This is a genomic window from Pseudomonas sp. X10 (genome assembly GCF_054889225.1).
Genome location: NZ_CM142677.1, coordinates 4,765,459 through 4,823,129, shown reverse-complemented (window position 1 = coordinate 4,823,129; position 57,671 = coordinate 4,765,459). Strand labels below are relative to the sequence as shown.

38 protein-coding genes and 6 pseudogenes (1 of these 44 running past the window's edge) are annotated in these 57,671 nt (G+C 62.3%); 13 read left to right on the top strand and 31 right to left on the bottom strand.

Annotated elements, in window-relative coordinates:
- Positions 1-33 precede the first annotated feature (33 nt).
- Positions 34-1,038 carry a YagK/YfjJ domain-containing protein gene (locus ACYU03_RS22020; protein ID WP_461886725.1) on the top strand — a complete coding sequence of 335 codons (1,005 nt, stop codon included), beginning with the start codon at positions 34-36 and terminating at the stop codon, positions 1,036-1,038.
- A gap of 646 nt (positions 1,039-1,684) precedes the next feature.
- Here the strand turns inward: ACYU03_RS22020 and ACYU03_RS22015 are convergent.
- On the bottom strand, positions 1,685-2,293 hold the full coding sequence (locus ACYU03_RS22015) for a glutathione S-transferase N-terminal domain-containing protein (protein ID WP_461886724.1): 609 nt from the start codon (positions 2,291-2,293) through the stop codon (positions 1,685-1,687).
- A 129-nt stretch (positions 2,294-2,422) separates the two neighbouring features.
- Between ACYU03_RS22015 and ACYU03_RS22010 the strand changes: the two genes are divergently transcribed.
- Complete coding sequence (locus ACYU03_RS22010; RefSeq protein ID WP_461886723.1) at positions 2,423-2,851, top strand: MarR family winged helix-turn-helix transcriptional regulator; 429 nt, start codon at positions 2,423-2,425, stop codon at positions 2,849-2,851.
- 5 nt (positions 2,852-2,856) lie between these two features.
- Here the strand turns inward: ACYU03_RS22010 and ACYU03_RS22005 are convergent, their stop codons facing one another.
- The 5 genes and pseudogenes from ACYU03_RS22005 to ACYU03_RS21985 form a co-directional block, all read right to left on the bottom strand.
- Entirely contained in the window at positions 2,857-3,870 is a 1,014-nt protein-coding gene (locus tag ACYU03_RS22005) for a zinc-dependent alcohol dehydrogenase (RefSeq protein ID WP_461886722.1), read from the bottom strand.
- 4 nt (positions 3,871-3,874) lie between these two features.
- Entirely contained in the window at positions 3,875-4,306 is a 432-nt protein-coding gene (locus ACYU03_RS22000; RefSeq protein WP_461886721.1) for a PaaI family thioesterase, read from the bottom strand.
- Positions 4,299-4,754 carry a nuclear transport factor 2 family protein gene (locus ACYU03_RS21995; RefSeq protein WP_461886720.1) on the bottom strand — a complete coding sequence of 152 codons (456 nt, stop codon included), beginning with the start codon at positions 4,752-4,754 and terminating at the stop codon, positions 4,299-4,301. Before ACYU03_RS21995 ends, ACYU03_RS22000 begins: the two co-directional genes overlap by 8 nt.
- A 125-nt stretch (positions 4,755-4,879) precedes the next feature.
- Complete coding sequence (locus tag ACYU03_RS21990; protein WP_461886719.1) at positions 4,880-5,092, bottom strand: GFA family protein; 213 nt, start codon at positions 5,090-5,092, stop codon at positions 4,880-4,882.
- 229 nt (positions 5,093-5,321) lie between these two features.
- A pseudogene (locus ACYU03_RS21985) lies at positions 5,322-5,945 on the bottom strand (IS3 family transposase); the annotation flags it as partial.
- Positions 5,946-6,093: 148 nt separating this feature from the next.
- Between ACYU03_RS21985 and ACYU03_RS21980 the strand changes: the two are divergent.
- The 3 genes and pseudogenes from ACYU03_RS21980 to ACYU03_RS21970 form a co-directional block, all read left to right on the top strand.
- Positions 6,094-6,615 (top strand): annotated as a pseudogene (locus ACYU03_RS21980) (IS5 family transposase); the annotation flags it as partial.
- Positions 6,616-7,319: 704 nt separating this feature from the next.
- Positions 7,320-8,345, top strand: coding sequence for a reverse transcriptase domain-containing protein (locus ACYU03_RS21975; RefSeq protein WP_461891526.1), 1,026 nt, complete (start codon positions 7,320-7,322; stop codon positions 8,343-8,345).
- Positions 8,346-8,417: 72 nt separating this feature from the next.
- A pseudogene (locus ACYU03_RS21970) lies at positions 8,418-8,876 on the top strand (IS5 family transposase); the annotation flags it as partial.
- Between the two features lie 346 nt (positions 8,877-9,222).
- Here the strand turns inward: ACYU03_RS21970 and ACYU03_RS21965 are convergent.
- The 11 genes from ACYU03_RS21965 to ACYU03_RS21915 form a co-directional block, all read right to left on the bottom strand.
- Positions 9,223-9,504 (bottom strand): hypothetical protein, encoded by a 282-nt coding sequence (locus ACYU03_RS21965; RefSeq protein WP_461886718.1) that lies wholly within the window; start codon positions 9,502-9,504, stop codon positions 9,223-9,225.
- A 313-nt stretch (positions 9,505-9,817) separates the two neighbouring features.
- Positions 9,818-11,206 carry an isochorismate synthase gene (locus ACYU03_RS21960; RefSeq protein ID WP_461886717.1) on the bottom strand — a complete coding sequence of 463 codons (1,389 nt, stop codon included), beginning with the start codon at positions 11,204-11,206 and terminating at the stop codon, positions 9,818-9,820.
- Positions 11,203-11,526 (bottom strand): isochorismate lyase, encoded by a 324-nt coding sequence (locus ACYU03_RS21955; RefSeq protein WP_461886716.1) that lies wholly within the window; start codon positions 11,524-11,526, stop codon positions 11,203-11,205. Before ACYU03_RS21955 ends, ACYU03_RS21960 begins: the two co-directional genes overlap by 4 nt.
- 13 nt (positions 11,527-11,539) lie before the next feature.
- Positions 11,540-13,111, bottom strand: coding sequence for a (2,3-dihydroxybenzoyl)adenylate synthase (locus ACYU03_RS21950; protein ID WP_461886715.1), 1,572 nt, complete (start codon positions 13,109-13,111; stop codon positions 11,540-11,542).
- A gap of 11 nt (positions 13,112-13,122) precedes the next feature.
- Positions 13,123-13,884 (bottom strand): thioesterase II family protein, encoded by a 762-nt coding sequence (locus ACYU03_RS21945; RefSeq protein ID WP_461886714.1) that lies wholly within the window; start codon positions 13,882-13,884, stop codon positions 13,123-13,125.
- Complete coding sequence (locus tag ACYU03_RS21940; protein ID WP_461886713.1) at positions 13,881-14,990, bottom strand: Gfo/Idh/MocA family oxidoreductase; 1,110 nt, start codon at positions 14,988-14,990, stop codon at positions 13,881-13,883. Before ACYU03_RS21940 ends, ACYU03_RS21945 begins: the two co-directional genes overlap by 4 nt.
- The gene (locus tag ACYU03_RS21935) at positions 14,987-24,463 is read right to left on the bottom strand and encodes an SDR family oxidoreductase (RefSeq protein ID WP_461886712.1); all 9,477 of its coding nucleotides are present in this window, start codon (positions 24,461-24,463) and stop codon (positions 14,987-14,989) included. The genes ACYU03_RS21940 and ACYU03_RS21935 overlap by 4 nt, the downstream gene beginning before the upstream one ends.
- On the bottom strand, positions 24,450-25,676 hold the full coding sequence (locus tag ACYU03_RS21930; RefSeq protein ID WP_461886711.1) for an MFS transporter: 1,227 nt from the start codon (positions 25,674-25,676) through the stop codon (positions 24,450-24,452). The genes ACYU03_RS21935 and ACYU03_RS21930 overlap by 14 nt, the downstream gene beginning before the upstream one ends.
- On the bottom strand, positions 25,673-31,762 hold the full coding sequence (locus ACYU03_RS21925; RefSeq protein ID WP_461886710.1) for an amino acid adenylation domain-containing protein: 6,090 nt from the start codon (positions 31,760-31,762) through the stop codon (positions 25,673-25,675). Before ACYU03_RS21925 ends, ACYU03_RS21930 begins: the two co-directional genes overlap by 4 nt.
- Positions 31,763-31,822: 60 nt before the next feature.
- The gene (locus ACYU03_RS21920) at positions 31,823-33,568 is read right to left on the bottom strand and encodes an ABC transporter ATP-binding protein (RefSeq protein WP_461886709.1); all 1,746 of its coding nucleotides are present in this window, start codon (positions 33,566-33,568) and stop codon (positions 31,823-31,825) included.
- The gene (locus tag ACYU03_RS21915; protein WP_461886708.1) at positions 33,565-35,349 is read right to left on the bottom strand and encodes an ABC transporter ATP-binding protein; all 1,785 of its coding nucleotides are present in this window, start codon (positions 35,347-35,349) and stop codon (positions 33,565-33,567) included. The genes ACYU03_RS21920 and ACYU03_RS21915 overlap by 4 nt, the downstream gene beginning before the upstream one ends.
- 257 nt (positions 35,350-35,606) lie before the next feature.
- Between ACYU03_RS21915 and ACYU03_RS21910 the strand changes: the two genes are divergently transcribed.
- Positions 35,607-36,449 (top strand): class I SAM-dependent methyltransferase, encoded by an 843-nt coding sequence (locus tag ACYU03_RS21910; RefSeq protein WP_461886707.1) that lies wholly within the window; start codon positions 35,607-35,609, stop codon positions 36,447-36,449.
- Between the two features lie 11 nt (positions 36,450-36,460).
- Complete coding sequence (locus ACYU03_RS21905) at positions 36,461-37,411, top strand: helix-turn-helix transcriptional regulator (protein ID WP_461886706.1); 951 nt, start codon at positions 36,461-36,463, stop codon at positions 37,409-37,411.
- Positions 37,412-37,461: 50 nt separating this feature from the next.
- Here the strand turns inward: ACYU03_RS21905 and ACYU03_RS21900 are convergent, their stop codons facing one another.
- Complete coding sequence (locus ACYU03_RS21900; protein ID WP_461886705.1) at positions 37,462-39,495, bottom strand: TonB-dependent receptor; 2,034 nt, start codon at positions 39,493-39,495, stop codon at positions 37,462-37,464.
- A gap of 148 nt (positions 39,496-39,643) precedes the next feature.
- Between ACYU03_RS21900 and ACYU03_RS21895 the strand changes: the two genes are divergently transcribed.
- On the top strand, positions 39,644-40,552 hold the full coding sequence (locus ACYU03_RS21895) for a helix-turn-helix domain-containing protein (RefSeq protein ID WP_461886704.1): 909 nt from the start codon (positions 39,644-39,646) through the stop codon (positions 40,550-40,552).
- A 40-nt stretch (positions 40,553-40,592) separates the two neighbouring features.
- On the opposite strand, the gene ACYU03_RS21890 is transcribed toward ACYU03_RS21895, so the two are convergent.
- The 9 genes and pseudogenes from ACYU03_RS21890 to metC all read right to left on the bottom strand — a co-directional run bounded on the left by ACYU03_RS21890 (position 40,593) and on the right by metC (position 51,324).
- Positions 40,593-41,006 (bottom strand): hypothetical protein, encoded by a 414-nt coding sequence (locus ACYU03_RS21890; RefSeq protein WP_461886703.1) that lies wholly within the window; start codon positions 41,004-41,006, stop codon positions 40,593-40,595.
- Positions 41,007-41,614: 608 nt separating this feature from the next.
- A pseudogene (locus ACYU03_RS21885) lies at positions 41,615-42,443 on the bottom strand (transposase).
- A 416-nt stretch (positions 42,444-42,859) separates the two neighbouring features.
- Positions 42,860-44,116, bottom strand: a complete 1,257-nt coding sequence (locus ACYU03_RS21880) for a dihydrolipoamide acetyltransferase family protein (RefSeq protein ID WP_461886702.1) — start codon at positions 44,114-44,116, stop codon at positions 42,860-42,862.
- 1 nt (position 44,117) lies between these two features.
- Positions 44,118-46,205 (bottom strand): alpha-ketoacid dehydrogenase subunit alpha/beta, encoded by a 2,088-nt coding sequence (locus ACYU03_RS21875; protein ID WP_461886701.1) that lies wholly within the window; start codon positions 46,203-46,205, stop codon positions 44,118-44,120.
- A 137-nt stretch (positions 46,206-46,342) separates the two neighbouring features.
- The gene (locus tag ACYU03_RS21870) at positions 46,343-47,668 is read right to left on the bottom strand and encodes an OprD family porin (protein ID WP_461891525.1); all 1,326 of its coding nucleotides are present in this window, start codon (positions 47,666-47,668) and stop codon (positions 46,343-46,345) included.
- 167 nt (positions 47,669-47,835) lie between these two features.
- A complete protein-coding gene (locus ACYU03_RS21865) occupies positions 47,836-48,594 on the bottom strand; it encodes an amino acid ABC transporter ATP-binding protein (RefSeq protein WP_461886700.1) in 759 nt (252 codons plus the stop codon).
- Positions 48,591-49,241, bottom strand: a complete 651-nt coding sequence (locus ACYU03_RS21860; protein ID WP_461886699.1) for an amino acid ABC transporter permease — start codon at positions 49,239-49,241, stop codon at positions 48,591-48,593. Before ACYU03_RS21860 ends, ACYU03_RS21865 begins: the two co-directional genes overlap by 4 nt.
- Before the next feature lie 3 nt (positions 49,242-49,244).
- Complete coding sequence (locus tag ACYU03_RS21855; protein ID WP_461886698.1) at positions 49,245-50,066, bottom strand: transporter substrate-binding domain-containing protein; 822 nt, start codon at positions 50,064-50,066, stop codon at positions 49,245-49,247.
- Between the two features lie 106 nt (positions 50,067-50,172).
- Positions 50,173-51,324 carry a cystathionine beta-lyase gene (metC, locus tag ACYU03_RS21850; RefSeq protein ID WP_461886697.1) on the bottom strand — a complete coding sequence of 384 codons (1,152 nt, stop codon included), beginning with the start codon at positions 51,322-51,324 and terminating at the stop codon, positions 50,173-50,175.
- 111 nt (positions 51,325-51,435) lie between these two features.
- Here metC and ACYU03_RS21845 point away from each other — a divergent pair, with 111 nt between their 5' ends.
- The 3 genes and pseudogenes from ACYU03_RS21845 (at position 51,436) to ACYU03_RS21835 (ending at position 53,719) form a co-directional block, all read left to right on the top strand.
- The gene (locus tag ACYU03_RS21845) at positions 51,436-52,356 is read left to right on the top strand and encodes a LysR substrate-binding domain-containing protein (protein WP_461886696.1); all 921 of its coding nucleotides are present in this window, start codon (positions 51,436-51,438) and stop codon (positions 52,354-52,356) included.
- Positions 52,357-52,655: 299 nt separating this feature from the next.
- Positions 52,656-53,017, top strand: a pseudogene (locus ACYU03_RS21840) (transposase); the annotation flags it as partial.
- 195 nt (positions 53,018-53,212) lie between these two features.
- Complete coding sequence (locus tag ACYU03_RS21835; RefSeq protein ID WP_461886695.1) at positions 53,213-53,719, top strand: GrpB family protein; 507 nt, start codon at positions 53,213-53,215, stop codon at positions 53,717-53,719.
- Here the strand turns inward: ACYU03_RS21835 and tnpC are convergent.
- The 3 genes and pseudogenes from tnpC to ACYU03_RS21820 all read right to left on the bottom strand — a co-directional run bounded on the left by tnpC (position 53,708) and on the right by ACYU03_RS21820 (position 55,997).
- Positions 53,708-55,281: pseudogene (gene tnpC, locus ACYU03_RS21830) on the bottom strand (IS66 family transposase). The gene ACYU03_RS21835 and the pseudogene tnpC overlap by 12 nt on opposite strands.
- Before the next feature lie 63 nt (positions 55,282-55,344).
- Positions 55,345-55,680, bottom strand: a complete 336-nt coding sequence (gene tnpB, locus ACYU03_RS21825) for an IS66 family insertion sequence element accessory protein TnpB (protein ID WP_461886694.1) — start codon at positions 55,678-55,680, stop codon at positions 55,345-55,347.
- A gap of 50 nt (positions 55,681-55,730) precedes the next feature.
- Positions 55,731-55,997: a transposase gene (locus ACYU03_RS21820; RefSeq protein ID WP_461886693.1), complete on the bottom strand. Its 267-nt coding sequence runs from the start codon at positions 55,995-55,997 to the stop codon at positions 55,731-55,733.
- A 262-nt stretch (positions 55,998-56,259) separates the two neighbouring features.
- Here ACYU03_RS21820 and ACYU03_RS21815 point away from each other — a divergent pair, with 262 nt between their 5' ends.
- A complete protein-coding gene (locus ACYU03_RS21815) occupies positions 56,260-56,862 on the top strand; it encodes a uroporphyrinogen decarboxylase/cobalamine-independent methonine synthase family protein (protein ID WP_461891524.1) in 603 nt (200 codons plus the stop codon).
- Positions 56,863-56,980: 118 nt separating this feature from the next.
- Positions 56,981-57,490 (top strand): flavin reductase family protein, encoded by a 510-nt coding sequence (locus tag ACYU03_RS21810; protein ID WP_461886692.1) that lies wholly within the window; start codon positions 56,981-56,983, stop codon positions 57,488-57,490.
- A gap of 161 nt (positions 57,491-57,651) precedes the next feature.
- Here ACYU03_RS21810 and ACYU03_RS21805 read toward each other — a convergent pair whose 3' ends face one another.
- A protein-coding gene (locus ACYU03_RS21805; RefSeq protein ID WP_461891523.1) for a CbtA family protein crosses the window boundary here: on the bottom strand, positions 57,652-57,671 show its end. The gene runs 760 nt beyond the window's last position; 20 of the gene's 780 nt are visible here — the last part of the coding sequence; its start codon lies beyond the right edge, outside the window; its stop codon occupies positions 57,652-57,654.

Here is a 57,671-nt window from a genome sequence, read left to right as displayed (position 1 = left end):
TGGTATGCGAAACCACCAACCAGGTACAGAACCATGACCAAACGAAACACCAACACGCTCCAATCTCAGTCCAATACCGCAATCCGAATTGAGCGTCTCATCAACGCCATTCACCGTACCGATTGCCAAGCCTACAAAATCACATGCTCCAAGGACGGTGATGAGCAGATCAGGGAGACCAAGCTGTCAAAATACTTCGATAGGATCGTGCAGATGGTCGCGTTGTTCGAGGGCGATGCAGGCTACCAGTACAGTTGGCACCTGAATCTTTTCCAGGAAGCCTGCCAGACCATTGGGATAGAGCGCAGTCCCTTTGGTATTACCTGCTTGAGCGAGGACGAAACGCGCTATCTGAGCACCAGCGAGACGCTGAACGAACTGACCAAGACCGTCCGTACTCTCCTCACCCAAAAGCGGTATACCCGTCAGGAGCACGATCAGCGTTACCAGACGGCTCAGCAGGAGGTTGAGGTCGGTCGCTATGTCGACGCTGTGCTTGATCGCTACGCCCGCACCTGCGTAGTCAGGGTTGATCTGTATTATCGGGCAGAGATCCGGGCGAGGTTGCGTGCTGAGCATGTATTCGATGACCTGGATCGGCTCATCGCTGAACGTGAACGCAATCCGATCTTCGACCATCAGACCGGTTACATCTGCTGTGTCGAGCAGGGGGAGGATCGCGGGTACCACATCCATGCTGCGTTCTTCTTCAACGGTGCTGAAGTGAGCGCTGATATCTACAGGGCTCAGCGGATCGGTGAGTTGTGGGAGCGTATTACCCGTGGCCAGGGTTACTTCAACAACTGCAACCTCGACAAGGATGAATACCCAGATAGGCTGGGGCTTGGCCTGATCCATAGGCGGGACCTGGATGCGCGGGCTGATGTGCATTACACCATGCGGTACCTGGTCAAGAACGATCAGCATGTGCGACTCAAGCCGGTAGGTGCACGTCGCTTACGTAAGGGGCAAGTCTATCCAGCTCGGCGAGCTATGGGAAGACATCATGCATGCTCAGGGCTATGTGCACAGCTGTAACTACGACAAGGAAAAATACGGTGATGAATGTGGTATCGGTCTCATCTTGAGAAGTGATCGAGCAATTCGTCGCCATGTTCACAAGGCAGTGAAGTTTCTTGTCAGAGACGCTCAGCACCTGCGCTTGAGGCCCGAGGGAGCTCGATGCCTACGGCCGGGTCAACTGAAACGCCTCCGTCGAAGATAAAACTCCGACGAGTTAACTGCCGTAGGAAGGCAGACTTGCAGTCCTGCGAGTAATCACCGAGATGAGCCTTCATGTGCTTGCCTACAACCTCAAACGAATGATGAGCATCTTCGGCATTGCAGGGGGGACTTGAGGCGATCAGGGTGTAAATCCCGCCGTTTACTGGCCCGCTAACAGTCATATGGGCCGCGTCAGCGTACAAACGCCTTTTCGCTGAATAGGGCTATCCGCGCTTTTGCCTGCTGATTCCACAGGCAATCCGCGTGACTCTTAGCTTTCGATGTGTTTACTGCGTTTTCACACAGCCTGGGCCAATAGCGGACGGCCACAACAAAATTGCGACCCTCTTTTTACCTGGGCGGTGGGGGCGTAAATTATTTTTCCCCCATTGTTTGGATTTCGTCTGTGTCGGGTCACTGCGCCTGTCGGTTACGCGCCTGTTCGTTTACACTCGAACCTTCAAACAGGCACCGTCAGGCGCATCGACTCACGCGCGGCGAACATCGCCTGGAACGTGGTCAGAGCAGGCGCTTCACGCCGCCAGTCCAGCTCGGCGAAACGAAAATCCAGATAACCGAGGGCACAGGCAACAGTGATCTGGGCGATGTCCAGAGTACCCTGCAAGTCGTTTACCTGCGCCTCCAACGCCAGTAACGCGCGCTGGACCTTGCCGATCTGGCCTTCGATCCATGCGTCCCATTGCTGATCAGCGGGGCGCACGGCGCGCTCATAGCGGATCAGCAAGGCGGCTTCCATCAAACCATCGGCCAATGCTGCCAGACGCAAGGTGCGCCAGCGGGTGGGAGCGTCTGCGGGGTACAGACGTGGTTGGTCGTGTAGGTTGTCGAGGTATTCGCAGATCACTCGGCTGTCGAACAGCGCTTCGCTGTCGTCGGTTAGTAATACCGGTACCTTGCCCAGGGGGTTTAGGGCGTTGACCTGGGCATTGAGGGTGGTTGGCAACACGGCGGTGTCGAGCAGTTCCAGGCGCGATAGCAGGCCGGTTTCATAGGCCAGTACACGCACTTTGCGGGCGAAGGGCGAAGAGGGGGCGTGGATCAGTTGCATGCTGGGCTCTCCTAAACAGGGCGGCTTGATGTTGTTTGCGGCGGCCACAAAGGCTTAGGCTCTGCGACAGTCAATCGGGGTGGGTATGGCATGGTCATAGACAGGAAGATCAATTCGGCGTCGGTGCGAATGAACGCGTTGGAACCGCTCGACCACGCTCTCGAACTGTTGCATTTCGGCTTTCGCGGGCTGACGGTGGAGGCCGATGTGTATCTGCAAACCGAAGGTTTGTCGCGGGTTCATCACCGCATGCTGTATGTCATCGCCCGCGCCGAGGAGCTCAACGTCGGCGAGCTGGCTGCCACCCTCGGGGTGAGCAAACAGGCGGCTCACCGGCCGCTGACTCACCTGTTCGAGCGGGAGCTGGTTTGTTACAGACGTCAGCCGGAGCGCCACCGTTTCAAGCTGCTGGCACTCACCGAGCAAGGCCGGGCGCTGGAACAACAAGCCACCGAGCTGGAACGGCAGGCGCTGCGTGAGGCGTTCGCCCACACCGACACGTCGGGGCAGGAAGCCTGGACCCTGGTGATGCGAGCATTGGCCGAGCGCCTCAATTAAGACCATCAGGTGATGCGTTCGCGGACCACAATGCATTTGGCCAAGGGTTGCACCAGCGCCTCGGTGGCTTCGTTGCACGACACTACGGTCGGGCTCACCAGTAGCGGATCGCAGCGCCCGCTGCCGACCAGGTCGAACACCTTGGGAATATGCGGGCGCACATTGCAGGCGCCCACCGACAGGGTCATGCCGCGCATGTACAGGCCAAACAATGGGATCTTCGGGTCGTCGAAGATGATGCCGATGCACGAGCAGTGGCCACCTGGCGCCAGGGCCAGCAACCCCCTGTACAAGGCGTGCGGGTCACGGGTGGCGGAGACCACCACGTCGTAACGCTCATCCAGCACTTGTCCCGGTTCGACATTGGCACCGCTGCGCTGGGCCAGGTCGCGACGGTAATTGTTGTCATCGAGGTAATCGACGCTGGCCGCGCCGGCGGCAACCGCCATCTGCACCGCCAGCACCCCCAGGCTTTCAGTACCACCGACCACCAGAACGCGTGCGTCCTGGCGCGTCGCGATCGGGCTGCTGGTAGCAACCCAGGCGTCGGTCAGGTTGTCGCTGGCGCTGGCCACGGCCAGAGGGTTCAAACCGGGCGGCAGCGGTACTAGCATGGCGTCGGAGAACGGTACCTGAACTACCTCGGAAAACAGCCCGCCCCAGTTGCCACCGGCTGGCACCCCGTAAGCAGCATGACGCGGTACCGTGGTGCAGGCGGTGGCGCGACCGGCGAGGCATTGGCGGCACTCGCCACAGGCGATCTTCCACGGCACCGATACCAGGTCGCCGCGCCGTACACTGCTGACTTCGGTGCCCACTTCCAGCACCTCGGCCACACACTCATGGCCGAGTGCGAAGGGTGGTTTGAACGGTGTGAGCCCGGCGATCAAACGCCGGTCCAGGTCGCAGGAGGCCGAGGCGATGGGGCGCACCAACGCACTGCGCGGGCCGGACAAGGTAGGCGTGGGGACTTCCACCCAGGCCAGTTGGCCTGGGCCACGGACGATAAGTTCCTGCATGGTGCTAGTCCTTGACCACGAAGGTCGTGGTGGCCTTGGCGTAGAGCTTGCCGGCGTCATCCACCACCTGGGCGTCGCAAATCGCCAGGCTGCGGGTCCGCTCCACCAGCCAGCCCTGCACTTGATAGACCTCACCGACGCGCAGCGGGCGCAGATACTTGACGTTGAGGTCGACCGTCGAGTGCGGGGTGTTCGCCTCCAGGGTGGAGAACAGCGCCAGCGCCGCCGCACCGTCCAGACAGGTGGCGGCGAAGCCACCGTGTACGGAGCCGGCCGGGTTGAGGTGGCGCTCGTCGGGACGTGCTTCGAGGGTGATGCGCCCAGGCTCCACGGCTACCGCGCTGAGGCCCATGGTGTGGCCGATGGATGGACTGGGCAGTTCACCGCGGATCAGGGCGTGCAGGGCCTGCAGGCCTGATGGAGTTGGCTCAGTCATGGACGGGTTCCTCGGATGCCACGGCACCGTGGAGAGCGGGATGAATGGCGGACAGTTGGGCCGCTGTGTCGGGGTATTCACGGAAATCGCTGATCAGGCCGTCGCGCAGGCTGAACAGGTGCGCCCAGTGGTTGACGTAGAGGCGGCCAGTTGCCTTGATCCGACACCGCGCCACATCCAGCGCCACCACCTGGCCTTGAGTGACATCCACCACCAGTGAGCTGGGCACGAAGCTCAGAAACTCCAGGTGCTGGTCCTGTTCAGCGATGAACGCTCGCACCCCGGTATGGCCGTGATGCTCGCCGGCCCAGGGCATAAAGGCCGTGAACTCGGGCGCCTGCCAGCAACAGTCTTGGGAGCAGAGCGGCAGCAACTGCTGCGGTTGGCGGGTGGCGAAGGCGGCGTAAGCGGCTTTCACCACCTGGGTCAGCGCGTGACGATCAGGCATACGAACCTCACAAGGTAGCGACAGGGAAACAACGTCTAGTGGCTAACCTATACGGGCGTTGTCATTCACGTCAATATTGTTGATTTGACAATGGGCAGGCCATTTTGGCCGTCGCTGAAATGGCCTTAGCGCTTGCTCAAGGCGGTGGCAAACTGCTCGGGCGTCGGGCTTTGCGGCCAGCTCGGAATACCGTCGGGGAGGGGCATCCATGCCTGTTTGCTGCGCGTCCAGATATGCGCGGCAGGTACCAGATCAGCCGCTTGCATCAGTGTGCCGGCGCGTAATACCAGCAGGCCCGGCGCGGCGCTCGTGGTGTTGAACAGTCGCGTGTGGCACACCGTGCAGTTACCTTTCCTCAGCTGGGGGCGATCGCTGATTAGATAGAGTCCTCGGTGTTGCGCGGTAAAATTGAATACGACCTTGAAGAGAAGCGCCTGTATTATGGACCGACTGGTACCGATCTAAGGCTTGATTTGTCTGCTACATCATCCATGGTTTCTGAAATTGGCCCAGTTGTCGCTTATGTTCGTCATATCCTAGGGGGCCATATGAATCGCCGCTGGTTTCCTAGACACTCTCCAAACTCAGAAAATAGCGTTTCTCATACTCTAATGGAGACAGCTGCATAGCACTGCTGGTGCCGGCGTTTAGGGTTATAGAACATCTCGATGTATCGAAAATATCACTCCGGGCTTCGTCACGTGTCGCGTAGGTCTTTCGTCGAATCCGTTCCCGCTTCAAAAGCTGGAAAAAGCTCTCAGCTACGGCGTTGTCATGACAGTTTCCCCGCCGGCTCATGCTGCTGATCACATTGTTGGCCTTCAGGAAGCTTTGCCAATCTGAGCTACTGAATTGACTGCCCTGGTCTGAATGAATCATTACTTGCTGCTGTGGCTTGCGGCGCCACACGGCCATCAGCAATGCATCAATAGCTAGGTCGCTGCACATCCTGGGCTTCATTGACCATCCAATCACTTGGCGAGAAAACAGATCCAGCACTACCGCCAGGTACAGCCATCCTTCATAGGTGCGGATGTAAGTGATGTCTGTCACCCAGACCTTGTTCGGCTCACTGACCTTGAACTGCCGCGCAAGGTGGTTAGGCGAGGCGACGGTTGGCTTTCCGCCATAAAACCCTGGACACCGTCGATAACCCGTTTGTGAACGCAGTCCCTCTGCCTGCATCAAACGACATCAGCGAGATGACTTCGCGCCAGCTAGTATGTTGGGGGCACGCTGGCAAGGCCGCCAATGGCCAGAAGGTTGCGCGCTAAGGAAATCCTGAAGAAGACTTCCCGAATCTGGTGAAATATGCCGATCCCGTTGCCCGAGTTTCCCGATGAAGCAGATGACCTTCGCCGAGGCCGAGTACGCTGGCAAGCGTAAACAGACCCGCAAGGAGTTGTTCCTGATCGAGATGGACCAGGTGGTACCGTGGAAGGGGTTGATCGCCCTGATCGAACTGCACTACCCCAAAGGCGAAGGCGGTCGTCCGGCGTATCCGCTGATGGCGATGCTGCGTGTGCACCTGATGCAGAACTGGTTCGGCTGCAGCGACCCAGCGATGGAGGAAGCGCTGTACGAGACCACCATCTTGCGCCAGTTCGCCGGGTTGAGCCTGGAGCGTATCCCCGACGAAACCACCATCCTCAACTTCCGTTGCCTACTGGAAAAATATGAGTTGGCCGCCGGCATCCTCGGTGTGATCAATGGCTACCTGGGCGACCGTGGTCTGTCGCTACGCCAGGGCACCATCGTCGACGCTACGCTGATCCATGCGCCGAGTTCGACCAAGAACCAGGGCGGCAAGCGCGATCCGGAGATGCACCAGACCAAGAAGGGCAACCAGTATTACTTCGGCAGTGCGACCTGAAAGTCGCATGGATTTCTGTTCCGCAGGTTAACGCCCGACGGAACCGATTGTTCCACCACTCGTTCCCTACCTAGACAGGCGTGGCCGGTAACAGCTGGGTCTGAAGCTCTGGGGACAATGTAACCGCCGATATCTCGGTAGGTCGAACCGCGAGGCCAGACCGAATCTGCCGGCATCAAGGCGGAGAGGGGCTAGGGATGAACGGGTACGGCTAACATACGTGAACCTCATATAAACGTCGTCATAGTAGCCAAGCCAAAGATGCTGACAGGCTTGTACCAAAAAGGTGTGCGGCCAGGCAGGGGCTCTTACCGATAGCCCCTCGTGGATGTGGTGCCGCCGGCGGAATCGAGGAGCCCGACCCGTTCGGAAATCCATGCGGAACAGGGTAAGCCCGTAGCGTTGCCGATTTCGGCAGGTGAGCTGTAAAGCAAGTTGTTGATGCTGCGGGTAAAGGAATGTGGAAAAAGCGAATGTCGCCCTGTAATAGGGTGAATACAGGTTGAAAGATCACCTGGTGCGAAAGCGAGCAGACTTCCACGCGGTCTTCCATGGCGAAATAACCTGATCAACCGTTGTACGGAGGGAAGCAGATGACAGTGTTCCTACCTCATGCTCTCGCAGCAGGAAACACTGGTGCACCTTTGAACTTCGCATCGGCCTGGCCGATCGTGTCCCGGGAAGTGGTGTAACTGAACCAGCCGAAGGCGCCCGCAGGGCGCCTTCGGCTGGTTCAGTTACACCACTTCCCGGGACACGATCTTCTGGCGAAACGCAGCTCAGCACAATGGGGGCTCGAGGGAGATATTCGCGGCTGTTTCGACAACATCAGCCACGACTGGCTGCTCGCCAACGTGCCCATGGATAAAGCGATTGCGGGGTATGTCGATCAGGGAGCCTTGTTCGCAACGGAGGCAGGAACCCCGCAAGGGGGAATCATCTCACCGATACTGGCGAACTGGACGTTGGATGGACTGGAAGAGGTCATCTACGCAAGCGTGGCTGCAACAGCACGCCAGCGTCAGCCATTCAAAATACACGTCGTACGGTATGCGGATGACTTCATCGTGACCGGCGCCACGCAAGCTGTACTGCAACATCAGGTTCGCCCCGCCATCGAGGCCTTCCTGAAACAGCGAGGCCTGGAGCTCTCAAATGAGAAGACTCACATCACGCATATCTCACAAGGCTTCGATTTCCTCGGCCAGAACGTACGCAAGTACACCGGCAAGCTGCTCATCACTCCGGCTCGCAAGAGTGTGAAAGCGCTGTTGGATAAGGTTCGGGAGATCACGAACGGAAACAAGGCGGCGACGCAGGCCAACCTGATCTTGACTCTCAACCCGGTGATCCGGGGATGGGCCATGTATCATCGTCATGTGGTCGCGGCTAAGCGCTTCGCGTGGATCGACCATCGAATTTGGCAGGTGTTATGGCGCTGGGCTGTCCGCCGGCACCCTATGAAAAGTGCCCATTGGGTGAAACAGCGATACTTTCGTACCGTGGGTCAACGGCACTGGGTTTTTACCTCCAATGAAAAAACACGCGGCATGAACCAACCGGTTTGGCTTTTTGCCGCCGCCAGTGTCTCGATTGTGCGGCATATCAAGATACGCAGCGCAGCGAACCCGTTTGATCCGGTATGGACGTTTTACCTTGAGCGCCGAAGAGCGCGTCGTCTGGTAGCCCGGTCTTATCCAGGCTGTTGGAAGGCTTGAGCCGTATGAGGGGAGACTCTCAAGTACGGTTCTCAGGGGAGGCAGGGGTGGTAACACCCCTGCTTTACCCGACTGAAGGCGCATATTGGTGTGGATGACGAGTCTGGCCTTGTGCACAGCGTGGCGGGTACGGCGGCCAACGTGGCGGACGTTACCCAGGTCGACAAATTGCTACATGGCGAAGAGAACGTGGTTTGTACGGATGCGGGCTACACCGGCGTTGAGAAACGTCCGGAGCATGCTGATCGGAAGGTTATCTGGCAGGTGGCGGCACGCCGCAGCACCTACAAGAAGCTCGATAAACGCAGTGCGCTATACAAGGCCAAACGCAAGATCGAGAAGGCCAAGGCCCAAGTGCGCGCGAAGGTCGAGCACCCGTTCCGGGTGATCAAGCGGCAGTTTGGTTATACCAAGGTGCGCTTTCGGGGGCTGGTGAAGAACACCGCACAGTTGGTGACGCTGTTCGCCCTGTCGAACCTGTGGATGGCGCGCCGTCATTTGCTGGCCACAGCAGGACAGGTGCGCCTGTAATGCGGGGAGTGACCGCCGCGAGCTGCTCGCAGCGGCTCACAACATAGAAAAAAGCGGATGATCTGGGTGTTTTGGGTCGACTGGCCGCTTTTCAACAGCGGCGGGGGCTGAAGTTAGCCAGAAAGACATGGCTACTTCAGACGATCCCTAACCTACTGTCCCATATATGGTTTCAAGCCCTACGTGATTTGCACGGAGGACTTGACGCCAGAACTTTTTTGAATGGGAGACTGTGAGCTATCCGGATCAAGCCACACGTGATGCGCTACGCGGTCGAGATATGGCTCGTATAGTAAGGGATGCTTGATTTCGAATAATCAGACAATAATCGTTATCAGAATTCCATTTACACAAACAACTCCATTGATGGTGAGGCGCTTTGTCCGGACCCCGAGCCGCTGTGCCCATTTGCCGAATATTGCGGCGCTCTTTCTGCGGGCAAGCCCGATCCCACAAGGACTGCCCTGGTCTTCTGCGCCCAGAGCAATGCGGCTGCCCCGGCGATTTCCGAGCGTGACTCGACGTTCCTGGCCACGCCACCCACCGAGCGATCGGCGAAACCGAGCAGCGAACAGCCGTTGTTGATCAGCACGAAGAAGGCAATGACCCAGAATTTTACCCAGCTCATGACAACAACCCCTGGGCGTTGATGGCCGTGAGTGCAAGCATGAACAGGACGTAGCCAAGGATCGCCAAGTAGGCGCCTTGCTTGAACGAGGTGAGAAGGGCGGTGGCCATGCTGGCAGCTCCAGATGTTGCGTGTGAGGCCAAGCATGGCGAAGTCGAGCATCGTCGGGCAACGATGTTCGATAATTCAAACTATCGGCCAGATTGATTGTTGAAACGAATAATCGGTCTCATAAATATCGACAACCAAGATGATTGCATCGCCGCCCGGTTCCACTCATCCCGAGCGCGGCAAGGGCGCCGATCCAAGCGCGCTACCCCCGTGACACGCCAGGCATCAGCGCCTCCTGCATGGTGCGCATTTTCAGCACGCTCTCACGGTATTCGCTGTCAGGATCCGAACCACTTACCAGGCCACACCCGGCGAACAGCGTCGCCTGATCGCCATTGAGTAGCGCACAGCGCAGCGCCACGGCGAACTCACCATCGCCTTTGTCGTCGAGCCAGCCTATGGGCCCTGCGTACCAGCCACGGTCGAGTTGTTCGCACTGGCGGATGTATTCCACCGCCTGCCGGCGCGGTAGGCCGCCTACTGCGGGCGTGGGATGCAGGCGTTCGAGCACCTCCAGCAAGCCGATGTCCGGCTTGAGTTCGCCCTGCGCCGGGGTCAACAGGTGCTGGACATTGGGTAGCCGATGCAGTTGCGCACGGCTGGCGATGTCCAGTGCCGTGCAGCACGGTGCCAGGATCTCGCTCAGGTTGGCAACGACCATCTGGTGCTCGGCGTTGTCCTTGAGGCTGGCCAGCAGCTGTGCGCCGAGGCGCACGTCTTGCTCTCTGTCGCTGCCACGCGGTGCGGTACCGGCTAGCGCCATGGTCTGCAGCGTACGCTGGTTCACCCGCAGCAGGCGCTCGGGAGTGGCGCCGAGAAAACAACTGCGCCCGCGGGCGAAGGCGAACAGGTAGGCGTTGGGTTGGCGTTGGCCAAGGCGGGCGAGGATATGCTGCACCGGCTCGCGTACATGCATCGCGTGCCCGCGGGCCAGTACCACCTTGTCCAGGTTCGGCTCACCATGGCGCAGTGTGTAGACGGCATTGCGCACATCCTGGGTCCACAGGTGTGGTAACGGCTGGCGCTGATAGGGCGTGCGCGCAGGCTGGGCGCGCGGGGCCGGGCGCTCGAGGGCCTGGGTCCACTCCCTGGCCAGGCTCCAGGCAAGGTGTTGGCAATCGCTGTGGGCATTGACCATCGCATTGATGACCAGTGTCGTGCGGCCTTCGCGCTGGCGAAGCTCGAAGCGTGGCAGGGTCAGGGCGGCATCGGGAAAGTCGCGCCACAAGCGGGTGCGGGCCTTGTGCCGGTCGAAGGCGAAGCCGCCGAGCAGCGTCGGCCGATGCTCGCCCTGCACCTCGGCGGTTGTAGCAACTGCGTGCCAGCGGGCCTGCAGGCTCGACCAGCTTGCTGCGTCGATGGCGTTGAGTTCGAACGCCTGGCCCAACCCTACGCGGCAATCGTCGTGCACCGGTTGCTGCCACAGACAGGCCGGTTGCAGGTGGTCGCGGTTGGCGGCGAACAATACCTGTGGATCAAGCGCCTGCCAGGGCTGCGAGCACGAGGCAAGTACTGGCCTGTGTGCGCCGCTGCGGGCCTGGGCCCGTTCAAGGCACGCCAGCAGCGTGTCGACACAAAGGCGCAGGCTCATGCGGGGGTCTCCTGCGGGTGCAACCGATACCAATGATTGATCTGCTGATTGATGAACCAGTGGATCAGGTCGCGAAAGAACGCCTCGCTCTCATCCACCGGTAGGCCCGCTTCCTTGGCCCACTGGCGCCTGGCCTCGAGCATGGCGCTGACGCGTTCTGGGGCGGGGATGGCGTGTACGTCGGCCTTGAAGCGTGTCGCCGCTTGCACGTAGGTCAGGCGCTCGGCCAACAGCGTGACCAGGCGTTGGTCGAGGCTGTCGATGCCTTGGCGGATATCGTCGAGGCTCTGGCACTCGGCGGCGGTTCTGATGATGCTCATCGCACTGCTCCTCTCACTGTACCAGGGCGCTCAGGCGCTGCTTGTCGATCTTGCCCACGGCAGTCAGCGGCCAGGCGGCCAGCCACTCGAACTGGTCGGGCAGCTTGTCGTCGGCCAGCCCCGCACTGCGCAGACGCTCACGTAGTGCCTGGCCTTGGCCCACGGGCGGCTCGCCGAGGATGAATGCGCAAATGCGCTCCCCCAGCAGCGGGTCAGGCACCGCGACCACGACCGCTGCCTCCACCTCGGCCAGGGCATTGAGGTGGGTCTCGATCAGGGCGGCCGAGATCTTTTCGCCGCTGCGCTGGATCTGCTCCTTGATACGGCCCTCGACCACTAGGTTGCCGTCCTCGCGCCAGCGCGCCAGGTCACCGCTGCGGTAGTAACCGTCGGCGGTGAAGCTCTGCGCGTTATGCCCGGGGGCGCGGTAATAGCCGCCGATGGTGTAGGGGCCGCGCACCAGCAGTTCGCCGACCTGGCCCGGTGCGACCGGCGCCAGGTCGGCATCGACCAGGCGCACGTCGTCATGCGCCGACAGCGGGCGCCCTTGGCTGCCGAGTACGACATTGGGCGGATCCTGCGGGCGGGTGTAGCAGATCAGGCCTTCGGCCATGCCGAACACCTGCTGCAAGGGCCAGCCGAGGTCTTCGACCAGGTGGCGCGCCAGTTGCGGGTCCAAGCGTGAGCCGCCGACTTGCAGCAGTTTCAGGCTCGACAGGTCGCTGTCTTCCCACTCGCGTCCTTGTGCCCACAACTGCGCCAGTGGCGGCACCAGGGCGACATGGCTGACGCCTTCCTGGGCGATCAGGGGCATTGCCGCATCGACGCTGGGACTGTCGCCCAGCACCACCGTGGCACCGACCGAAAGGCTGCCAAGCAGGCCCGGACACGCCAGGGTGAAGTTGTGTGCGCAGGGCAGCACGGCCAGGTACACGCTGCCAGGGCCAAGGGCGCACAGCTCGGCGGAGTGGGCAAAGTTGTAGGCGTAGTCGGCGTGGCTGCGCGGGATCAGCTTCGGCGTGCCGGTGGTGCCACCGGAGAGCAGCAACAGGGCAGTGTCGGCCGGCGACACCGAGGGCGGCGGCGGACACTCGCCATCGAGCGCGGCCAGCGCGACGAACGCACCGGGTTCGCCATCGACCAGCACATGGGCCAATGACTGTTGACGCGTCTGGATATCGGCGGCCATGTCACGGTAGTCGAAATCGCGGACCCGGTCCGGGATCAGGTAGGCCACCGGTTCTGCCAGTTGACACAGGGCTTCGATGTCCTGGGCGCGCTGGGTCGGCATCGCGAGGATCGGCACGGCGCCCAGGCGCATCACCGCGAACAGGGCAGTGACGAAACCGATGCTGTTGGGCAGTTGCAACATGACCCGGTCACCGACCTGGATGCCCAGGCCAGCAAGCCCACCGGCCAGGCGCGAGACGCGCTGGTCGAGGTCGCTGTAGCTCAGCCGCTGCTCGCCAGCGACCAGGGCGGTACGTGGGCCGTGGACGCTGGCCCAGTGTGCCAGGCGCTGGGCCAGGGTCATGTTCATGAAAGGGTGCAAGGGGTCGACGATGGGTTGGTGTACGCTGTTCATGGGCGGTCCCGTCAATGGTGGAAGAGGCTGATGCTGTGTTCGATGAAGGTCTGCAGGTGCGAGGCGAAGGCCCTTGGGCGCTGGGTCGGGTAGAAGTGATCGCCCGCGACGGTCTGCTGCTGCACGGGGCCGGCCAACCAGTGGCGCCAGGCGCCGACCTCGTCGGCACTGGCCTCGGCATCGTGGCTGCCGTGCAGCAACAGGGTTGGGGTATGAACCTGCGGATGCTGCGCTTGCAGGGTGCGGTGGTAGCTCTCGGTGACCTGGAAGTCAGCGCGCAGCATTGGCAGGAACACCTGCAACAGCGCGGCGTCCTGGCGCAGTGTTTCGCTGCAGCCGCCAATGGCCACCAACTGTTCGATGAAGCGCGTGTCGTCCAGGTGGCTCAACAGGCGTCGGCCGCTCAGGTGGGGCGCATGGCAGGCCGACAGCACCAGGCCGTCCGGCGGTGTGCCTGCCTGCTCGAGCAACAGGCAGGTCTCGAAGGCCACCTGTGCGCCCATGCTGTGGCCGGCCAGCAGCAGCGGCACGTCCGTGGCAGGTAGCGCCAGGATGGTCTCGGCCAGTTGCTCGGCCAGCGGCCGTACATGGTGCACGCAAGGCTCGTGCATGCGCTGGTCACGCCCTGGATAGATCGCCAAGGTGAGGTCCAGCCCCAGTCGCTCCAGGCCTCGCCAGCCATGAAAGGCTCCGCTGCTGCCGCCGGCGAACGGGCACAACAGCACCTGCGCTTCGGGCTGTTCGGCACGCAGGCAGGAACGCAGCAGGCTCATCGCGACGTCTCCCCTCGCAGCAGGTCGATGTCCAGCGCCCGAGGTGGCGGGACCTGCCGTTGCTCGGCGGGCCCCACGCAACGCAGCACGTCCTGCCAAAGCCGCGCCACGGCCAACTGATAGCTGTCGTCCAGCACGGCTGGCAGCGGCGTGGCATGTTCGACGTGCTCACGCAGGCGTTGCAGCAGCCAGGCCACGCCGGCCGGCCCCTCGACTTCATGAGCACTGCGCCAGTCACGCGCGGCCGCCAGCAGTGGGGTAGCGGTGGGGCGATCCTGGTAACCGCCGGGGCTGGCATAGAGGGTCTGGCGGTCGTCGGCGTGGCTGTCGGCGTGCAGGGCCGGGGTCCAGTTGACCGGGCCGTGGCTGGCGTCCAGCGACAGGTAGCCGTTGGGCCAGCCCAGGGTCATCTGGTGCATCACCAGGCTGTGCAGGTCCGGGTCATCGGGGCTCATCCAGCGCTGCAGGCGCAGCAGCACGCTCTGGCCGGGAAGTGCCAGGGCCAGCGTGTCGAACTCTGCGTCACGCTGCACCAAGCTCACCTGCGCAGGCTCCTGGCCGCTGTCGCCCAGCGCTTGCAGCAGCAGGTCGAGGCTGGAGTAGAGCAGTTGGCGGCTGGTGGTCAGTTGCGCAAGGCTCGGTGAACTGCCACCGAGCAGGCCACGAACCCGTCGGGCGGTCTCGACCCAGCAGCGCCCGGCCGGGGTGTGGGCGTAGAAACCGTTGACCCGGTACAGGCGTCCATGGGCCTGAGCCAGTGCCTGGTGACGGGCAATCTCGTCAGGGTGTACCGGGTGCTCCTGAATCACATGCAGGCCGCGCCGCAGCAGTTGCTCGACCCGTTCGCCCCCGGTGCCACCGACCACCGCCGAGCGCACCACCACGCAAGCGATGTCCAGATCCTCCGGCAGTTGCTCGATATCCGTGTACAGCGGGATACCGAAGGTGTTCGCCAGCGCCCGCGCACGCGGACTGCCGTTGGCCAGCAGGCCGGCAAGCTGCAGGCCGGGCTGCTCGACCAGGAAGCTGTTCAAGTACAGCTCGCCGAACTTGGCCCCGACCACCAGGACTTTCAGGGGAGTGTTGGGTTTGATGGCACGTGTCATGGGCGAACCTCTTCAGTGGCGGCGATCCACGCCGCGATGGTCTGGCAGGTGTGTGGCAGGTGCTGCTCGTCGAGCAACAACTGCCAGTGGTCGCAGTCCAGGCGCTGACGCTGCGCCTGCTCGGCCCAGGCCCACCAATCCTGTTCGGCGGCGGCCCAGTGCGCGGGGCGCTGTCCGGCATCCAGCCACAGGCACGGCAGCGGCAGGGCGCTTGGCCGACGGTGTTCGGCAAGCAGGCGCAACAGTTGCTCGATGTGCGCAAGCCAGCCGTGGGCTTGTCCAGCGGCGGGGGGGTGTTTGAGGAAGCCGGCCTGCACGGCGAGCTCGATGAAGGTCGCCAGCTGTTGCGCCTCGTCCAGGCGCTCAAAATCGTCAGGCAGAGGCAGCGGGTTGGCGCCTTGGGCCATCAGGCGCAGCAGTTCGGCGCGTTGCTTGAACTGGAAGTCGGCGCGGCAGACGGGGTCCAGCAGCACCAGGCGAACAGCCTCGCCGTCGCTGTGCAACAGGTGCGCAGCCGCCTCGGCCAGGAAGCTGCCGTACGACCAGCCCAACAGCAGGTAGGGGCCCTGTGGCTGCTGCCGCCGGATCGCCTGCACATAGCGCCGGGCAAGGGCATCGAGCGAGGTCTCGGGCTGCGCGGCGTCGGCCTGCAGGCCGAATACCTGCAAGCCAAGCCCGCGTGCCAGCGGCAGGTAGGCGCTGACGTCGCCATCGGAGGCGTGGAACACGAACAGGCTTTGCGCGCTCGGGCCGCGAGCCAATGTCAGCGGGTTGGCGTCTTGCGGCGCACTGGCAGAGGCGAGGGTCGCGCAGAAGTCGCCTAGCCGCGGATGGTCGAACAGACCGCGCAAGCTGCTGGCGCGATAGCCTATGCGGTTGAGGCGGGCGATCATGCGCGTGGCGATCAGGCTGTCACCGCCGCAGGCGAAGAAGTCACTGGCTTCGTTCACCGGCTGGCCGAGCAGTTCGTGCCACAGCACGCCCACCTGTTCGAGCACGACTGGGTCGACGGCGACGCTGCACGCGGGTGAGGGCGCGGCAGCGTTGGCAGGCTGCAAGCGTTGCGCCTGGCCATGCTCGACCAGTTCCAGGCTCAGCGGCCAACCTGCCTTGCCGGTGTCGATGCGCGCTGCCAGGGCGGGCAGATCCAGGTGAGCAGGGCCTTCGGCACGGGCCAGCATGAAGTGCTGACGCATGCTGTCGTCGTCCTGCTGTGGCCAGTTCAGCACCCAACTGAAGCCTGCGCGCTGCACCGCTTCACGCCAGCGCGGCAGGTCAAGCATGGCTTTGCCGTCGTCGGCGCGGGCATCTTCGAAGTCACTGAGGTTCTCGATGAAACCGATGCTCGCCAACTGCAATGCGCTGTCGCGCTCGGTGGCCTCGACCAGCAGCAGATGCCCACCTTCGCCCAGCAGGCCTTGCAGGCGCCTCAGGCTGCGCGGCACGTTGACCACATCGTGAAGCACATTGACCGCGACGATCAGGTCGTAGCCCTGATGCTGCTGGTGGTCGATGGGCTGGTTCAGGTCCAGTACCGAGGTAGTGAGCGCGGGCCACGCGGCGAAACGCTCGCCGGCCTGCTCGAGGAACAGCCTGGAGATATCGGTGAAGCGATACTCGCTCAGGTGGCGCTCCAGCGCAGGCAGCAGCTCGGCAGTGGTCGCGCCGGTACCGGCGCCGACTTCCAGCACACGCAGGTCGCGGCGGCCCTCGGCGAGCGCCAGTGCCGCCTGGGTCACGCTGCGGTTCAGGCAGCGCAATACCGGGTTTTCGCTGTAGAAGGCGCGTACTACGCGGTCATCGCCCGCAAACAGCAAGCCCAGCGCCGAGCGCTCGCCACGCAACAGCTCGCCATGCAGGCCGATACAGGTCTGCAGGTAATCGCCCAGGGTCTGGCTCCAGGTCGCTGCGGGTAGCGGGGGGAGGGTCGGCGCAGGCGCCGGTAGCGCACGCAGGCTGACGTAACGTTGCCCCTGCTGGCGCACCAGGCCCTCGTCGCACAGCAACTCAAGCCAGCGTCGGAGCAATCCCGCGAAGCGTGGCAGTGCGCCGAGGCGCGCCATGACCTCGGGCAGGTCGTGGTCCTGTCCGGCGGCACTGAACAGACCGTGCTCGCGCAGGGTGGCGATCACGCCTTCACGGGCGCGTTGTTCGAGGGCTGTCCAGGTCTGCTCGACCTCCTCGCGCTCGGCGGTATCCAGTGCCGGCAGACTGCCCTCGGCAAGCGGCGAGGGGGTAGGTGAACTGTCGCTCAGGTCGCGCGGCGCAGCGGCAATCAATGCACCCAGTAGACGGCGCTGGTCACGGTCGACCTCGATACGCGCGCCAAGCACGCCCGGCACCTGGCGCAGCTCGCCCTCCAGCGCCTGTACGTCAAGCGCCTCACCGTCCAGATGCACCGACCAGTCGTGACGCGGCAGTGCAGGCAGGCTGTCGAAGGCCTGCGGCTGGTCGGCCAGGGTTTCCAGCAGTTGCCTGTAGGCATCGAACAGGCGTTGCTCGACCCCGCCGGCCAGCACATCACGCATGCAGTACCAGCTGAACACCAGCTCACCGTCGATCTCCATCACCTGGTGGTCAAGCCAGACTTGTGGTGTCTGGGTGAACACGTGCACGGGATCACCCAGCGTCGCGGTCATTGCCTGGTCGATGGTCTGACCTTCCAGCGACATCCCGAGCATGCTGGTGAACACCACCGGCATCGCCGGTTGGCGCGACTGGCCACGACGTCGACCCAGCTCACGCATCAACTCGACGCCATTCACTGCGGTGTGCGCCAGGCGCTGCCACAGGCGCGTCTGGGTCGTTTGCATCACCTCGCGCAGGCTCGCCGCGCGGCCAAGCTGGAAGTCCACCAACAACACCGAGGTAAAGTCGCCGATCAACTGCTGGACCTGCGGGTGCAGCGGGCGGCGGTTGAAATAGGTGAGGTTGAGGGTGAAGTCCGGGGTGCGGCTCACGCTTTCCAGGGTATGGGCGAACAAGGCCAGCAAGGCGGTCGAGGCGGTGATGCCCAAGTCCTGGCACTGGCGTTTCAAGCGGCCCCAGCGTGCGGCGTCAAGGCTCGCCTGCAAGGTGTGGAAGCGCGGCTGGCCGCTGACCGGCACCTCGGCCATGGGCAGCTGTGGCGCATTGGGCAGGTAGTCCAGGGTGTCCATCCAGAAGCGCCACGACTGACGCCACGCAGCGCCCTCGCGCTGCGCAAGCTCGGCCATCACATAGTCGCGGAAGGTCAGGTCCAAGGGTTCCAGGCGCTCGCCGGCATAAGCCCGCGCCAGGTCGTCCATCATCACCTTGAAGCTCTGCACATCGAACAACAGCAGGTCGAGGTTCATGTGCAGGCGGCACATGCCATCGTCCAGCTCGCTGATGCTGACTTCGAACAGCGGCCAGCGGTCGGTGGGCAGCACGCGGTAGGACATCTGTTCGCGGATCTGCGTCAGGCGCTGCTCGCGTACCTGTGGGGCAAGGCCGCGCAGGTCGGTGCGGGGCAGTTGATACCAGGGCGTGTCTTCGAGAATGCGTTGCCGACCGTCGCTGTCGACCACCATGCGCAGCATGTCGTGGCGGGCGATCAGTGCGTTCCAGGCCTGCTCGAAGCGCGTCAGGTCGAAGGTCGCCAGCGCTTTGTCCCACTCGAAGAGCACGTGGCAGGCCACACCGCCGTAGTCGATCAGGTCGGTGCGGCCCAGCCAGTAGGCGTGCTGGATCGGCGTCAGCGGGAATGGCTCGTGGCGGGCGGCCGGGTCCGCTTGCAACTCGAAGGTTTGGCCCGTCGCGGCGGTTGGTGCGGCGTCGAGCAGCAGGTTGGCCAGGCCCTGGATGCTCAGGTCGCGATAGGCGCGTTCGGCGTCCAGGCGTACGCCCAGTTCGCGCTGGATGCTGCTGCTCAGTTCAAGGAACAGCAGCGAGTCCAGACCCAGTTGCATCAGGTCCTGGCGGGAGGCCAGAGGTTGTTCGGCGTTCAGGCGCAGTTGGCTGCGGATCGATAGCGTAAGCCAGCTGTGCAGGGCTTCAAGGTCGCTGTCTCGATCACCCGTGAGGGTGGGCGCGAGCACGTGCTCACGCGGTTGTACCGCGGCCGCTTGCGGCGAAGCAGTGCTGCTTTGCGCTTGCGCGAACAGTTTGCGCGCCGGGTCGATCCGCTGCGATTCGATGCGCATCGCCAGGTGCCATGGCGCACCACGTACCACCGCCTGCTCCAGATGCCAAAGCCCTTCGGCGGTAGTCAGCACGCCCATGCCGGCCTGGGCCAGCTTGGCGTGCAAGCCGGCGTCGGCGGCACGGCCGATTTCGCCCCAGGCGCCCCAGGCAATGCTAACGGTGTGCAGCCCCTCGCTTGCAGGCGTGTCGGCCAGCCCGTCGAGATAGGCGCTGGCCAGGGCATGAGCGCCCTGGCCAGGCGCGCCGAGGCTGGCGGCGGCGGACGAATACAGCAGCAGATAACGGCCATCCTGCTGCAGGGCCTCCTGCAACTGGCGCGCAGCCTGGCACTTGACCTGCAGCAGCGGTCGCAGGCGCCCGGCATCGAGGTTGTCCAGCGGGGTGTCGTCGAGCAGCGCCGCGCAATGGATCGCGCCGGCCAGACGATCTTCGTCACGCAGGCTGTCGAGGGCCTGCGCCAGTGCGCTGGGGTCGCCGACATCGCAGGCCAGCCAACGCACTTCGATAGCGCTGGCCTGGGCGAACTGTGCTTGCCACTGCTCGGCCTCGGTGCTGCGCCGTGGTGCGAGCAAGGCGATACGCCGCGCGCCCTGTTGCGCAAGCCATGCCGCGCTGAGCCGGCCCAGGCCGCCAAAGGCGCCGGTCACCAGGTGCCAGCCCGGCAGCGCTAGGCTGTTGGCCGGCAGAGCAGCGCTGGCATGGGGCTGTTGTACCAGCGCCTGCACCTGGGCCACGCCGTTACGCACGGCAATCCAGCGCTCGCCGGCCTGTGCGGCGCGCAGGCCGGGCAGCAAGGCTTGCCAGGCGGCCTGCTGCTCCAGGTCGATGATCGCCAGGGCACGGTGTGGCTGCTCTGCGCAGGCAACCCGCAGCAAGCCCCACAAGGCACGCTGCTGCGCATCGAGGTTGTCACTCTCGGCCAGGCGCCAGGCCCCGCGGGTGACTACCAGCAGCGGTTGTTGGCGATCACGACCCAGCGCGTCGAGCACCTGGCGGGCCATGTCACCCAGTTCGGTGGTTTCCACCACCAACAGGCACGCCTGCGCCTCGGGATGATGTTCGATACCTGCGCCCGCCAGCGCTTCGCGGGCCTGTGCCGGCTCCACACGCACGCTATGCAGGGTGCTGTCGCCATCGGGCAAGGCGCGCCAGTGCCATTGGTAGTGCGTCTGCGACGCGGCCTGCGGCCTGGGCAGTGCAGCAGGGGGACGATCGGTCTGGGCAAGTTGCTGCCAGTTGCCGTCGTCGTCGCGTTGGCTCAGGGCAATCTGCGCCTCGCCGAAGGCTGCCGCGCGCCATTCGATGCCGAGGGCGTCGAGGCGTGCCGGCAGTGGCGGTACTTCGGTGAAAGCCGGGATGCGTCGGCTATCGCCATGACGCTCGGTCAGCGCGGCGCACAGTTCACCCAGGCGGCGCTGCCAGCGCTGCGTATCGCCCTGGCAGTCGCGCCAGTCAGCCTGGTAGTGATGTTCGCCCAGTTGGCGGCCGAGCAGTGCACTGCCGCTGTCATGGCCGACCAGACTGGTTGAGGCCGTGGCAGCCGCGGTGCGTGCCAGCAGGATGTGCTCGCTGATGCGGGCGGTCGGCGTGCCGTCGTCCGGCAACCAGTCGACACTGGCGAAGCCGCTCTCCAGACACTGCTGCTGCCAGTGCGCGGTGGACAGGAACAACTCGCCACCGCGGGCGGGCTGGTCGTGCAGGGGCAGCACCAACGGTCCGAAGACGAAGTCGAACAGGCGCATCGGCCGGGTGATTTCGCGCATCAGCAGCGCGCCACCGGGCTTGAGCAGCGGGCGCAGGTTGCTGAGGGTGTCGCCGATGTGTTGCGTGGCATGGATTACGTTGGCCGCCACGATCAGGTCGTAGTGACCTTCGATGAACCCTTGCTCGGCGGCAGGTTTGTGCAAGTCGAACTGGTGGTATTCGACGAAATCGAAAGCGCTAAACTTCTCCTGCGCGCGGCGGCTGAACAGTGGCGAGATATCGGTGAAGCAATAACGAACATCGGCAACGGCTGTCAGTTCGGGCAACAACCAGGCAGTGGTGCCGCCGGTACCGCCGCCCACCTCGAGGATGCGCAGCGGCGCGCCTGCGGCCACTTGTTGCTGACGCACCAGGCCTGCCACTACGCCAGCGGCGATCTGGTTGAAATAGCGGCCATAGCTGAACTGCTGGTACAGCACCTCGACGCCACTGGAGGCGCTTTGCGGGAAGATCACCGACACCGGCTCGACGCTGCCGCTCATCATCGCGAACAACTGTTCGCCTGCGCGTTCCACGGTTTCGGCGATCACATCCAGGCCTTCGCAGCAGCCGCGCAGCTCATCGAGCAGGGCGCCATGGCGCGCGCTTGGCAGTGGCTCGGCGCTGTAGTAGCGGTCGTGCTCAAGGCGGTAGTAACCATCCTCGGTGCAGGCACGCAGCAGGCGCTCGAGCAATTGCCGGTGGCGTGGCAGCAGACGACCGCCGCGCAGCACCTGCAGCGCAGTCACGCCTTCATCGATGGCATCGCCCACACACTGGCGCACCAGTTTGTCCACGTACAGGCCGTGCAACTCGGTGACGCAGCGATACAGGCGCTCCAGGCGCGGCAGGTCGAGCCCGTCCGCCTCGCGCTCGATGACTTGACGACCGCCTTGCAGCAAGAGGTCCTGGGGCGCTGCCGAAGTTGCCTGCGTAACCGCACCTGCGCACCAATAGCGGTGCTCATCAAAGGGATAGAGGGGCGCCTCGCCGCGTAAGCCACGGCTGGGCAGCAAGGTACGCCAGTCAAGGTTCACCCCGGCGGCGAACAGCTTGAGCAGGGCTTCGCGCTGCAGGTCGGCCCCCGCCTTGTGGCGCCGGGCGCTGGCGATCCAGGGGCAACTCAACGCGAAGCTGCGCTTGCCGATGCTCGCCAATGGCGCGTCGGCACCGATCTCCAATGCAACGCCGATGCCCTGTTCGATAGCTGCTTGCAGCGCCTGGTGAAAGCGCACGGGTTGGCGCAGGTGACGGCGCCAATAATCGGCCTGACCCAGGGTTTCGAGCGTCAGTGCCTGGCCGGTGAGGGTGGAGATGATCGGGGTCTTGCCGGGGGCAGCCTGCAAGGGCGCACAGGCCTGCTGCCAGGCATCGAGAATCGGATCGAGCAAGCGTGAATGCGCAGCTCCCGCCACGGCCAGCGGCGTGCAGCGGATCTGTCGGGCTTGCAGGGTTTGAGCCAGCGACCGGATGGCCGCTTCAGCGCCCGACACCACCAGATGCTCCTCGGAGTTGTATACGGCGATTTCCACCCCGTGCGCCTCGGCCAGCGGCCCCAGCACCTCAGGACAGCAGAACACCGCCAGCATGCGTCCATCGGCGCCGCTGTGATGCATCAGTTGTCCACGGCGAATGACCAGCGGCAGCAGTGTTTCCAGCGGATAATGCCCCGCGATCACACAGGCGGCGAACTCACCCACCGAGTGACCGATCAGCAGGTCCGGGCTCAGGCCCTGTTCACGCCAATGCGCGGCCATGGCCACGGTAAAGGCGACGATGGCCGGCTGGGCATAGTCCATGCGGTCGATCAACGCGCCGTGCTCGCCAAACATCACTTCGCGCAGAGGCGGGGCCAGGTGGCCAGCGGCGATGGCGAACGCGCGGTCCAGGCTTTGGGTGAAGGCCGGTGCGCTGCCGTACAGGTCACGGCCCATGCCAGCCCACTGGCTGCCTTGGCCACTGCACAGCCACAACTGCTGGCCGTTACTGCGCTGGCCAATGTGCAGCAGCGCGTCATCGTTGCCTTGGGCATAGGCGTGCAGGGCCTGTGCGGTTTCTTCGTGCAGCGGCACGGCCAGGCGATGCGGCAGGTCGAGCTGGCGTGCATGCAACGCGGTATGTGCCAGGTGGGCCGGCACATCACCCTTGTCGAGACGGTCGGCATAGGCGCCGGCCAGACCGCGCAGCGACGCTTCGCTGGCGGCGCTGAGCAGCAGAGCGGGCGCTTCGGGGCTGGCGAGGGCCGGGCGCAACGATTCGGGCAGCGCCTCGACGATCATGTGGCAATTGGTGCCGCCGATGCCGAACGATGAGACCCCGGCGCGACGCGGCCCGGCTGGCCAATCCAAGGCCTGGCGCGGCACCTGGAAAGGGCTCTGCTCGAGCTTGAGTGCGGGGTTGGGGCGCTGGAAATGCACGCACGGCGGGATCTTGCCATGGCGCACGGCAAGCACCGTCTTGATCAGGCTGGCGATGCCCGCCGCGGTATCGAGATGGCCCAGGTTGCCCTTGACCGAGCCCAGGGCGCAGCCGCCGATATCGCTGCGTTCGGCAAACGCTTCGCGCAGGGCCTGTAGTTCGATCGGATCACCCAGCGGGGTACCGGTGCCGTGGGCCTCAAGCATGCCGATGCTGGCGGCCTCGACATCGGCCAGCAACAGCGCATCGCGAATCACCTCACGTTGGCCGAGCACCGATGGGGCGGTGTAGCCGACCTTTTGACTGCCGTCGTTGTTGATCGCGCTGCCGCGCAGCACGGCCAGGATCGGATCGTTGTCGCGCAGTGCGTCGTCCAGGCGACGCAGCACCACCGCGCCGACACCGTTGCCGGCGAAAGTGCCCTGGGCGTCGGCGTCGAAGGGGCGACAGCGCCCATCCGGCGAGAAGATCATGCCGGGTTGGTAGCGGTAGCCGGCCTGTTGCGGGAACGACACCGCAACGCCACCGGCCACGGCCATGGCGCACTCGCCACTGCGCAGGCTCTCGCAGGCCATGTGCACCGCCACCAGCGAGCTGGAACAGGCAGTCTGCACGGTGATCGCCGGGCCTTGCAGGTTGAGCTTGTAGGCGGCGCGGCTGGCCAGGTAGTCCTTGTCGTTGCCCATCAACGCCTGCAGCCCCTTGACCTGCGCCACTTCAGTGACGCGGATCGCCTCGCGGCCGGGGTAGGTGCTCAGGCGTGACGAGGCGAACACGCCGGTTTTGTGCGGCACCTCGCGCGGGGCAAAGCCGGCATGCTCCAGGGCATGCCAGACGGTCTGCAGGAACAGGCGCTGTTGCGGATCGATCGACTCGGCCTCCTGCGGCGAGTAGCCGAACAGCGTGGCATCGAAGTACTCGGGGCGCTCGATGGTCGAGCCGACATTGACGAAGTCCGGGTGATTGACCAATGCCGGATCCAGCCCTGCAGCCAGCAGTTCGTCACGGCTGAAACGGCGGCTGCATTCGCGCGCCGTCAGCAGGTTGAGCCAGAACTGCTGGCTGTTGTCGGCTTCGGGAAAACGGCAGGCCAGGCCGACCACGGCGATGGGTTCGCTGGTGCCGTAGAAGGCGTCAGACGTGTGCATTGAGAACCTCTTGGGCAGGCTGGGAAGACGGGTGGGCGCCGAGTCCGCGTTCGAGGCGGCGGCGCAGGTGACAGGCCGGCCACAGGCACAGCCAGGCGATTGCCGCGAGGCCGGCCAGCAGCAGCGGATAACCGGCGTGCTGGGCGACCTGCAGCGCAGCCATCGAGGCGAGCATGGCCACCGCGGCATCAACCGATTGCAGCAAGGCATAGTCGGAGGCGGGCTGGTGAGGACGAACCACGCCCATCAGCAGGTTGTAGAGCACCACGAAACTGATCGCCGCAGCGACGTTGACCAGGAAGAACAGCACCAGCCAGGCATCGAGGTTGTACAGCCGCACGCCAACGGCCGCGGCCAAGGCGATGACCGCGTGCAGCATCATGGCGGGCAGCAGCACGCGCCAGGCACCGAGGCGTCGCGCCAACCAGCCGCCGAGCAGCACGCCGATGCCACTGGCGAGAATGCCGTAGACGCTGCTGGCCAGGCCCAGGTCCACCAGCGCCAGGCCCTGGTCGAGCAACAGCACGGTCTGCACGGCCACCAGTCCGCGCATGGCCAGGTAGTAGACCGCGGTCAAGGCCAGGGCGGGCCAAAAGCCGGCGATGCTGGACAAGCCCAGGCGTGGTTGCTGCTGTGGCGGGGCCTGGGTCTGCGGGCGTGTCAGCAAGGTTGCAGGCAGCAACAGGGCCAGCGATACCCCGGCCATGCCGAAGAATCCGGCCTGCCAGCCCCAGCGCTCGGCCAGGAACAGGAACACGAACGAGCCGAACACGATCCCCAGGTAGCTGCCGCCGACCTGCGCAGTATTGGCGTAAGGTCGCTGCGCTGCATCGCAGGTGGTGATGGTGATGCCGTCGGCATAGATGTCGTGGCTGGCCGAGAGCAACGCCAGCAGCATCAGGGCACCGAGAATGCTGTACAGCGAGTGTTCCGGCGCCAGGCAACCAATGACCAGCAGGGTTGCAGCCATCACCAGTTGCAGCAGCACCAGGCTGCCGAGGAAGCGATTGCCACGCAGGGCCAGGCTGTGCCGCTCGCACCAAGGCGCCCAGAGGAACTTGCCAAGCCACGGCAGGAAGGTCAGCGACAGCAGGCTCAGGCTCGCCAGGTCCAGGCCCTGGTGACGGAAGTAGCCGACCACGCCTTGGAGCATCAATGCAGTCAACATACCCTGGTGCAGGTAATAGCACCAGTAAGGCAGGTAGCGCTTCATGCCTCACCTCCGGCGCGGCGCAGGCGTCGCGCGCTACGTAGCTCACGTTGCGTCTGGCGTGCAGGCTCGAGGCTGGCCGGTGCGAGTGCATTGGGTTGCAGGTGCACGGCCAGGGCGTGGGCGTTGGGGTAGCCGAAAACGTCGGTCACCTGTAACTGCTGATAGCCCAGTTGAGTCAGGCGAATGTGCAGCTGCACAAGCTTCAGCGAGCTGGCCCCTGCGTCGAAGAAGTTCTGGCGGCTGTCGCGCAGCGGCGTGCCCACGACTTCATGGAACGCCTGGCGGATACGCTCGACCAGCGCCTCGTCGGCCAGCGCCTGCGGATCGGCGACGGCGATCGGTGCGGTGATCGCCGCTACCGGCTGCGAATGCGCATGCCGGCTGCGTGGCACAAGGCTGTCCAGCGCCTGTGACCAGGCCTCGGGGTACTCGGCCAGTTGGCGCAACAAGGCGGTGTACTGAGCGAACATCGCCTGCAGCATGGCCGGGTCGAACAGCGCTTCTACCGCGTCCCAGTTCAGGCACAACTCGCCTTCGGACTCGTAGACCTGATGGTCGAGCCAGGTCTGCGGGGTCTGCGAGATGCCCCAAACCGGCTTGAGCCATGAAGACTCGGCGAGGAACCGGCCCTTGTCGAAGCCCAGTGCGCTGGTGAACACCACTGGCATCTGCGCCGCCGCCTGGCCCTGGCGGCCAGCCAGTTCGCGCATCACCCGGATTGCCGAGTGACTGCGGTGGCCAAGGTCGCGCCACAGCCGTTGCTGCAGGCCCTGGGCGCTGTCGAGCCAATGCTCGGCGGGGTGCCAGGCCAACAGCAGCAGCGAGGTGAAGTCGCCCAGCACCTGGTCGATATGCGGGTGCAGGGGCTGGCGGTCGAACAGGGTCAGGTTGAGGGTCAGCTCGCGCTCGCGGCTCCAGGCCGACAATACTGCGCTGAAGGCGCTCAGCAGCAAGCCCGAGGGTGTCAACTGGTGCTGGTGTGCCAGGGTCTTGAGGCGCGTCCAGGTAGCGGCAGGCAGGCGTTCGGCCAGGCGCACGAAGCGCGGTGTGCCGATACTTGCCGGGTCGCGCAGCAACGGCAGGGCAGGCGCGGCGGGGAGGCGGTCGAGGCGACGCTGCCAGTAGGCCAGGGCCGAGGCCGACGCCGGCTGGTTGGCCAGCAGCATCTGGTAGTCGCGAAAACCAATGTCGATGGCAGGCAGCTCGAGCGTTGGCTGCAGGTACAAGCTCTCAAGCTCGGCCAGCAGGATCTGCATGCTCAGGCCATCGAGCAGCAGATTGTCGAGGCTGACGAACAAGCGGCTGCGACGGCTGCCGTCCTCGACCACCTGTACGTCGAACAGCGGCCAGCAGGCAGGGTCCAGCACCTGATGCGACAGGCGCTCGCGCAGCGCCTGGGCGACCTCGCCGTACAACGCTTCGACTCGATGACGACGCGGCACGAACGCCGGCACCTGCTCGAGCACCTGCAACTGGCCGTCGCGGACCACCGCGCGCAGGGTGTCGTGTCGCGCAATCAAGTGCTGCCAGACGGCGTTCAGGCGCGCATGATCGAGATCTTCGACTTCAAACTCGACGAAAAAGTGCGCGCCCACGCCGCCCAGGGCGAAGCCCGGCTGACGGCCGACCCAGTACGCCTGCTGCACGTCACTCAGGGGGAACGGTTGGTAGCGGTTGGTCGGGTCGTGGCGCAGGGTCGTGGGCGCAGCATGTGGGGCCGCGACCAGGGTGGCGGCGAAGGCTCCAAGGGCCGGGAAGTTGAACAGGTCGTCAAGCTGGGCGCGGTAGCCATGGCTGGCCAGCTCGCCGATCAAACGGGTGGCCAGCAGGCTGTCGCCGCCCAGTTGGAAGAACTGGCTTTCGCGGTGCAGCGGTCCGCAAGCGAGCAGGGCTTGCCAGAGCTGGGCGAGCAGGAGCTCGGCGTCGCTTTCCAGCGCTTGGGGCTGCGCCTGGGCTGGGGCCGCGGGCTTGCAACGTTGAGCCAGCGCCTGGTGATCGATCTTGCCGTTGGCAGTCAACGGCAGGGCATCGAGGAAATGTAGGCGCTGCGGGATCATGTAGCTGGGCAGCTCGTTGGCCAGTGCCCGAGTCAGCTTGGCAGAGTCCGGGCGCAACGCGGTACCTGGGGCGCGCAATACCAGGCGCTGCAGGTCGCCCAGACAGTCGGCTTGCTCCAAGGCGCAGCCGGCCTGGGCCAGCAGTCGTTGCCAGTGGGCAGTTTCATGCAGGCGTTCGGCGGCGCTGCGGCCCTGTTCGATCAGGTCGCTGCTGACCAGCGCCAGATGCGAAGCCCGGGCCAGCTCCCATACGCACAGCGCCGCGCCCGGCGTGCAGTACTTCAGCCAGCGCTGCAACGCAGTGAGCGGATCGTCCAGGCGATGCAGGGCGTTGTTGACCAGCACCAGGTCGGCGCTGTGCAGCAGCTCGACCAGTGTGCTGTCGTCGTCGCGCAGGGCCTGGGCATTGGCGTGGCCTGCGAAGCGCTCGCGGGCCTTGGCAACCAGGCTGGGCGAGGTGTCGAGCGCGGTGTAGTGCAACTGGCCGGCGGGCAGCGTACGCAGCAGGCGGGCACCGAGCAGACCGCTGCGCGCGTCGACGTGCACCATGCGTACCGGGCGCTGCAACTGCTGGCTGAGGCGCATGAGGCTGGCGGCCAGTTGCTCCAATGCCGCATCGCTTCCAGGGCATTGCAGCAGCAGTTGCTCGGGCGACCAGAACGGGTGTTCGAGCAGCAGGCGGGCGTCGCGTTCACCGCGCAGGATGGCGGCCAGACCTTGGTGATGGGCGTTCAAGGCCTCGGCCAGTTCGCCCTGAGCAGATACCGATGCCTGCGGCGTTGTGGCCAGCAGTTCGAGCCAGCGAGCGACCAGCCCGTGCCACTGCGGTGTACAGCCATATGCCTGGACGGCCTGTTCGACGCTGGCGCTCGGGTCTACACCATTGAGGCGCAGGTGCTGGGCGAGGAAGTCGACCACCAGCGCATCGCGGGTGTCGTCTTTGTCGAGTGCCTGTGCGCTCAGCCAGTCCTGATAGTGGGCCGGGGTGCGTGGGTCGCGGGCAATCGGGCTGCACAGCGCATCGCCCTGGGGTACGACGAAAGCCACCAGGGCTTTCTCACGGTCGCCAACGGTGGTGGTGATTGCGCTCTTGACGCCCTCCAGGCGATTGAACGCAGCATCGATCTCGCCCAGTTCGATACGGTAGCCACCGACCTTGACCTGCTTGTCGCGGCGGCCAAGGAACTCCAGCGTACCGTCCGGCCAGTAGCAACCCAGGTCGCCAGTGCGGTACCAGCGCTCGCCCGCCACTTCGACGAACTGTCGAGCACTGCGCTCAGGGTCGTTGAAATAACCCTGGGCGACCCCGACGCCGCCGATCCACAGCTCGCCCGGTACCCAGTCGGGGCAGTCGCGGCCCAGCTCGTCGACCACCCGGTAGCACTGGTTGTCCAGCGGCGTGCCATAGGGGATCGAGCGCCAGTGCGAAGGCACCTGGGCAACGGTCAGGGTGTTGGACCAGATCGCCGCCTCGGTGGCTCCGCCCATGGCAACGAAGCGGCCCTCGGCGCGGTAGGCGTGGTAGCGCGCCGGCAGGTCGAGGCCGATCCAGTCGCCGGACAGCATGACCAGGCGCAGGCGCGCGGGGGCGTCGATGTCGAAACCTTCGCTGTAGGTGATGAGCATGTCGAGCAAGGCCGGCACGCTGTTCCATAGGGTGATGCCATGGCGTTCGATCAATTCGCACCACAGGGCCGGATCGCGGCGCTGCTGCTCGTTGACCAGTACCATGGCGCCGCCTGCAGCCAGCACACCGAAGATGTCGTACACCGACAGGTCGAAGTGCAGCGCCGACAGCGCCAGGACCCGGTCATTCGCGTTGATCGCGTGGCGGCGATTGATGTCGACGCAGGTGTTCAGCGCGCTCTGGTGGCTGATCACCACGCCCTTGGGCTCACCGGTCGAGCCGGAGGTGTAGATAATGTAGGCCGGTTGTTGCGCCGATACGGCAACGGGAGCTGCCTGGGGCTCGGCGAGGATCGCTTGTTGCCACTGCAGCAGGTTGTCGATGCCGGCATCGTGCGGCTCGTCGGCACTGACGATCACGCACTTGACCCCTGCGCCACGGTAGATACCCAGGCGCCGGGCCAGCGGCTGGTCAGGCGGTACCGGCACATAGATGGCGCCGGCATGCAGGATGCCGAGCACGGCGACCACCTGGCCAATGTCCTTGCCCATGCTCACGGCCACCGTGTCGCCCGCACCCACGCCTCGGGCCTGCAATGCGCCGGCCAGGCGCCGGGCCTGTTCTGCAAGTTGGGCGAAGGTCAGTTGGCGTTGTTCCTGCTGCAGGGCGATGGCCTGTGGTGTCTGCCGCGCCTGGGCGAACACTGCGTCGTGCAGCAGCCCGTCGGGCAGTGGGCTGGCGGTGGCGTTGACCTGCGCGCGCACCGCGCGCTGGGCCTGGGGCATCAGTTCGGGCAGGGCGCAGGTCCAGTGCGAGAGGCTCTCGCTCAGGGCCAGTACCTGGGCGAAATAGGTGTCGAACAAGGTGTCGACCAGCCCTGCGGGGAACAGCTCCAGGTTGCTGTCCCACTGCAGGTAGACCTCGCCCTGGTGCTCGAAGGCCAGATGATCGATCCACACCTGCGGCGTTTGCGAGATCCCCCAGCCCAGCGCGCCGATGCTGTCGACATCGGCTTCGCCGAACAACGGACGGCCCAGGTTGCTGGTGAAGACCAGCGGCGCGCCGTGTGGGTGGCGCTGGCGTTTCTTCAGCTCGCGCAGTACCTGCACGCCCGACCAGGCGCTGTGCTCGTGGGTCTCGGCAAAGCTGCGCTGGTTGGCCTGGGCCAGCTCGGCGAAGCTCGCTCCGGCGCAATCCACAGGCAGCGGCAGAATGTTGGTGAAGTCGGCGATCATGCCCGCCACGGCCGGGTGCAGGGGGTGGCGGTCGAACAGGGTCAGGTTCATCAGCAAGCGCTGCTGGCCGGTCCAGCGGGCCAGTACGGCGCTGAACAGGGTCACCAGGGCCATGGTCGGCGTGACCCCGCAGCGCCCGGCGTGCTCGCGGAACGTTTGCCACTGAGTGGCATCGAGCTGGCCACGACGGCGGCTGATGCGCACCGGGTCGACGCGCTCGGGCTCCTTGGTCAAGGGCAATTGCGGTGCCAACGGCAGGTCGTCGAGGCGCGCGAGCCACCATTCCCGGGCAGCCGCCTCGCGGCCCTGGTCACGGCGTTGCAGGTCGCTCAGGTAGCTGGCGAAGTCGTAGTCCTCGGCTACGGCAGGCAAGGGTTTGCCCGTGAGCAGCGCGATCAGTTCCTCGAACAATTGGTTGAAACTGGCGGCGTCGGTCACCAGCAGGTCGATGTTGACCAGCAGACGGTGACCGTCCTCGGGCAGCAGGCACAGCTGGAAATCGAAGGTTTCGCCGCGCTCGACGTGCAAGCGACGGTGGCCGAGTTGCTCGCGCAAGGCCAGCAGGCGCTTCTCGCGCTCAGCGCTCGACAGCTCGCGCAGGTCGTGCACCTGCAGGCCGGGCCAGGCGCTGTGCGGGTGCCATTGCTGGGCGCCGTGGGCGAGCAGGTGCACCTTGAGCATCGGGTGGCGCTCGATCAATTGATGAATTGCAGGCTCCAGCCGTTCGGCGGTCAGGCCATGGCCATCGAACTCCTGATACAGGTGGCAACCTACGCCACCTAGCGGCTGCTCCTTGGAGCGCCCCACGAGGTAGGCGTGCTGCACCGGGGTCAAGGCGAACGGCTGACCGTCGCGCAGGGTCGGCAAAGGGGTAGCGGGACGCGCGGCAGTCGTGGCCTGCACGGCGCTACCGAGCAAGCTGCGCCAGCCGGCCAGGGTAGGTTGTTCGTACAGCGCGCTGAGGGTCAGTTTGTAGCCCTGGCGACGAAAGCGGTTGAGCCAGGCCATGAGGTGCATCGAATCCAGCCCGAGCTTGAGCAGGTTGGCATCGTCGGCAAGCTCCCCCAGGGGCAGACGCAACTGGTCGGCCAGGGCCTGGCCCAGGGTGTTCGGGTCGAACGCGAGGGCCTTGGGTGAGGTCGAGGCATTACTGTTCGATGTGTGCATGGTGAGACTCCATCCAGACAGGTGCTCGGCCACGCCGGAAGCGGCGCGGCACGGAGGTTTTCAGGTGTGCAGGGGCCAATCCAGGGCCTGGCTCTGCTGGTGCCACAAGCGCGCATACAGGCCGTTGAGGTCGAGCAGTTGCTGATGACTCCCGCGTTCGACGATGCGCCCGCGGTCCATGACCAGGATCTGGTCGGCGTCTTGAATGCTGTGCAGGTGATGGGCAATGACCAATACCGTGCGCTCGCGCACCAGGGCGTCGAGGGCCTGCTGGATCGCGGCGGCCGACGAGGGGTCGACACTGGAGGTGGCTTCGTCGAGCAACAGGATCTGGCTGTCCTTGAGCAGCGCCCGGGCAATCGCCAGGCGCTGGCGTTCGCCACCGGACAACCAACCACCGCCTTCGCCGACCTCGGTGGCGTAACCCTGGGGCAGGGTGCTGATGAAGCCATGGGCCTGGGCCTGGCGCGCGGCATGGACCACCTCCTGCTCGGTGGCGTCGGGTTTGCCGACGCGCAGGTTGTCGAGCACGCTGCCGGAAAACAGGGTGACGTCCTGGAACACCATCGATACCTGCTCGCACAGGTACTGGCTGCCGATCTCGCGCACATCCACGCCGCCGATGCGGATCGCACCGCTGTCGACGTCCCAGAGCCGGGCAATGAGCTGGGCGAGGGTGGTCTTGCCTGCGCCGCTGGGGCCGACCAGAGCGGTCAGGCTGCCGGCGGGCAAGGTGCAGGACACGTCAGTCAGGGTCGTCTCGCCACGCTGGTCGTGGCTGAAGTGGACGTGGCGCACTTCGATGTCGTGCTGGGTGGGCCGTATTGCGCTGGACGGCTCGCGCAGAGGCGCAGTTTCAAGCAGGCGCTCGGTACGGCTCAGGGCCAGATGGCCGAAGCGCAGCAACAGGGTCGAAAAGCACAACTCGGCAGCCACCCGGTACAGCGGCAAGGCCAGTACACAGAACAGCAGCAGGTCGTGCAGCGCGAGTTGGCCACGACCGAGCAACAGGACACCGGCCAGTACACTGAGAAGGTAACCGGCCTCGATCACCAGGCCCGCCAACGCCAGCCAGGGCGCGGGCTTGAGCTCGATGTCGACCATCGCCTGATGTTGCCGTTCGATGGCCTGCTGCAGATGCTGCAAGGCCGTGCCGAAGCGTCCAAAGCCACGAATCACTGCAAGGCCTTTGAGGTACTCCTGCAGGGCGACCTGGGCCTGGTTGCCGCTGGCGAGCATGCGTTCGCCGTGCAGCAGGCTTTTGCGGATTGCCACCACCACCGCAAGGCCTGCCAGGGGCAGCATCAGCAGTGCCGTGGCGGCCAGCACCGGCTGCACCCAGAAGAGCAACGCCAGCAGGCACAGCAGGTGTGCAAGCGACTGCGCACAACTGCCGAGAAAGTGCGACCAGAGGTTTTCCACCAGTTCCAGGTCGCTGGTCAGTCGCGCGCTGACTTCGCCGCTGTGGTGCTGCCCGAACCAGCCCAGGGGCAGGCTCTGCAGGTGAGCGATCAGGCGCAAGCGGGCGCTGGCCATCATGGCGTAGGCGCCGGTGAAGATCAGCGGCATGCTCGCAGCGCCCGCAGCGATGCGTGCCAGCAGGCAAACGAGCATGGCCAGGGCCAGCCACAGCACCTGAGCAAGGTCCATGGTGCCGTCGAACAGCCCTCGCACCAGCAGATAGAGGGGTAGCGCGAATGCAGCGCCAAGCGCGCCTTCCAGCGTGGCCAGGCGCAGCCCCCGGCTCAGGCGCGGGTCACGGTGGCCGGCCAGGTGCTCGCCGGTGCGGATCAGTGGCGCGATCATGCCGATACCCCGCGCTGGGCCAGATGCCAGTGGCGGGTCTGGGTATGGTCGTGCCACAGCTTGCGGTACAGCGCACATTCCTGCAGCAACTGGGCGTGACGCCCACTGCCGACGACCTTACCGCTTGCCAGTACGACGATACGGTCGGCATCGATCACCGTGTGCAGACGATGGGCGATCATCAGCACGGTGCGGCCCTGGCACAGGGTCGAGAGCGCTTGCTGGATCAGCGCTTCGCTTTCGCTGTCGGCGTAGGCGGTGGCTTCGTCGAGCAGCAACACGGGGGCATCCTTGAGCAGGGCTCGGGCGATCGACAGGCGCTGGCGTTCGCCGCCGGACAACTGCGCGCCATGCTCGCCGATGCGGGTGTCGTAGCCCTGGGGCAGGCGCTGGATGAAATCGTGGGCGCAGGCAGCACGGGCAGCGGCTTCGACGGCTTCACGGGTGGCGCCTGGGCGGGCCATGAGCAGGTTGTCGAGCACGCTGGCGTCGAATAGATGCACGTGTTGGAAGACCATGCCGACCCGCGCCAGCAACGCGTCCAACGGCCAATCGCGCAGGGCCACGCCGCCGAGGGTGAGTTCGCCGCTGTCGGCATCGAACAGCCGGCAGGCCAGTTGCACCACGGTGCTCTTGCCCGAGCCGCTGGGGCCGACCAAGGCCGTCAGTTGGCCGGCCTTGGCGCAGAAGCTCACACCATCGAGGGCCTGACGAGCGCCGTAGGCATGGCGCACCTGGTGCAGGCACAGGTCCAGCGGTACATCGGGTACGGGGGCCTGGGTGTTGTCTGCCAGTACGGGTGTCATCAGCACATGGTTGATACGCGCCAGGGCAGCGTTGCGCTGGACCTGCTCGCCGAGCATGAAGGTCAGGCGCAGCAGCGGATGCAGCACTGCTGGTGCGAGTAACAGGAACAGCACCAGGGTGGCGAGCTGCAACTGCCCTTCGAGCCACAGCCAGGCCCCCAGGGGCGCGACCAGCACTAGGTTCGCGCCCAGCAGACCGGCGAACACCACCCAGTACAGCGAGCTTTGCCGGGCAAAACCGGCAACCCAGCCGGCGGCGTCGTGAATGTCGTGGTGCAGGGTGCCGAAGCGTTGGCTGGTCAGATTGAAACTCTTCACCATCGGCATGCAGCGCAGGTATTCGGCGAAGCTGTTGGTGATGCGCTGCTGCAGCGCGTGCCATTGCGCCATGCGTGCGCTGGAGCCCTTGATCATCAGTACCTGGGCCAGCACTGCCAGCGGCAGTGGGGCAATGGCGGCCAAGGCCAAACGCCAGTCCATGGCCAGCAGCACGATCAGCGCAAGCGGCGGGGTGACTGCGGCGCTGATGGCATCGGGCAGCAGGTGCGCATAGAAACCTTCGAGGGCGTGAACGTCATCGTTGAGTGTGCGGCGCAGGGTGCTGCTGTCCTGTCGGCTGACGAAGCTCATCGGCACACTGCCAAGGTGGCGCGCAAGCTCCAGCCGCAAGCGGCGCAGCAGCGTGAAGGCCGCCAGGTGCGCGCTGACGTGGCTGGCTGCGAGCAGGAGGGCCCGCAGCAACACCGCTGCGAGCGCGAACGATACCCAGAGCAGCACATTCGGTTTGTCGTGCGACAGATCGAGCAACTGTTCGGCCACCTTGTAGACACACCACAGCGGCACCAGCGCCAACAGCGACGAAAACACCGCACAGACAATCGCGGTGGTGAACATCCCGGGGGCAAGGCCAAGCAGTCTGAAGGGGGTCAGCGGGCGGGTGGCCTTGGCTGAGACTGCTTCGGGTCGTTCGATCATCTACTGCTCCTGCGTCTGACACTGCCTGCCTGCCTGCCTGCCTGGTCGGCTCGGCTTCGCTCTCGGGGGCCGAGCATAAGGGGGACGACCGAGGGCGGAGGATCACAAAAGGTTTACGGCGAGCATGATCGGGTTAATAATTACCATTCTCACTGATGCTGTGAATGATACGCGCGATAGAGTGGGTGCAATGGCTTGTAAAGCCCTGACCCTGGTCCTGGCCTGTAGGCAAAAGGACCACGAATGGAGAGAAATGGATGAATTCTGCCGTGCAGCCCCAACGCTTGGCGCCGAACCTCAACGGTGTGCCCGAAACCATGCTGCTGACAGTGTGGAACCGCGCCGCCTTCGCCCAAGGCACCGATGCCTTGCTCGACGACCCTTTGCTGCTGGAATTGGTGCGGCGCATCCATTACGACTTCCAGGGCCGCTTCGGCAAGCCTTCGCCGACCCATGCGATCCGCTCACGCTATGCCGACGAGCGTCTGCGCAGCTTCCTCGCCGAACACCCCGGCGCCACCGTAGTAGCACTGGGCGAGGGTTTGGAAACCCAGTTCTGGCGAGTCGATGATGGCTTGGTGAACTGGTACTCGGTGGACTTGCCCGAGGCCATCGACACCCGCCGTAACCTGTTGCCGGCGCATCCGCGCAATACCTTGCTGGCCTGCTCTGCGCTGGATACGGCCTGGATCGACCAAGTGGCTGCCCAGCGCAAGGGGCCGGTGTTCGTGACCGCTGCAGGCTTGTTCATGTACTTCCAGCGCGAAGAGGTGCAGACCCTGCTGCGCATCCTGGTACGGCGCCTGGGTGAAGGCGAGCTGTTCTTCGACTGCATTCCGCCGTGGTATTCGCGCAAGACCCTCAAGGGCCTGGCCATGACCGCCAGTTACCAGACCCCACCCATGCCGTTCGGCATCGCCCTGGGCGAATTGGACCGCTTCATCGCCCAGATCCCGGGCCTTGAACTGATGCAAGCCTTGACCTACGCCGAGCCCTGGCCACGCTACATGCGCGCGCTGGCCTGGCTTTCACGGATCAGGCCGCTGCGCCAACGCGCAGCACCAGGCCTGATCCATTGTCGTTTCCGCGCCCCTGACTGACGAGACTCCTCATGGCGATCGATAGCAGCCTGCGCCCCAGCGCGCCGACCCTGGAGCAACACAACACGCACATGCCGGCGATCGCCTGGACCGACCTGCACGACGGCGTGCGCATCGGCCTGGTCGATGGCTTTCCGGGGCAGGATGTCTGCCGCCAGGTGAACGTCGACCGGCACCTGTCGCTGGCGATGATGATCAAGGGCAGCGGGCACTTCCTCATGGACGGGATGGCCCAGGTGTGTTCCTACGATTCGGGCTTCTGCTATCTGACCTGTGCGGCTGACCCCTTCACCTGTATGGATTTTTTCCCGGCCTATCACGACCTCAAGCTGGTGATCGTGCACTTCAGCCTCGAATGGCTGGCGGTGTTCACCCCCTTGATGGAAGGCGTCGGGCAGGGCGAATGCTGGTTCATCCACCCACAGCGCCGGGCGGGTGTGCGGCGCTTGCCGATGAACACAAAGCAACTGGCAATCGCCGAGCAGTTGATGAGTGACGGCATTCCAGGTAATGCCATGCAGGCGCTGAAGCTGCATACCCAGGCGATGGAGCTGTTGTGGGGCATTGCCCAGCGGCTGTCGAGCGAAGACGATGCGCTGGCGTTGGTGCCTGTCGAGGAAGGCAGCTCGCCGCGGATCAATCGTCGCGAGCGACGGCGCCTGTTGGCGGCCCGTGCGTATATCCAGGAGCATTGCCTGGAGCCGCTGCAGGTCGCCGATATCAGCCAGAAGATCGGCATCGGGCACGGGGCGTTGAAGCGCCAGTTCCATGAGCTGTTTGGCACCAGCGTCTACAGTTACGTGCTCGATTGCCGGTTGGAGCGTGCTTCTCGCTTGCTGCGCGAGAGCGATCTGCCGATCAAGGATGTCGCCTGGCGCTGCGGCTTTGCCCACAGCAGTCACCTGTCGCGGCTGTTCCGCCAGCGCCATGGCATGTCGCCAAAGATGTTTCGTGAGCGGTGATCGCCGCGCGGGCTACAGGATTGGGGCCGCGGTGCGGCCCCATTGCTCGCTTAGAAGGTGATGCGCGTGCTCAAGCCCAGTTCACGGCCCGTGCCAGGCTGGCTGAATTGTGCGCCCTGCGACACATAGGAGTAGGTGCGATAGTCCTTGTCACCCAGGTTGTTGCCGTACAGCGCCAGTTCGATATCCGGCGTCGGCAACCAGGCCAGGCGCGCGTCGATCAGGCTGTAGCCGCCCTGGGACACCTGGTTGTCGACGTCGAAATAATGCTTGCCGGTGTAGCTCAGCCCGACGCTTGGGCGTATTTCGCCGAGCAGGCCATCGAAGAAGAAGCTGTGCTCGGCGCCTGCGCGCAGGGTGCGTTGCGGGGTGTAGGTCAGGTGGTTGCCCTGGCGTTCGGAGTCGAGCATACGGTTGCTGTTGACGGTGCCGGCCAGGTGCACCTTGGTGGCGTCGCCGATCTGCCAGTCCAGCGACGCTTCGGCGCCCTCGCTGCGCGCCTTGCCGATGTTGTCGAGCGACTGGGTACCTGTACCGGCCGCGCCGATGAACTGTTGCACGTCGTCGATATCGATGCGGTAAAGCGCGGCATTGAGCCAGATGCGCTTGTCCAGCAGGCTCGATTTCACGCCCACCTCGGTGCTGAGCGACTTCTCCGGCGAGTAGGCCACCGCCCCCGGTACGATCGCGCCGATGCGGTTGTAGCCACCGGCCTTGAAACCCTTGGTGACCGACGCGTAAAGGCGTGTATCAGCGGTTGCCTGGAAGCCCAGGGCGATTTTCGGCGTGGTTCTGTTGAAGGTGTCGTGATCGTCGAAGACGAAGCCTGGAGTGAACGCCGCATCCTGCTGCACATAGCGGGTTTCGGCCTTTTCCTGGCTCTGACGCAGGCCCAGGGTCAGGTCCCAGCGCGGCGCCAGGTGCCAGGTGAACTCACCGAACAGTGCCTTCTCGGTACTTTCGATACGGCTGTCGGCAGCGCCGAACACTCCGGCCAGCGGCGCGCTATCGACCGGTGCGCGCTGCGAGTGACTGCGGCTGCGCTGCCAGTAGACACCCGCGATCATGTCCCAGGCGCGATCCGCCCCCTGGGTCGCCAGGTGCAGCTCCTGGCTGACGGTGCGTTGCGTCTCTGGCCAGGCGAAGCCCATGTCGCCAAACAGGCGCTCGTGACGATAATTCTGCAGAGCGGTGATAGAGGTCAGCTTGAGCGAGTCGTTCAGGCTCCAGTCGACGGTAGCGCTGCTGGTCTCGACGCGGCGCACGTAGACCGACTCCATGAACGGCACGCTCGCACGGCGCTTTTCGTAAGTCGCGTCGGCCAGGTATTGCTCGTTGTAGGAGGTCAGCCGGTCGCGGGCGTAGGCCAGCTTGACGCTCAGGTCCTGGTTGGGGGTGAAGGTCAGGGCCAGGTTGCCGCCACCGTTGTCGCTGTCGCCATGATGCTGGCTACGGGTCAGTTGGCCATCGGTGTCGTCGTGGTAGGCGCTGGCCTGCAGGTACAGGTGGTCTTCGATCAATGGCGTCGCGCCAGTGGCTGCGACCTGCTGGTGCAGGTTGCTGAAGCGGCTCTGCAAGGTGGCAGTGGGTTGGTTGTCCGGGCGCCTGGTGATGATGTTCAGCGCACCGGCCTGGGCGTTGCGGCCGTACAGCGTGCCTTGCGGCCCCTTGAGCAGCTCGATGTGCTCGATGTCGAGCAACTGCTGGTTGAAAGTTCCCAGGTACTGCGGCACTCCATCGACATAGATACCGACCGGCGCGTTGTAAGGGTCGGACGACGACACACCACGCAAGCTCAGGCTGGGGAACAATCCCGCGCCGGTATTGCGCACCAGCAGCTCGGGAAACACCCGCTCCAGCTCACCGGTATAGGCGACGTTGGCACGCTCAAGGTCGGCAGCACTGGCCACCGATAGCGCCAGGTTGGTCTGGTCCTGGGCCTGGGCACGTTTGGTCGCGGTCACTTCCATCGACGGCAGGGTCACACGCTCGGCGGCCAGTGCATGACAGGGCAGGGCCAGGGCTATGGCTATGGCTATGGCTATGGCTATGGCTATGGAGAGGCTGAGCAAAGAGCATTGCATGGGAACAGGGCCTATATCAGGAGGTATGCCGCTATCTTCGGGAGATGGCCAATTAATCGCGCGTGCGATCGGTACAAGAAGCGCTCGATCAGCACTTTTGTTGATAGAATTTATCATTCGCATTCGATTTACGACCGAGACGCTTGTCATGTCGCTCAATCACTATCACTCGCAGCTAACCCTTCCCCCGGTGCTGACCGAAGGGCAGGGCGATGAACTGGACATTCGCCTGATCGACTGGCAGGTCGACCAGGACAGTCAGCTCGATGCCTCCTGCGAGGCCTCGCTGACGGTGTCCTACCATCACACATGCGCTGGCTGGCGCCGCTTTGCCGACGCCCCGGCACTGAGCTGGCGGGAAGACCATTGCAGCCTGTTCCATTCGACCCGCGCGGTAGAGGGGGTCGGATTCGTCCCGGCCAGCACCTGCTGGCGCGGGGTGAACATCAGCTTCGCCGCCGAACGCCTGGGCATGCTGGAACTGGCCAACCAGTTGTTCGATATGTCCGGCGGCTGGGAAAAGAGCGCCTCATCGGACCAGACCGCGCGGGTGGCGCAGTTTCCCGCGCCGCAGGTGGTACGGCGGATCGGCCAGGAAATGTTGGGGTGCCGCTTGCAGGGCGTAGCGCGGGAACTGCTGCTACGAGGCAAGGCTTATGAATTGTTGGGGCAGCTTACTGCGCATATCCAGAAACTGGCGCTGTACAGCGGAACATCGTTGGGTGGCCGTGACTTGGTGCGCGTGGAGCGGGCGCGCAGGTTGCTTGAAACGCGGCCGGAACATGACTGGACCATCGAGTCGCTGGCGCAGTGTGTGGAGCTCAATACCCGCAAGTTGAAGGAAGGCTTTCGCCAGCTGCATGACAGCGGCGTGTATGAGTATCTACAGCGGGTACGGATCGAGCGTGCCGCCGGGTTGCTGGGAGGACGATGTTCGGTGAACGAGGTGGCGGCGGCGGTCGGGTATGCCAGTGCGAGTCACTTTGCCAAGGTGTTCCGGCGATATCATGGGGTCAATCCGCAGCAGTATCACGCGCAGTTGGTGGAGCAGGGATAGGGGGCATCAGCGCTCGCTGTCCCCCTTGGCCTGACGGTACTTAGCGGCGTGTCGTATTAATAAAGGCAGGCTGTTTGCACATGATGAGGTTGCTACGGTTTTCATTGATATCCAGTTTTGATGTGCCCATATCAAATTGATAATAAACCTTCCACGAGATCGCAGAGCGTGTACCTGTGGTGCAGAACTTGGTCAGTTTGGCCTTGCAGGTCGCTTCATAGCGGGTCCCTGCAAGCATCCGCGCCGGGCTGGCGCCAGGGTCTTTGGACTGGCATGGGCAGTGCGACAGGAAGACTTCGGCTTTCGCAGGCGGCCGACCGCGCAAGGCGACGAAATTCTGCACGCACTCATCGAAGTGCTCGATCATCGACTCTTCCGCGTGCCGGCTTTCGGCGTCGACCTGGTTCTGCGTGGCCAGCCCCAATGCCACCGGCAGCATTGCATGATAGAGCATCCTGATGCTGATCTTTTGTCAGCGTCCTTCCCAGCAACTACGCATGCAGCTTCAATCTGTTGCCCACTGCGCTGTTAGCCACCTGCTCACGGGACTGACGGCTGACGAACACGTAATAGCGCGCCCCTCGAAGCTGAGCACCAGACCAATCGCGCCTGGGCGCTCACGCAGCGGCAGAGCTTCTCGGAGTGTGTCTCGGTAAACCAGCATGTGGGTCTCCATGGGTGATCGATAGGGCTGTACAAGGATGAACACTTCAGGGGAGTGGTTTATTCCCTAGAGCCTGTACGAAAGGAGGGATGGCAAAATCCGCATAGCTCACCCCTGAACCGATGGTTACCCGCTTGAACTCAAGGGCATCGGCTTGGCAGTGAAGTCAATGCCCACAAGATTACTGTCGCCAGCAGCAATGCTCTATTCCACTTGGTGAATATAGAAAAATCGGTTGAATCGCTTTAGCCTTGCGTCAATTAAGATCGAGTGTTCGCCAGAACGAAACAAAGCCGGCCAATGATCACGCCATCAATCCGATGAAATCATTTTCCTATTTAAACGCAGAGCGAGTTATATGAACAACCCTATTTTCTCTCCTCTCTCCCAAATTCCGCTCATAAAAAAACGTTCGAGACGGATTTTTTCTTGGTTCTTCCCGGATTGCCGGGAAAGTCATTCTTGGTCTTCATAATGAAGAAATCGCTGTCCCGGTAGCCGTACGCCATCCGTTTGATTACCTTGATCCGGTTGTTGATGCCCTCCAACTGCCCCGTGTGCATGGGCCAGCGCACCCTGCTCAGGATGCCGCGTCAATAGCCCTTCAGTCGCTTAGCGAATTGCTTCAGCGCTGGTCTTTCATCTGCCAGTCGCAGCCACTGTTTCCAGGCTGTTCACCAGCTCCAGGTGGCGGTGGGTGACCACAGCGCTTTGAACTCTGCCTTCATCAGATAAACCGTCATCAACGACTGGTTAGCAGCCAACAGATCGTGCAGATGTAGGCTGGGCCTTCGGCAGTTTCTCCAATGATGCTTGCAGTGCCCGTCGCTCCAATAGGCGCACGCTGTCCCAATGCAAACCAAACAGCTCGGCGACATGCAACTTGGGCAGTCGTAGGTAAGCCTGGATTACGGCTTCGGCCAAGCGCTTAGTCATCCGAGAGTAACGGTCAAGCCAACGGACTGACTCCATTCGCTTGCCGCATGCGCTGCTCCCAACACCCCCGCAGTTCCACATTCAACCGCACCGTACGGTCAAGAATGGGGAGGTCTCGGATCGAGCGCAGGCAGTATTCGTGGGTGGTGTGCTGGGCTGATGGCAGCCGCTGCAGGTGGGGAATTGGGTGGACTGAGGGATTAGGTCGATCAGCAAGGCATCGCCGTCAGGCCTCATGGAAATGACAGAAAAGCCCCTCCAAAAAGGCAGAAACGTATTAATATCGTGCACAAGAATGCCGGTTTGTAGATGTGTTCGCTCGCACGAACATCATCCATCAAACCGGCGTTCTTGTTTCTGTCTTTCCCGGGATTCCGTGAAGAACCTTTTTTTGCTACGTACACCTCAATGAATTTGGACTGCCTCATCCCCGCGATCCCCAGCCCGCGCATCAAAAACCAGCTCACGAGATCCAAGTCGTCCAGAGCGATGAAGATGAAGGTGAGCGCGCTCCCGAACTCAATTTCCAAGGTGTAGCTAAGCTGGAAGTCGGTCCGGCGCTTTACTTTGGAAGGGTTTACGTCAGGTCAAAAAGCCAGGGCTGGTCGCCAGCCCCAGCACTTATCTCGCAAGGATGCAAGGGTTGTCATGTTGATGCGCTCTGGTTCTCGGCATGATGCTTATTCAGATAGAACGCCGTGTCGAGGCTAAGACTCCAGAGGCCAGCTCTGGATGCATTCGACAAAGCGCGAGAGCCAAGCGTTCGTTTGGCTACCGTCCAGCACTCGATGGTCGATAGTCAGTGAGACGTAGGTCATTGGACATATCTGCAGGGAGTCGACGCCCCCAAGCGTTTTGACCACCACGCGCTTTTCCAGCGCGCCGATCCCGAGAATGGCTGATTGCGGTTGGTTGATGATGATGGGCGTGGCGAATATCGAGCCGGATACGCCGTGGTTGGAAATGGTGAAAGTGCCTCCCTGCACGTCTTCCGGTTGCAGCTTTCCGGTCCGGGCTGCCTCCGTAAGTACCTGTAAGCGAGACGCGATACCCAGCAGAGACCGCTCCTGCGTACGATGAATGACCGGCACGATAAGGCCCTTGTCTCCCAGCGAGGCGCCTATACCGATATTGATGTCGCGATGAACCTCCAGATGGTCGGTATGCCAGCGGCTGTTGACCTCCGGCACTACGGCCATAGCCTGTGAAGCTGCGGCCACGAAGTAGGCGGTCAAGGTGAGTTTAACCCCTTCCTTGGCGAAGGCTACTTTATGCTGCTCCCGATGGCGAATGATCGCGGAGAAATCGACTTCGAACACCGCCGTTACGTGGGGCGCTGTCGTTACCGAGTGGAGCATATGTTCGGCGATGCGTCGGCGCATACTACTATGCGGTACTCGTGTGACGGCATCTACCTGCGAATCAGGCTGGCGCTGGGGTGATGGCGGGCGCGCGACGCTCTCGGGAGTGCACGCCACGTTTTTAGGCGAGGGTGCAGAGGCTGGCCGGACCAGCGCCGAAACGACGTCATGGCGTGTCAGGCGTCCCCCACGGCCGGTACCGAGAATCGTATCGGGGTCCAGGTCATGCTCAGCGATCAGCCGTCGTACCGAAGGTGAAAGTCTTGCCTTGCCACTGGCGATCGGTGCTCTGGCGGTTTGCGGCTGTGCTGCTTGGGGGGGCGGCAGGGAATCGTGCGATGTCGAAGCAGGCGCGATTCGCCCCAGCAACTGCCCAGGCGCGGCGTCGCTGTCCTCTTGCAACAGCGTTTCTAGCAGACCCGCACAGGGCGCACAGACTTCCACGACGACCTTGTCGGTTTCCAGCTCTGCCACAGGTTCATTCTGTTGAACCTGCTCGCCTGTCTTCTTCAGCCATGTGCGCAGTACCGCCTTCGTCCCATCTTGTTGCATCGGGGCAACGACGTCGGTGGCAACAGCAGCGGTGAGGTTCAGATCGGTCATTTCAGTACTCCAATAACTCATCGACCTCGGCTCGGATATCGGCGACCGAGGGTAGGGCGTAATCCATCAATGCAGGGTGGTGGGGACTGGGGATGTCCGGCATCGTCAGGCGTGCCACGGGCGCATCGAGGTCTAAGAAGGCCTGGTCAGCGACCACCGCAGCGATTTCCGCGCCGAACCCGGCGGTACCGGCGTCCTCGTGCACGATCAGGCAGCGGTGGGTGCGGCGAACGGACACGAGCACCGCTTCTTTGTCCCAGGGCATCAGGGTGCGCAGATCGATGAGATGTACGCTGCGTCCTTCGCAGGCCTGCTCGCAGCGTTCGACCATTGCGCCCCAGGTCACGATGGTCAGTTGCTCGCCGTCGCAGACACTGCGCGCCTTCCCGAAGGGCAACAGGTAGTCGTCGCCAGGATAGGGGCGGCGAGCGGAGGCGGCGTCGAGCATTGCCCGGTGCTCGAAGAAAATTACCGGGTCGTTCCCGCGCATAGCGCTGCGCAATAGGCCGACGGCATCTTCGGCATTGCACGGAACGGCGACTTTCCAGCCGGGTGAGTGGACGAACTGGACTTCGTTGGTCTGGCTGTGCCAAGGATCGCCGCATTTGAAGAAACCACCCGGAATACGCAGGATGATGGGGGCGGCGAAGCGATTGTTGGTACGCCAGCGCATGGTACCGCAGTCGTTTATCTGCTCGACAGCCGGATCGGCATATTTGCGGAACTGGATCTCCGCTACCGGCATCAGTCCCGCCAGCGCCATGCCCACCGCCCGACCTACGATGCCTTCTTCCGAAAGGCTGGTATCGAACACCCGTCCTGAACCGTACTTCTCCTGCAAACCCAGGGTTACCGCATGGACACCCCCTTTAGGGCCGACGTCTTCACCAAACACCACGACTTTCGGATTGATAGCAAGTTCGCGGTCCAAGGTGCGTCGGATGGCTGCTACCATGTTGATGCGCTGACCCTGCGTTTCGGGAGCAACGCTCACGGGGTGCTCCACGCTGCCGGTAGGCAGCAGGCCTCCACGCAGTTGGGGCTGCGTTTCGTAGAAGACGTTCTCGGTCACCCGACTCGGCTCGCTGACCGGTCGCATTTCTGCTTCATGGCACGCTTGCTCAACCGATTGCCTGGCTTGTTCGTCGATGTCGGCCCATTCCGTCGCACTCAGGAGCGAGGGAACCAGCAACGCTTGCAGTTTGGGATAGGGGTCCAGTGACCATTCGTGCTTTACGAACTCTGACGATTTGTAGGTCTGGGTGTCTTGAAAACTGTGACCTTGCAGTCGCGGGACTTTCAACCGCAGTAAACAGGGGCCGTTCCGTCCTCGCACATGGGCCAGGGCGTCTTCGATCAGTTGGGCGCTTTCCAGCGGGTCCGAGCCGTTTCCACTGAGGATGTGCAGGCCCTGGAAGCTGGCCAGGTTGGCGGCGATATCGCCACCCGGGGTCTGGAAGGTCGAAGGTACCGAAATGCCGAAGCCGTTGTCTTCAATGTAGAACAGCATTGGGAGTTTCTGGGTGGTGGCCATGGTCAGCGCAGCCCAGAAGCCATTGGTAGCGACCGAGCCATCCCCGCCCAGCACGACGCTGATGGCTCGATCATAGGCTTGATCAGCCAGCACTTCGCTTCGATACTTGATCGCCTGTGCCCAGCCAGCCGTCGGTGTGTACTGCGCCCCTACACCGCCACACATTGGCAGGGCTGAAGGGCCGCCGGGGTTGGGGTAATTGAATACGACGCCGATGTCGCGCCCATCGGAGTAGCCGCCGGCGCGGGCCATCGATGAGCCCAGCGCATCCACAGGGTCGACCCCCATGGCGAGTAGTAGAGGCCGCGATCGGTAATACCCACAGACGGCATCGTTCGGGTCGGTCAGTTTGAGCCCAAGAAGGATTTGAGCCACGTCATGGCCCCTGGCCGAAAACTGGTAGAGCACCTTCTTGGCGGGCACCAATACCTTCTCTTCCAGCTCATCCATGCGTCGGGACAGCTGTAAGAGGTAGGTCACACGCTGCCAGTTGTAGCGGTCGAGCACCGAACCTATGATCGGATCGGTGCGTTTCGTGGTCTGAGTTGCGCTCATAACGTGAGTCGTCCTCTGGTGACAGATTTGAAAGGGTTGGCGTTGTACCGTCCTCCCGCTCATCGACCGAGGCCTGGACCGGAAGGGTGGACGTAGGAGAAGGGCTCGGCGCTTCGAGCAGCACCGAGCTGTCGCGGTCAGAAAATCGAGATCGGAAGTTCGGTGATGATCCGGAAGTCGTTCAGGTCGCCTTCGGCCTGGTCGGCGTTAGCCCGATGCCATGCCTGTCGCACACGGATTGACAGGTTCTTGGCCGGCCCCGACTGCACCACGTACTTGACTTCGACATCGGTCTCCCTATGACGACCGTCTTCCCCATAGCCAAAGCGTGCATAGGGGCTGCCTGGGTCCATGCGGGTGCCGTCGATGTCTTTGCCACGCACGTAGCGCGCGACAAACGACAGGCCCGGTACGCCGTACCCAGCCATGTTCAGGTCATAACGCACCTGCATCGACGCTTCGCCTGGGCCGTTGAAGTCGGAGTACTGAATGGAGTTGGGCAGAAAGATCGCACCGCCACTGCGACGGTTGTCACCGAAGCCGATGAAGTCGAAGGGCGTATCGCCATTGACCTTTTGATACGCCAAGGTAACTTTGTGCGAGGAAAGGAAGCTGTAGCCGACGGACAAGGCATAGGTATTGTTGTTGATGTCTCCTGCCTTTTCGCTACCTGCGTCTGCGGTGTGGTAATAATTGGCGTCGAACTGCAAGGCACTGCTACTGGTCAACGGAAGCAGGTAATTGACGTTCCCGTAGTACTGGTCCCAGACGTCTTCGAGGTGACCGTGATAAACGCCGATGTCCATTCGCTCGGTGAGACGATAGCGGCCTCCGATGTAGCTCGCCGTGGGGGTGGTGACCCCTGCATAGGTGGCCCACATTTCTCCGTCATGGTTGGTATCGTCCTGGCTCGAGCCTGAGGTGAAATGGCCCGCCTCGAGGTCCAGGCCCTTGAGTTCGCTGCTTTGCAGACTGATGCCCGTGGCTGTCTGGGGCAGCAGACGTGAATCCGCTACGGCGAATACGGGTGCATTAGGTCGCATCGCGCCAACCTTCAAGGCCGTCTTGGAAATGCGCACCTTGGCTGCTAACCCTGCTTTGCCATGCTGGTCCTGATTTCTGCCTTGGCGGTCGGTGACCAGGTTGCCTGAGCCCGAATACTTGTCGCTGCCATCGAGCTTGAACCCTGCATAGCCGAAGGCGTCCAGCCCGACACCCAGCAGACCCTGGGTATAACCCGAAGAGAAGGAGCCCAGGAACGCTTGGGTCCAGTCCTTGTCATCCTCTGCTCCGTGGGTCTTGTTGCGGTTGAAGTAGTAATTGCGCGCCTTGATCTCGAGTTTGCTGTCAGCCGCGAACCCCTTGCTCGCAGCTTGATCTTCCACGAATGCGGCGACACTTATCGGGGTGTAATGCAATGTCGCCAAGGTGAGTAGAATGCCACCTGTTTTAATATTAAACATCGTCTCTTCCCTTATATTGATAATTATTGTTGTGTTGAAAGGCAGGTAAGACAATTTGGAACTGCGCGCACTCGACATCGCCCATCGTGGTGGGCACGGCGTACGACTCAAGTACTGGGTATTAAGCGTTAAACTTTTCTATTGCTTTTCAATACGTCGACAGTGGCTCAGTGGCGGCGGAGGAACTGTTGTATGCGCTCGCTGTTGTTATCCGAAAAAAAAGTTTTGCTGTCGGCGTCATGCACGATCACGCCGCCTTCCATGAAAATCACCCGATCCGCCGCCTCTCGCGCAAATCGAATTTCATGCGTGACCACCAACATGGTCATGCCAGCCTTGGCCAGGTTTCGCATGACGCTTAGCACTTCATCCCGCAGTTCGGGATCAAGCGCCGACGTCGGCTCATCAAAAAAGATGACCTCTGGCTCCATCGACAAGGCCCTGGCAATGGCCACCCGCTGTTTTTGGCCACCGGAGAGCCTGGCGGGATAGCTGTTGGACTTCTCCTTGAGGCCGACCTGCTCGAGCAAAGCGAGACCCTGTTCGATGGCGCGTTGGCGCGGAACTTTCTTGACGCTGACCAGGCCTTCGATCACGTTTTCCAATGCGGTCAGGTGCGGGAACAGGTTGAACGACTGAAACACCATCGCGGTTTTCTGTCGCAGTTGGTTGATTTGTTTACGGTCCGCTCTGCTCAGTGCCTTGTCTGGTTGCACGTTGACACGATGACCGCAAATTTGCAGGACGCCGGCGTCGGGCTGCTCCAGGAAATTCAGCGAACGCAGCAGAGTGGTTTTTCCTGAGCCCGACGGGCCAAGAATAACGACGACCTCGCCTGCGCTAACTTGAAGATCGACATGCTTGAGCACGGTATTATCACCGAACGCTTTCGCTAATGCGGCTACTTCGATAGTTGTATGTTTCATCGGTAACGCCTCGTCATACGGCCTTCCAAGTAGGTTTGCAACACCGTCAGTACTTGGTTGATCAGCCAATAAATCATGCCGATCATTAGGAACATTTCCATGTAGCGGAACGTTGCCGCCCCCACTTGTTCGCCTACTCGGGTGAGTTCAACCACGGTCACCGTGGATGCGAGCGAGCTGTCTTTGATGAGACCTATCAACCGACTGCCCATGGGCGGTAGGGCAATCCGGAAGGCCTGCGGCAATATGATGCGTCGCAGGCAGGTCCAATACCCCATCCCCATGGAATGCGCGGCTTCCCACTGGCCCGGATCGACGCCACTGATACCGGAGCGGAAGTTTTCGCTGAGGTAGGCGGCGGCGAACAACGACAGGGCAAGCAACGCCGAAGGGATCGGAGCCAAGGTGATGCCGTAGTAGGGCAGGCCGAAATAGATCAGCAGGATCTGCACCAGCAATGGCGTTCCACGGAAGATCGAGACGTAGGTGAAAGCCGTCATCCGTATTACTTTGATGGTGGAGTTACGCATCAGGGCAATGCCTAGACCCAGGATGGAGCCCAGTACGAAGGCGCCCAAGCCCAGCCCCAACGTCACCAAGACGGCACTCTGCAGTAACGGCAAGGAGCGCAAGAAGAGTTCGTACATCGGTTACTCCTCGGCCTTGGCTTTCTGGATGCCTTCGGTCATGTGGTAGTAGTCACCGATGTATTGTTTTGCATAGCGATCTACGGTGCCGTCGGCAATCATCGCGGTGATGGCTTGGTCGATCGCGCCCTTCAGCGAGTCTCTGCCTTTGGGCAGCGCCGCGGCCGACAGTTGGTAGGTCAACGGTGCGCCAACCGCAGTAATCGGTAGGTTATTGGTTTTGCGGTAGTTTTCTCCGCTGAACCACGAGGTGACGATGAAATCGATGCGGCCATTGACAAGGTCATTGAACACTAGGCCGCCGCTGTCGTAGGTGCGAACCTCCGACTCGGGAAGGTGCTTGCGCGCCCAGCTTTCGTTGCTGGAACCAGAGGTGACGCCCAGGGATTTCCCTGGTAGGTCCTCACGCCCATTGATATGGGTGTTCTTTTCCAGGCGGAAGATCCTGAATTCCTCGACGCCGTAAGGTTCGGAGAAGTCCACTTGCAACTTACGCTCTTCCGTCGGCGTCAGGTCATTCATGACCACGTCGTACTTGTTGGTTTTCAAACCCTCGACAAAGTTCTTGAAGTTGTCGGCGACGAACACCACCTTGGGAATACCAATACGGCGTGCGACTTCATGGGCGATCGCGACATCGTAGCCATCAGGTTGATTCTTGTCGTTCAAATAGCTCCAGGGTGGGCTGCTTTGGGTATTGGCGACACGAATCTGGCCCTGCTGCTTGAGTTGCTCAAGGCTATCGTCAGCGTGGGCGTTATTGATACCCAAGCCGAGCACACCGGCCAGGGAAAGGGCAATCGTCATGCTGGTGATTGTTTTCATAGTCCATCCTTATTTGTTGTTATGGTCACTCTCGGGGTGACGAAGGTGGCAGCATTGAATGATCATCGAGGTCACATTGTTTTTAGGCCGACCTCTGGGCCGGGTATCAGCGTTGCGCGCTTTGGTAAGCCTCCAGTGCCGTTTGCAGGTCATCGATCAGGGTCTGTGGGGCTTCCAGGCCTACGGAAATACGAATGATGGGGGTGCGTATATCGGTGAAGGCCCGTGCTTGCTGCTGGCTAGCGGGGTAGTAGGCGATCAAGCTGTGGGTACCTCCCCAACTGGCGCCGATCGGGAAGTGCTTCAGTGCATTGAAGAACGCGCTGTAGGCGGTATCGCTCGCGGGCGTGAGCACCATAGAGAACAGGCAACCGTTGCCCTTGAAGAGTTTTTGCCAAGTGGCGTGCCCCGGATCACTCGGTAGTGCAGGAAACAGTACTTTCTCGACCATGGGGTGCTGTTCGAGCCACCGGGCTATTTTCAAGGCATTGGCGCTTTGTTCTTTCAGCCGGATGGTCAATGTCTCCAGGCCTCGCAAGACCAAGAAGCAATCTTCAGGGCTGACCTGCTGGCCGAAGATGCTCTGAGTCTCGCGTAGCAGGGCGTAGTGCTCGGCATCGTTCAAGCTGATGCTGCCCATCAACACATCGGAATGGCCACCCAGGAACTTGGTGGCGGCTTCGATGGCGAAGTCGACCCCATGGTCGAGGGGGCGGAAGTTCAATGGGCTTGCCCAGGTGTTGTCCATCATCGTCAGCACCTCATGGCGTCTGGCGATTTCAGCAATCACCGCGATGTCCTGCATTTCCATGGTCACCGTACCTGGCGACTCGATGCAGATCATCTTGGTGTTGGCACGGATCAAACATTCGATCCCTGCATCGATCGTGGGTGGGTAGAACTCGACGTCCACGCCTAATTTATCCAACCATGATTGCGCGAATGCTTTCATTCCTCCGTAGCAAGCGTCGGAGATCAAAATGTGGTCACCGGCGCGGACAAAGGCCATCGTGGTGATCACCAGGGCCGATTGGCCCGAGGGCGTGACGATGCAATGCTTGCCGTTTTCCAGGGATGCGATGCGTTGTTCCAGGCCACGCGCAGTTGGCGTACCCGTGACGCCGTAGCTATAACCATCGGGTTGACGAGCCTTTCGCGCAACGAAGTCTTCGAACGAGTCGAAGACGACTGTAGAACCTCGCCATACGGCTGGGGATAGGCTGGCGTAGGGGTTGTTCGCGTGGTCTTTAAAACGCATGAGCTTGGCCTTGCCGAAAGTGTTGTAGGAGGCTTCATTAGATGCTTGACCCCAGCTCGGCTCAAGACCGTAGAATACTTACTCGATAAGCCAGGCTAATAGGTGTGGGCGATGAGCGTCAGGGACATCGAAATCTTCCGTGCGATCATGACCACGGGATCCACCAGCCGCGCCGCGACAATGCTCGGAGTTTCCCAGTCAGCGGTCAGTCAGGCTCTGCGCAAGCTTGAAAACCGCGCATCCATACAGCTGTTTATCCGTGATCGGGGCAGGTTGGTTCCCTCCCAGGAAGCGTTGGCGCTGATGGTGGATGTGGACCGGCTTTTCGTGGGGATTGAACTGATCGAGCATAAGCTCAAGAGCCTGAGCCGCTTTGGCATCGGCGAGTTGACTATTGCTATTCACCCCGCCCTCGGCAATACCTTCATTCCGAGGGCCATGGCATCGTTCGATGTGGGCAAGAAGGGGATTCGCGTCGTACTGAAGATACTAAGTTCCAAGGAGGTGTATCAGCAGGTTTTATCTGGCCAATGCGACATCGGCATCATGGCGGATGAAATGCCGTCGCAAGGACTGGAGAGCTCTCCTTTCCTAAATCACCCTGGCGTGATCGTAATGCCTGCGTCCCATCCGCTCGCCAAGCTCGACATCGTCCACCCCGAACATCTGGCAGGCGTAGAGTTCATTGCGATGAACCCGGAAGACAGCGCTCGCACGCGCTTCGATGCAGTGCTGGCGCACAGTGGGGTTGAGCCGGATATCCGTGTGGTTACCGCCTACTCGCATACGATTTGCGAAATGACCATGCTCGGGCTAGGCGTCGGATTCGTGGACCCCGTGTCGGTCCATGACTTCCTGGGCCGTGGACTGGTGGTCAAACCCTTCGGTGTGGATGTGATGTTCAGGAACCTAATGGTGTTTAGACCGGGTAAACCGCTGCATGAAAATGTCAGACAGTTCATGAGAGCGCTGAGGATTCAATTGGAGCGTGACCTGAAGCGCACGCTCACGAAACCGGTGACCGGCGTTTGACAAGGGAAAGCGCGTCGACGCCAGGCAGTCTGGCTTCGACGCGCTTGCGCTCAGGCCTTTGCGCACCAGGATCAGAATGCCATAGCTGGCCACCACTCACCCGGCTGGTTGGTCACCTCCAGACTCCACGCCATTCGACACCCCAGAAAACCGCTATTATAAGGCAATGATTAGAGCGACTTATCGCAATGTCAGGGCTCTATCGAAGGTGAATGACTCGGGTGATGAGGATGCAGTGAATCGCCCCTGGTTTCGTAGACACCTCCAAGCCTCATAATGAGGCCCAAATAGGAGGTGCTATGAGTCGTCAGCGTTACCCCGAAGAATTCAAGATCGAAGCGGTCAAGCAAGTGACCGAAAAAGGCAAACCTGTCGCCGATGTCGCCCAGCGTCTGGGCATGTCCGTGCACAGCCTTTACGCCTGGATCAAGGTCTACAGCAAGCCCGAAGAGCAGCGTCAGCAAGACGATGATCAGCAGGCCGAACTGCGCAAACTACGCGCTGAACTCAAGCGCGTGACGGAAGAGCGAGACATCTTAAAGAAGGCCGCCGCGTACTTTGCCAAGGAGTGCGGCTGAAGTACACCTTCATCAAGAAGCACTCGACGGATTACCCAGTGCGTCGCCTTTGCCAAACCCTCAAGGTGCACCCCAGCGGCTACTAGGCTTGGTTGGCCGAGCCTCAATCTGCCCGAGCAAAGGAAGATCGTAAGCGTCCGGCCAAGACGCGTCCTCGAAATCACAATCAGTCGGGGCTTCCGAGCCCCGTCTCCTAACAAAGCTGTGGCAGAGAAATTTCAAAATTTTTGAACCGAGGTTAATCTTCTGCCTCTTCGACTATGACGCAAGGACAGCTGATGGCCCTCACCAGTGAAATCTCTCCATACAACCCCGAGTGGCCGCTATTTTTTACCGCCGAAATCCGACGAATAGCGGAGGGCTTCGGTGCTGAGCTTATCGGAACTCATCATGTTGGTAGCACCGCCGTTCCAGGGCTTTCTGCCAAACCGGAAATCGACATCTTGGTTGTGGTGTCAGAGCATAAAAATGAGGTGGCTCGTAGCGAGTTCATGCGTACATTGGGCTATGTGCGGGGAACAGATCTTTCCGCCGGACATCACTTTTATCGTCGCGATGCTAATGGGGTGAGAACTCATAAAGTACACGTGTGCGTTGCTGGTCATGGACAGATTGCACGGATGTTACGTTTCCGCGACCTGTTGAGAGAAGACAGCACTATCCGCAAGCAGTACCAGGATTTGAAGCTGCGGCTCGAAGCTAACAACCGGGGAGGAATCGCCGAATATCTCGCGCATAAGGCACCCTACATTGACGCCTTGATGAATATGCACCTAAAGGATTAAGTTCGTGTCCATATCAGTTCTCCTGAGCGAAACGGGTAGCCACTGATGTGGCAGCAGCTCAGCAACCTCGCTTGCCCGCTGCGTTGGCAGGCGCGTGAGAACATCCTTCAAGTACGCGTACGGATCATACCCATTGAGCCGCGCAGACTGAATCAAACTCATGATTGCAGCCGCACGTTTGCCGCTGCGTAACGAGCCTGCAAATAACCAGTTCGAGCGACCGAGTGCCCACGGACGTATTAGGTTCTCGATCTGATTGTTGTCGATGGGCACAGCCCCATCGTCCAGGTAGCGCGTCAGCGTCACCCAGCGTTTCAGGCTGTAATCGAGCGCTTTGGCCGTGGCTGATCCGTTGGGCACCAGGTCTCGCTGAGCCAGCATCCAGTCATGCAGTGTTTTGCTTATCGGCACCGCCATTTCCTGCCGTATTCGCCAGCGGTCTTCATCGCTCATGTCCCGCGCCTGGCGTTCAACCTCATACAAGCCGCTGATTGAGTGCAGCGCTTGTTCGGCCAGCTGACTTTTGTTCGCCACGTGCAGATCGAAAAACTTGCGACGGGCGTGAGCCATGCAGCCGATTTCAGTGATGCCTTGCTCAAATCCGGCTTTGTAGCCAGCGAAGTCGTCGCAGACCAGCTTGCCGTTCCAGTCGCCCAGGAAGTTGCGCGCATGTTCGCCAGCACGGCTTGGGCTGAAGTCGTAAACCACCGCTTTGAGCGCCGAAAACGGGGTCGTGCTGTAGGCCCAGACATAGGCCCGATGGGTTTTCTTCTCACCTGGCGCAAGCATTTGCACCGGTGTTTCATCGGCGTGGATCACGCCCTGGTTCAGCACGGCTTCACGCAGTGCATCGACCAGCGGCTGAAGTCGAACGCCGGTTTGTCCGACCCACTGCGCCAAGGTCGAGCGGGCAATTGGCAGCCCGGCTCGGCCAAAAATCTTCTCCTGCCGGTATAGCGGCAAGTGATCGGAAAACTTGGCCACCATCACGTGAGCCAACAAACCTGCGGTTGGGATACCTTTGTCGATCACCTGGGCTGGCACCGGTGCCTGGATCAGGGTTTCGCACTGGCGACAGGCCCATTTGCCTCGCACATGTTGCTCGACGGTAAACACGCCCGGCGTGTAATCCAGCTTCTCGCTGACGTCTTCGCCGATGCGTTGAAGCTGGCAGCCGCAGGCGCACTGGGTATTTTCAGGCTCGTGGCGAAGCACCGTGCGCGGGAACTGCGGCGGCAATGGCGAACGTTTCGGGGATTGCCGTGGCTCGGCTTGTGGCGGAACCGGAAGGAGCTGTTTCAGCTCGGCCTCGATAGCTTCAAGGTCGGTATCGAGCAGGTCATCCAGCAAGCTGCTTTGCGCCGGGCTGATTTGCTCGCTGCGCTTGGCAAACTTGTGGCGTTTGAGTAGAGCAATTTCGTAAGTGAGCTCTCGATGATGGTTTCATCGTTCTGAATCTTCTTGCTCATCGCCTCGACTTGAGACTGCAACTGCAACGCCTGTGCCGCCAAGGCACGAAGCTGTTCCGGGGTCATCTGGTCGAGGTTAGGCGAGAAAGTCATGCCACCGATTGTGCCAGAGCAGACGCGGGACGACGACAAGTAGACCGGCCAAATGGCCGGCGTTTACAGCACAGTAATCACACCGCCTGCGCCAACGCGCTGCCACGGTAGGCCGAGTACCAACGCCTGGAGTTGGTCGCTGTCGAGTTCGACCTCGCAACCATGGCGAATGCCTGGCCAGTGAAACTTGCCTTGGTTCAGTCGACGCGTTGCAAGCCAAACACCCACGCCATCGTGCACCAGCACTTTCATCCGGCTAGCTCGGCGATTGGCGAACAGATAAGCGCAGTGCGGCTTCGCCGCACCGAACACCGCGATCACTCGGGCCAATGCCGTTTCGGTGCCGGCGCGCATGTCCATCGGCTCGGTGGCCAGCCAGATCGCATCGATGCGGATCATTGAGCGACAGCCCGAATAAATTGCGCGCAGCCCTCGGGATCTGAGGTTGGCTATTTCACCGTGATCACTTGCCCAGCCATCGGCAACTCGATGGTCACTGACGCTTCGGCTGGTCGTTTAGGTGCGGCTTTTAGTGGGACGAACGCCGGTAGCGAAGCCGCTGCGGGCTGATCTCGATAAAGCGGCAGCCATTTGCGGATGACGTTGGCATTGATGCCGTGGCGGATGGCGCCACTGGAAACCGTTGCGCCAGGTTGCAGGCATTCCTGAACGACTTGGCCTTTGAACGGTTTCGGATAAGAGCTTCGTTGGCGCATGGAAATCCTGGCGATAAGGGTGATCGCGTCCGCTTAAAAATACGTGGACACCATCGCCCTTAATGCTGGAGTTCGGAAGGTGAGTTCGCCGGACGCTTAGTGCGCCAGTTAAAGCTGGCGGAGGATAGTCGATGAAAGTTCGATACTGGTAAGAAATGGCGAATCAACCAGACCCCGAGTCATGCATGTTGCACCGCGAGGTGCAGGGTGAAGCGTTGACAGGGGAAACCGATGGGCCAGCCATTGAGCCGCGAAATCAGAAATCCGGGACGCCGATGCTGTTAAGCGAAGCAGAAGGCAATTCGCCAAGATCCTCAACCAGGAAGCCCGGGAGCTCGAGGCTGCCGGCGTGGACATCATCCAGTTCGATGAACCCGCCTTCAACGTCTTCTTCGACGAGGTGAACGAGTGGGGCGTCGCCACCCTGGAACGGGCCATTGAAGGCCTCAAGTGTGAAACCGCCGTGCACATCTGCTATGGCTACGGCATCAAAGCCAATACCGACTGGAAAAAGACCCTGGGCTCGGAATGGCGGCAATATGAAGAAGCCTTCCCCAAGCTGCAGAAATCGAGCATCGATATCGTCTCGCTGGAGTGCCATAACTCCCACGTGCCGATGGACCTGATCGAGCTGATCCGCGGCAAAAAAGTGATGGTGGGCGCCATCGACGTGGCCAACCACGCCATCGAAACCCCCGAGGAAGTGACCAATACCCTGCGCAAGGCCCTTCAGTTCGTCGACGCCGACAAGCTCTACCCGTGCACCAACTGCGGCATGGCTCCGCTGCCACGTAGCGTGACAAGAGGCAAGCTCAGTGCCCTGAGTGCAGGCGCGGAAATTGTCCGCAGAGAGCTCTCGAACTAGTGCTGAGCCTGACTCGAAGGTGGTAAACGCAGGCTCAGCTTGAGGTCAGCCCGAATACTCGGGCTGACTCGGGCCGTCTCCAGCACGTTCGAGCAGTACCTTATACCCAGGATCTACTATGTCATTCCCTAGTACTGCTATCGAGCCGTCGAGCTTCCGCGAAGCGCTTGGGCACTACGCCTCTGGCATCACGGTAATTACCTCGCACATGGACGACGAATCGATTGGCTTCACCTGCCAGTCGTTCTATAGCGTGTCGATGAGCCCGCCGCTGGTGTCATTCAGCGTAATGTCCAGTTCGGCTAGCTACCCTAAAATTCGTCAGGCAGGTCGATTCGCGGTCAACATCCTGTCGGGTGAACAGGTCAGCATTTCCAACCAGTTCGCTCGGCGAGGCACGGACAAGTGGTGTGGGGTCGAATGGCGGGAATCGCCGCTGGGGAATCCGATCATTGCCGGTAGCCTGCATTGGCTCGATTGCGAAATCCACGCTGAGCACGTAGCGGGCGATCACCTGATCGTCATTGGTGAAGTGAAAGCGTTGGACCTGCAGGAAGCTGCTGCTACGCAGCCCCTGCTGTATTTCAAAGGACAATATTGCAACCTCGCCGAGTTTGGCGCGGTTTGAGTGCTCACCCTCGCGGTCCTCTTTGATGTTTCATCGGCTGCTGCTTCGGTATCCCCTGAAGCATATTGCCGTGTTGGAGCCTGATCAGGGGTAAACCCTGAATGGAAAAGACGCCTGATGTTTCCATCAGGCGTCCTGGTTTTTCCTGGTTAGCTGGTCCGTCAGGACTGCAGCCTGGCGT

Excerpts from the sequence above, each read along its gene's own strand:
- ACYU03_RS22020 (WP_461886725.1), top strand. The coding sequence starts at position 34 with ATGACCAAACGAAACACCAACACGCTCCAATCTCAGTCCAATACCGCA.
- ACYU03_RS22015 (WP_461886724.1), bottom strand. The coding sequence starts at position 2,293 with ATGCAACTGATCCACGCCCCCTCTTCGCCCTTCGCCCGCAAAGTGCGT.
- ACYU03_RS22010 (WP_461886723.1), top strand. The coding sequence starts at position 2,423 with ATGAACGCGTTGGAACCGCTCGACCACGCTCTCGAACTGTTGCATTTC.
- ACYU03_RS22005 (WP_461886722.1), bottom strand. The coding sequence starts at position 3,870 with ATGCAGGAACTTATCGTCCGTGGCCCAGGCCAACTGGCCTGGGTGGAA.
- ACYU03_RS22000 (WP_461886721.1), bottom strand. The coding sequence starts at position 4,306 with ATGACTGAGCCAACTCCATCAGGCCTGCAGGCCCTGCACGCCCTGATC.
- ACYU03_RS21995 (WP_461886720.1), bottom strand. The coding sequence starts at position 4,754 with ATGCCTGATCGTCACGCGCTGACCCAGGTGGTGAAAGCCGCTTACGCC.
- ACYU03_RS21965 (WP_461886718.1), bottom strand. The coding sequence starts at position 9,504 with ATGAGCTGGGTAAAATTCTGGGTCATTGCCTTCTTCGTGCTGATCAAC.
- ACYU03_RS21960 (WP_461886717.1), bottom strand. The coding sequence starts at position 11,206 with ATGAGCCTGCGCCTTTGTGTCGACACGCTGCTGGCGTGCCTTGAACGG.
- ACYU03_RS21955 (WP_461886716.1), bottom strand. The coding sequence starts at position 11,526 with ATGAGCATCATCAGAACCGCCGCCGAGTGCCAGAGCCTCGACGATATC.
- ACYU03_RS21950 (WP_461886715.1), bottom strand. The coding sequence starts at position 13,111 with ATGAACAGCGTACACCAACCCATCGTCGACCCCTTGCACCCTTTCATG.
- ACYU03_RS21945 (WP_461886714.1), bottom strand. The coding sequence starts at position 13,884 with ATGAGCCTGCTGCGTTCCTGCCTGCGTGCCGAACAGCCCGAAGCGCAG.
- ACYU03_RS21940 (WP_461886713.1), bottom strand. The coding sequence starts at position 14,990 with ATGACACGTGCCATCAAACCCAACACTCCCCTGAAAGTCCTGGTGGTC.
- ACYU03_RS21935 (WP_461886712.1), bottom strand. The coding sequence starts at position 24,463 with ATGCACACGTCTGACGCCTTCTACGGCACCAGCGAACCCATCGCCGTG.
- ACYU03_RS21930 (WP_461886711.1), bottom strand. The coding sequence starts at position 25,676 with ATGAAGCGCTACCTGCCTTACTGGTGCTATTACCTGCACCAGGGTATG.
- ACYU03_RS21925 (WP_461886710.1), bottom strand. The coding sequence starts at position 31,762 with ATGCACACATCGAACAGTAATGCCTCGACCTCACCCAAGGCCCTCGCG.
- ACYU03_RS21920 (WP_461886709.1), bottom strand. The coding sequence starts at position 33,568 with ATGATCGCGCCACTGATCCGCACCGGCGAGCACCTGGCCGGCCACCGT.
- ACYU03_RS21915 (WP_461886708.1), bottom strand. The coding sequence starts at position 35,349 with ATGATCGAACGACCCGAAGCAGTCTCAGCCAAGGCCACCCGCCCGCTG.
- ACYU03_RS21910 (WP_461886707.1), top strand. The coding sequence starts at position 35,607 with ATGAATTCTGCCGTGCAGCCCCAACGCTTGGCGCCGAACCTCAACGGT.
- ACYU03_RS21905 (WP_461886706.1), top strand. The coding sequence starts at position 36,461 with ATGGCGATCGATAGCAGCCTGCGCCCCAGCGCGCCGACCCTGGAGCAA.
- ACYU03_RS21900 (WP_461886705.1), bottom strand. The coding sequence starts at position 39,495 with ATGCAATGCTCTTTGCTCAGCCTCTCCATAGCCATAGCCATAGCCATA.
- ACYU03_RS21895 (WP_461886704.1), top strand. The coding sequence starts at position 39,644 with ATGTCGCTCAATCACTATCACTCGCAGCTAACCCTTCCCCCGGTGCTG.
- ACYU03_RS21890 (WP_461886703.1), bottom strand. The coding sequence starts at position 41,006 with ATGCTCTATCATGCAATGCTGCCGGTGGCATTGGGGCTGGCCACGCAG.
- ACYU03_RS21880 (WP_461886702.1), bottom strand. The coding sequence starts at position 44,116 with ATGACCGATCTGAACCTCACCGCTGCTGTTGCCACCGACGTCGTTGCC.
- ACYU03_RS21875 (WP_461886701.1), bottom strand. The coding sequence starts at position 46,205 with ATGAGCGCAACTCAGACCACGAAACGCACCGATCCGATCATAGGTTCG.
- ACYU03_RS21870 (WP_461891525.1), bottom strand. The coding sequence starts at position 47,668 with ATGTTTAATATTAAAACAGGTGGCATTCTACTCACCTTGGCGACATTG.
- ACYU03_RS21865 (WP_461886700.1), bottom strand. The coding sequence starts at position 48,594 with ATGAAACATACAACTATCGAAGTAGCCGCATTAGCGAAAGCGTTCGGT.
- ACYU03_RS21860 (WP_461886699.1), bottom strand. The coding sequence starts at position 49,241 with ATGTACGAACTCTTCTTGCGCTCCTTGCCGTTACTGCAGAGTGCCGTC.
- ACYU03_RS21855 (WP_461886698.1), bottom strand. The coding sequence starts at position 50,066 with ATGAAAACAATCACCAGCATGACGATTGCCCTTTCCCTGGCCGGTGTG.
- metC (WP_461886697.1), bottom strand. The coding sequence starts at position 51,324 with ATGCGTTTTAAAGACCACGCGAACAACCCCTACGCCAGCCTATCCCCA.
- ACYU03_RS21845 (WP_461886696.1), top strand. The coding sequence starts at position 51,436 with ATGAGCGTCAGGGACATCGAAATCTTCCGTGCGATCATGACCACGGGA.
- ACYU03_RS21835 (WP_461886695.1), top strand. The coding sequence starts at position 53,213 with ATGGCCCTCACCAGTGAAATCTCTCCATACAACCCCGAGTGGCCGCTA.
- tnpB (WP_461886694.1), bottom strand. The coding sequence starts at position 55,680 with ATGATCCGCATCGATGCGATCTGGCTGGCCACCGAGCCGATGGACATG.
- ACYU03_RS21820 (WP_461886693.1), bottom strand. The coding sequence starts at position 55,997 with ATGCGCCAACGAAGCTCTTATCCGAAACCGTTCAAAGGCCAAGTCGTT.
- ACYU03_RS21810 (WP_461886692.1), top strand. The coding sequence starts at position 56,981 with ATGTCATTCCCTAGTACTGCTATCGAGCCGTCGAGCTTCCGCGAAGCG.